The 57,671-nt window shown below is 64.5% G+C and carries 48 protein-coding genes, 1 tRNA gene and 4 pseudogenes (2 of these 53 cut by a window edge); 17 read left to right on the top strand and 36 right to left on the bottom strand.

Going from position 1 to position 57,671, the window contains the following annotated elements; all coding sequences use genetic code 11:
- A protein-coding gene (locus RX327_RS17215) for a transporter (protein WP_317250932.1) crosses the window boundary here: on the bottom strand, positions 1-328 show its start. 692 nt of this gene lie to the left of the window's left edge; the window shows 328 of its 1,020 coding nt (coding positions 1-328); the start codon lies at positions 326-328; its stop codon lies off the left edge, out of view.
- A 142-nt stretch (positions 329-470) separates the two neighbouring features.
- Positions 471-1,256, bottom strand: a complete 786-nt coding sequence (locus RX327_RS17210) for an acetoacetate decarboxylase (RefSeq protein ID WP_050386344.1) — start codon at positions 1,254-1,256, stop codon at positions 471-473.
- Between the two features lie 241 nt (positions 1,257-1,497).
- Between RX327_RS17210 and RX327_RS17205 the strand changes: the two genes are divergently transcribed.
- Positions 1,498-2,661 carry a patatin-like phospholipase family protein gene (locus RX327_RS17205; RefSeq protein ID WP_050386345.1) on the top strand — a complete coding sequence of 388 codons (1,164 nt, stop codon included), beginning with the start codon at positions 1,498-1,500 and terminating at the stop codon, positions 2,659-2,661.
- 95 nt (positions 2,662-2,756) lie between these two features.
- Here the strand turns inward: RX327_RS17205 and RX327_RS17200 are convergent, their stop codons facing one another.
- Positions 2,757-4,316, bottom strand: coding sequence for an acyl-CoA carboxylase subunit beta (locus RX327_RS17200; protein ID WP_317250931.1), 1,560 nt, complete (start codon positions 4,314-4,316; stop codon positions 2,757-2,759).
- Positions 4,246-5,220 carry an IclR family transcriptional regulator gene (locus RX327_RS17195; RefSeq protein WP_317250930.1) on the bottom strand — a complete coding sequence of 325 codons (975 nt, stop codon included), beginning with the start codon at positions 5,218-5,220 and terminating at the stop codon, positions 4,246-4,248. The genes RX327_RS17200 and RX327_RS17195 overlap by 71 nt, the downstream gene beginning before the upstream one ends.
- A gap of 129 nt (positions 5,221-5,349) precedes the next feature.
- On the opposite strand from RX327_RS17195, the gene RX327_RS17190 reads away from it, so the two are divergent.
- The 4 genes and pseudogenes from RX327_RS17190 to glsA all read left to right on the top strand — a co-directional run bounded on the left by RX327_RS17190 (position 5,350) and on the right by glsA (position 10,978).
- A complete protein-coding gene (locus tag RX327_RS17190; protein ID WP_050386347.1) occupies positions 5,350-5,571 on the top strand; it encodes an acetyl-CoA carboxylase biotin carboxyl carrier protein subunit in 222 nt (73 codons plus the stop codon).
- Between the two features lie 153 nt (positions 5,572-5,724).
- Positions 5,725-6,888: a TAXI family TRAP transporter solute-binding subunit gene (locus RX327_RS17185; RefSeq protein ID WP_317250929.1), complete on the top strand. Its 1,164-nt coding sequence runs from the start codon at positions 5,725-5,727 to the stop codon at positions 6,886-6,888.
- Between the two features lie 143 nt (positions 6,889-7,031).
- A pseudogene (locus RX327_RS17180) lies at positions 7,032-9,096 on the top strand (TRAP transporter permease).
- 22 nt (positions 9,097-9,118) lie between these two features.
- Positions 9,119-10,978, top strand: a complete 1,860-nt coding sequence (gene glsA / locus RX327_RS17175; protein ID WP_317250928.1) for a glutaminase A — start codon at positions 9,119-9,121, stop codon at positions 10,976-10,978.
- 184 nt (positions 10,979-11,162) lie between these two features.
- On the opposite strand, the gene RX327_RS17170 is transcribed toward glsA, so the two are convergent.
- The 15 genes and pseudogenes from RX327_RS17170 to RX327_RS17100 all read right to left on the bottom strand — a co-directional run bounded on the left by RX327_RS17170 (position 11,163) and on the right by RX327_RS17100 (position 26,718).
- Positions 11,163-11,690 (bottom strand): carboxymuconolactone decarboxylase family protein, encoded by a 528-nt coding sequence (locus RX327_RS17170; protein ID WP_317250927.1) that lies wholly within the window; start codon positions 11,688-11,690, stop codon positions 11,163-11,165.
- Between the two features lie 525 nt (positions 11,691-12,215).
- Positions 12,216-12,575, bottom strand: coding sequence for a Zn-ribbon domain-containing OB-fold protein (locus tag RX327_RS17165; RefSeq protein WP_317250926.1), 360 nt, complete (start codon positions 12,573-12,575; stop codon positions 12,216-12,218).
- Positions 12,572-13,706: pseudogene (locus tag RX327_RS17160) on the bottom strand (thiolase family protein). Before RX327_RS17160 ends, RX327_RS17165 begins: the two are co-directional and overlap by 4 nt.
- 121 nt (positions 13,707-13,827) lie before the next feature.
- Positions 13,828-14,996: pseudogene (locus tag RX327_RS17155) on the bottom strand (acyl-CoA dehydrogenase family protein).
- Positions 14,997-15,007: 11 nt separating this feature from the next.
- The gene (locus tag RX327_RS17150; protein ID WP_317250925.1) at positions 15,008-16,210 is read right to left on the bottom strand and encodes a CoA transferase; all 1,203 of its coding nucleotides are present in this window, start codon (positions 16,208-16,210) and stop codon (positions 15,008-15,010) included.
- Between the two features lie 167 nt (positions 16,211-16,377).
- Positions 16,378-16,578 carry a hypothetical protein gene (locus RX327_RS17145; RefSeq protein WP_028334995.1) on the bottom strand — a complete coding sequence of 67 codons (201 nt, stop codon included), beginning with the start codon at positions 16,576-16,578 and terminating at the stop codon, positions 16,378-16,380.
- A gap of 143 nt (positions 16,579-16,721) precedes the next feature.
- Entirely contained in the window at positions 16,722-18,260 is a 1,539-nt protein-coding gene (locus RX327_RS17140) for a class I adenylate-forming enzyme family protein (RefSeq protein WP_050386354.1), read from the bottom strand.
- Between the two features lies 1 nt (position 18,261).
- Positions 18,262-19,431 carry an acetyl-CoA acetyltransferase gene (locus RX327_RS17135; protein WP_317250924.1) on the bottom strand — a complete coding sequence of 390 codons (1,170 nt, stop codon included), beginning with the start codon at positions 19,429-19,431 and terminating at the stop codon, positions 18,262-18,264.
- Between the two features lie 45 nt (positions 19,432-19,476).
- Positions 19,477-20,127 (bottom strand): bifunctional 4-hydroxy-2-oxoglutarate aldolase/2-dehydro-3-deoxy-phosphogluconate aldolase, encoded by a 651-nt coding sequence (gene eda, locus RX327_RS17130; protein WP_317250923.1) that lies wholly within the window; start codon positions 20,125-20,127, stop codon positions 19,477-19,479.
- Positions 20,124-21,080 (bottom strand): sugar kinase, encoded by a 957-nt coding sequence (locus RX327_RS17125; protein WP_050386357.1) that lies wholly within the window; start codon positions 21,078-21,080, stop codon positions 20,124-20,126. Before RX327_RS17125 ends, eda begins: the two co-directional genes overlap by 4 nt.
- Before the next feature lie 152 nt (positions 21,081-21,232).
- Entirely contained in the window at positions 21,233-22,219 is a 987-nt protein-coding gene (gene denD / locus RX327_RS17120; RefSeq protein WP_317250922.1) for a D-erythronate dehydrogenase, read from the bottom strand.
- A 52-nt stretch (positions 22,220-22,271) separates the two neighbouring features.
- Positions 22,272-23,195, bottom strand: coding sequence for a carbohydrate ABC transporter permease (locus tag RX327_RS17115; protein ID WP_317250921.1), 924 nt, complete (start codon positions 23,193-23,195; stop codon positions 22,272-22,274).
- Positions 23,188-24,145: pseudogene (locus tag RX327_RS17110) on the bottom strand (carbohydrate ABC transporter permease). Before RX327_RS17110 ends, RX327_RS17115 begins: the two are co-directional and overlap by 8 nt.
- A gap of 109 nt (positions 24,146-24,254) precedes the next feature.
- Positions 24,255-25,574, bottom strand: a complete 1,320-nt coding sequence (locus RX327_RS17105; RefSeq protein ID WP_317250920.1) for an ABC transporter substrate-binding protein — start codon at positions 25,572-25,574, stop codon at positions 24,255-24,257.
- A gap of 76 nt (positions 25,575-25,650) precedes the next feature.
- Positions 25,651-26,718: a sn-glycerol-3-phosphate ABC transporter ATP-binding protein UgpC gene (locus RX327_RS17100; RefSeq protein WP_317250919.1), complete on the bottom strand. Its 1,068-nt coding sequence runs from the start codon at positions 26,716-26,718 to the stop codon at positions 25,651-25,653.
- 206 nt (positions 26,719-26,924) lie between these two features.
- On the opposite strand from RX327_RS17100, the gene RX327_RS17095 reads away from it, so the two are divergent.
- The 4 genes from RX327_RS17095 (at position 26,925) to RX327_RS17080 (ending at position 31,789) form a co-directional block, all read left to right on the top strand.
- Entirely contained in the window at positions 26,925-27,953 is a 1,029-nt protein-coding gene (locus RX327_RS17095) for a LacI family DNA-binding transcriptional regulator (RefSeq protein ID WP_317250918.1), read from the top strand.
- Between the two features lie 210 nt (positions 27,954-28,163).
- Positions 28,164-30,002, top strand: a complete 1,839-nt coding sequence (locus RX327_RS17090) for an IlvD/Edd family dehydratase (RefSeq protein WP_317250917.1) — start codon at positions 28,164-28,166, stop codon at positions 30,000-30,002.
- Positions 30,003-30,115: 113 nt separating this feature from the next.
- On the top strand, positions 30,116-30,850 hold the full coding sequence (locus tag RX327_RS17085; protein WP_317250916.1) for an SDR family oxidoreductase: 735 nt from the start codon (positions 30,116-30,118) through the stop codon (positions 30,848-30,850).
- 192 nt (positions 30,851-31,042) lie between these two features.
- The gene (locus RX327_RS17080) at positions 31,043-31,789 is read left to right on the top strand and encodes an SDR family NAD(P)-dependent oxidoreductase (RefSeq protein WP_317250915.1); all 747 of its coding nucleotides are present in this window, start codon (positions 31,043-31,045) and stop codon (positions 31,787-31,789) included.
- Here the strand turns inward: RX327_RS17080 and RX327_RS17075 are convergent.
- Positions 31,786-32,658 (bottom strand): LysR substrate-binding domain-containing protein, encoded by an 873-nt coding sequence (locus RX327_RS17075; RefSeq protein WP_317250914.1) that lies wholly within the window; start codon positions 32,656-32,658, stop codon positions 31,786-31,788. The genes RX327_RS17080 and RX327_RS17075 overlap by 4 nt on opposite strands.
- 92 nt (positions 32,659-32,750) lie before the next feature.
- Between RX327_RS17075 and RX327_RS17070 the strand changes: the two genes are divergently transcribed.
- The 4 genes from RX327_RS17070 (at position 32,751) to RX327_RS17055 (ending at position 36,361) form a co-directional block, all read left to right on the top strand.
- Positions 32,751-33,653, top strand: a complete 903-nt coding sequence (locus tag RX327_RS17070) for a DMT family transporter (RefSeq protein WP_317250913.1) — start codon at positions 32,751-32,753, stop codon at positions 33,651-33,653.
- An 85-nt stretch (positions 33,654-33,738) separates the two neighbouring features.
- Positions 33,739-34,419 carry a site-2 protease family protein gene (locus RX327_RS17065; RefSeq protein ID WP_317250912.1) on the top strand — a complete coding sequence of 227 codons (681 nt, stop codon included), beginning with the start codon at positions 33,739-33,741 and terminating at the stop codon, positions 34,417-34,419.
- 103 nt (positions 34,420-34,522) lie between these two features.
- Positions 34,523-34,930, top strand: a complete 408-nt coding sequence (locus RX327_RS17060; RefSeq protein WP_317251273.1) for a hypothetical protein — start codon at positions 34,523-34,525, stop codon at positions 34,928-34,930.
- Positions 34,931-35,125: 195 nt separating this feature from the next.
- Positions 35,126-36,361, top strand: a complete 1,236-nt coding sequence (locus RX327_RS17055; RefSeq protein WP_317250911.1) for an ABC transporter substrate-binding protein — start codon at positions 35,126-35,128, stop codon at positions 36,359-36,361.
- A 140-nt stretch (positions 36,362-36,501) separates the two neighbouring features.
- Here RX327_RS17055 and RX327_RS17050 read toward each other — a convergent pair whose 3' ends face one another.
- The 7 genes from RX327_RS17050 to RX327_RS17020 all read right to left on the bottom strand — a co-directional run bounded on the left by RX327_RS17050 (position 36,502) and on the right by RX327_RS17020 (position 43,173).
- Entirely contained in the window at positions 36,502-37,296 is a 795-nt protein-coding gene (locus tag RX327_RS17050; RefSeq protein ID WP_317250910.1) for a TonB family protein, read from the bottom strand.
- Positions 37,297-37,307: 11 nt separating this feature from the next.
- Positions 37,308-37,772, bottom strand: coding sequence for a TonB system transport protein ExbD (gene exbD, locus RX327_RS17045; RefSeq protein ID WP_317250909.1), 465 nt, complete (start codon positions 37,770-37,772; stop codon positions 37,308-37,310).
- Positions 37,773-37,775: 3 nt separating this feature from the next.
- A complete protein-coding gene (gene exbB / locus RX327_RS17040) occupies positions 37,776-38,813 on the bottom strand; it encodes a tonB-system energizer ExbB (RefSeq protein WP_317250908.1) in 1,038 nt (345 codons plus the stop codon).
- A gap of 3 nt (positions 38,814-38,816) precedes the next feature.
- Positions 38,817-39,506 carry a Fe2+-dependent dioxygenase gene (locus RX327_RS17035; protein ID WP_317250907.1) on the bottom strand — a complete coding sequence of 230 codons (690 nt, stop codon included), beginning with the start codon at positions 39,504-39,506 and terminating at the stop codon, positions 38,817-38,819.
- 20 nt (positions 39,507-39,526) lie between these two features.
- The gene (locus tag RX327_RS17030; RefSeq protein ID WP_317250906.1) at positions 39,527-42,094 is read right to left on the bottom strand and encodes a TonB-dependent receptor; all 2,568 of its coding nucleotides are present in this window, start codon (positions 42,092-42,094) and stop codon (positions 39,527-39,529) included.
- A gap of 250 nt (positions 42,095-42,344) precedes the next feature.
- Positions 42,345-42,584: a hypothetical protein gene (locus tag RX327_RS17025; RefSeq protein ID WP_028344615.1), complete on the bottom strand. Its 240-nt coding sequence runs from the start codon at positions 42,582-42,584 to the stop codon at positions 42,345-42,347.
- A gap of 127 nt (positions 42,585-42,711) precedes the next feature.
- Positions 42,712-43,173 (bottom strand): MarR family winged helix-turn-helix transcriptional regulator, encoded by a 462-nt coding sequence (locus RX327_RS17020; protein WP_028334315.1) that lies wholly within the window; start codon positions 43,171-43,173, stop codon positions 42,712-42,714.
- A 182-nt stretch (positions 43,174-43,355) separates the two neighbouring features.
- Here RX327_RS17020 and RX327_RS17015 point away from each other — a divergent pair, with 182 nt between their 5' ends.
- The 3 genes from RX327_RS17015 to RX327_RS17005 all read left to right on the top strand — a co-directional run bounded on the left by RX327_RS17015 (position 43,356) and on the right by RX327_RS17005 (position 48,286).
- A complete protein-coding gene (locus tag RX327_RS17015) occupies positions 43,356-44,525 on the top strand; it encodes an efflux RND transporter periplasmic adaptor subunit (RefSeq protein ID WP_317250905.1) in 1,170 nt (389 codons plus the stop codon).
- Positions 44,522-47,674: an efflux RND transporter permease subunit gene (locus RX327_RS17010; protein ID WP_317250904.1), complete on the top strand. Its 3,153-nt coding sequence runs from the start codon at positions 44,522-44,524 to the stop codon at positions 47,672-47,674. Before RX327_RS17015 ends, RX327_RS17010 begins: the two co-directional genes overlap by 4 nt.
- A gap of 105 nt (positions 47,675-47,779) precedes the next feature.
- Entirely contained in the window at positions 47,780-48,286 is a 507-nt protein-coding gene (locus RX327_RS17005; RefSeq protein ID WP_317251272.1) for an invasion associated locus B family protein, read from the top strand.
- A gap of 22 nt (positions 48,287-48,308) precedes the next feature.
- Here the strand turns inward: RX327_RS17005 and RX327_RS17000 are convergent, their stop codons facing one another.
- The 4 genes from RX327_RS17000 to RX327_RS16985 all read right to left on the bottom strand — a co-directional run bounded on the left by RX327_RS17000 (position 48,309) and on the right by RX327_RS16985 (position 52,056).
- Complete coding sequence (locus RX327_RS17000) at positions 48,309-48,716, bottom strand: GNAT family N-acetyltransferase (RefSeq protein WP_018271115.1); 408 nt, start codon at positions 48,714-48,716, stop codon at positions 48,309-48,311.
- 174 nt (positions 48,717-48,890) lie between these two features.
- Positions 48,891-48,964, bottom strand: a tRNA-Gln gene (locus RX327_RS16995).
- Between the two features lie 216 nt (positions 48,965-49,180).
- On the bottom strand, positions 49,181-49,510 hold the full coding sequence (locus RX327_RS16990) for a hypothetical protein (protein ID WP_152977802.1): 330 nt from the start codon (positions 49,508-49,510) through the stop codon (positions 49,181-49,183).
- Positions 49,511-49,563: 53 nt separating this feature from the next.
- Positions 49,564-52,056, bottom strand: coding sequence for a penicillin-binding protein 1A (locus tag RX327_RS16985; protein WP_317250903.1), 2,493 nt, complete (start codon positions 52,054-52,056; stop codon positions 49,564-49,566).
- 556 nt (positions 52,057-52,612) lie between these two features.
- Here RX327_RS16985 and RX327_RS16980 point away from each other — a divergent pair.
- Entirely contained in the window at positions 52,613-52,948 is a 336-nt protein-coding gene (locus tag RX327_RS16980) for a hypothetical protein (RefSeq protein ID WP_244482465.1), read from the top strand.
- A gap of 118 nt (positions 52,949-53,066) precedes the next feature.
- Here RX327_RS16980 and ggt read toward each other — a convergent pair whose 3' ends face one another.
- From ggt to soxC, 5 genes are all read right to left on the bottom strand, one after another.
- Positions 53,067-54,803, bottom strand: a complete 1,737-nt coding sequence (ggt, locus tag RX327_RS16975) for a gamma-glutamyltransferase (protein WP_050386373.1) — start codon at positions 54,801-54,803, stop codon at positions 53,067-53,069.
- A gap of 84 nt (positions 54,804-54,887) precedes the next feature.
- Positions 54,888-56,387: an amino acid permease gene (locus RX327_RS16970; RefSeq protein WP_028334306.1), complete on the bottom strand. Its 1,500-nt coding sequence runs from the start codon at positions 56,385-56,387 to the stop codon at positions 54,888-54,890.
- 146 nt (positions 56,388-56,533) lie between these two features.
- On the bottom strand, positions 56,534-56,842 hold the full coding sequence (locus tag RX327_RS16965; RefSeq protein ID WP_028334305.1) for a BA14K family protein: 309 nt from the start codon (positions 56,840-56,842) through the stop codon (positions 56,534-56,536).
- Between the two features lie 180 nt (positions 56,843-57,022).
- Positions 57,023-57,520, bottom strand: a complete 498-nt coding sequence (locus RX327_RS16960) for a c-type cytochrome (RefSeq protein WP_050386387.1) — start codon at positions 57,518-57,520, stop codon at positions 57,023-57,025.
- A 34-nt stretch (positions 57,521-57,554) separates the two neighbouring features.
- Positions 57,555-57,671, bottom strand: partial view of a sulfite dehydrogenase gene (soxC, locus tag RX327_RS16955; protein ID WP_317250902.1) — the end only. The gene runs 1,161 nt beyond the window's last position; the window shows 117 of its 1,278 coding nt (coding positions 1,162-1,278); its start codon lies off the right edge, out of view; it ends in the stop codon at positions 57,555-57,557.

Genomic DNA, 57,671 nt, shown 5'->3' with positions numbered 1-57,671 from the left:
TCGCGGCGTCGATATCCCGCACCAGATCGGAAAACACGCCGTAGACGCAATTGTCGACGACGTGGATCTGCTGGAAATTGTCATTCGACAGCAGCAGGTCCCGCGCGAGCTGCGGGATGTGCATGTTGGCAAACCATGCCCGGGTGCGGACGTCGGTCAGGTTGAAGTGCAGCCACAGCCTTCCGTCATGGCTCGGCTCGATCGGCGCATCGATCGGAAGCGCCTCGGCACGGCCGTCGTGATGCAGGCGGAACGCCCAGACCAGACCGGGGACCGCCTCACGGGTCAGCAGCGACCCTGCCGGAGCGGGAGGTGGATCAGCCAGCATGGCCCGCCCCCAAGGCAATCGGTAACGCAACCGCGCGAAATGACATGTTCAAGACCTCGCCCACGCGCAACGCTGAGCAAGCGCGTCCCCTCGACGCAACATAGGAGGACGCGCCTGTTACAGTTTTATGTCAGCGACCGCCCTACTCGGCCGCAAGACCGGTCGGCGCCGCCGCTTCCGCGGCCTCCTTGTTGTAGTCGTGCACGACGCGGCCGAACGGCAGCGTCAGGTCGGCGAGGAAGTGATGCGCGCCGACGACACGCTTGACCGGGAAATCGGCGACCGGTGCATTGACGTGCGGCACCAAATGCAGCCGGCCGGGTCCGATCCAGGAGCCCTTGACGACGATGTCGGTCAGGTTGATCGCGACCAGCTGGCAGACCTCGAGATGGCCGTCGACGCCGGGGATCATCTTCAGATTAACTTGCGTCTTCGACAGCGTCGCGCGGGTGACGTCGCCATTGCCCGCCATGCTCTCGTGCTTGTAGCCCATCGTGCCCATCGCAACGAGCTGGCCGGCATATTCCAGCGTGCCGGTCAGCGTGTCCTTGACGATCTCGAGCTTCGGATGAGCGTACTTCTTCGGAAAGCCCCAGATCTCGCGGCCGGCCGCGATCGGCGGATCATCGTCGAGATACATCTGGCAGACGAAGTTGACCTCCTCGCCATGCAGGCGCGCGGGGATCACGAGGCCGGACTCGGTGTAGCTGCCGAAGCCGGAGCTGTCGGGCATCTTGATCCATTCGTAATGCACGATCGCCCGCTCGATCGGCTCCAGTGGCTCGGGCAGGCCGGCGCGGATCAACTCCGGATCGGTCTCATAGGTGATGACGAGGAATTCGCGATCGATGAAGCGATACGGACCGGCGGGATAGCTCGGGCCGGCGGCCGGCATCGACGGAAGCTTGAGCAGATCTTCCCTGCGCATCGCAAATAACCTCGTGTTTGAAAAGTTTGCGCGAAAGCTAGCGGCCGAGATTGACAGCGATGTGAGGAATTTCCGTCAGGTACATGACCGCGGTTGCGCTTGCGTGACTCGCGTTTCGTTGATGAGGCGAATGCTAACCATGCAGGCGGGCATGCCGGATGCGCCGAGCGCGGGCGTTGCATTTGTCATCACGGCGTCATCGGCGCGCTGAATTCTCGCCGCAAATTCTGGAGTGTCTGATATGGACGCGCGAACGCCGCATTTCGACGATATCGATCACGCGACACCGGGCTGGCGTCCGGAAGGCTGCGATCGCGTGGCTCTGGTCCTGCAGGGCGGCGGCGCGCTCGGTGCCTATCAGGCTGGCGTCTATCAGGCGCTCCATGAATCCAACATCGAGCCCGATTGGGTGTGCGGCGTCTCGATCGGCGCAATCAACTCGGCTATCATCGCCGGCAATCCGCCCGAAAAGCGGCTCGAGCGGCTGCACACGTTCTGGGATCGCATCACCAGCCGCAAGATCTGGCACTACACGCCGGACGGCGACGTCTTCCGCAAGGCCCGCAACCTCACCAGCTCATGGCTGACGACGACGCTCGGACAACCCGGCTTCTTCACCCCGCATCAGAGCAATCCGTGGTTCAGCCCGGCCGGCGCGCGCACCGCCACCAGCTACTACGACACCACGCCGCTGCGCGAGTCGTTGCTTGAGTTGGTCGATTTCGACCGCATCAATTCCAAGAAGATACGCTTCGCGGTCGGCGCAGTGAACGTGCTCTCCGGCAACTTCATCTATTTCGACAATGCCCATGACGAGATCATCCCCGAGCACATCATGGCGAGCGGCGCGCTGCCCCCGGCGCTGCCGATGGTGAAGGTCGGTACCGATCATTTCTGGGACGGCGGCATCGTGTCCAACACGCCGCTGCAGCATCTGCTCGACCAGGAAGACAACATGAATTCGCTGGTGTTCCAGGTCGACCTATTCTCGGCGCGCGGCGCGCTGCCGCGCGACATCCAGGACGTGATGGCCCGGCACAAGGACATCATGTATTCGTCGCGCCCCCGCTACAACACCGACGTCTATCGCAAGACCTACAATCTGCGCACCGCCCTGCACAACGCGCTGGGAAAAATCCCCGACGGTCAGCTCTCGGACGAGGAGCGCCAGCTCAAGAAGGCAAACGCCCGGCTGCCGGGCATCACGTTGTTGCAGCTGATCTATCAGCAGAAGGCCTATGAGGGCGACGCCAAGGACCACGAATTCTCCGGCACCTCGATGCGCGAGCATTGGGTGAGCGGGCACGAGGACACCAAGCGCTCGCTGAAGCGGCGCGAATGGATCAAGATGCCCGAGAACGGCATGGGCATCGTGATCCACGACGTGCATCGGGAGAGTGAATAAGACATGTCGTTCCGGGGCATGCGAAGCATGAACCCGGAACCTCGAGATTCCGGGTTCGGTCCTGCGGGCCGCCCCGGAATGACGACGTGAAAGCCTTACGGCCGCGTCGACATGTTGCTCGGCGGCCCGGCCTTGCGGATCGGTTCGGCGAGACGGGCGAACTCGCACAGCAGCGACCGCGTCTTCCTGGGATCGATGATCTCCTCGACCCAGAATTTTTCGGCCGAGCGGAACGGCGAGCGCAGCCTGTTGAGCCGCTCCTCGATCTCCTTCAGCTTCGCCGCTTTGTCCTCCGCCGCGTCGATGTCAGCGCGGTAGGCGGCTTCGATGCCGCCTTCCAGCGGGAGCGAGCCCCAATAGGCCGACGGCCAGGCATAGCGGATCGAGAAGCGGTCGGCGGGCTGATGCACGACGCCGGCGACGCCGAAGGCGTTGCGCAGGATCACGGTGCACCAGGGCACCGTGGTCTGGTTGACCGCGGTCATGGCACGGACGCCATGGCGGATGGTGGCCGCCTTCTCGGCGTCGAGGCCGATCATGAAGCCGGGGCAGTCCATGAGATAGACGATCGGCAGATGGAAGGTTTCGGCAAAGTCGACCCAGCGCACCACTTTCTGGCAGGCATCGGCCGTCCAGGAGCCGCCATAGTGAAAGCTGTCGCTGGCCAGCAGCAGCACCGCCCTGCCCTCGAGCCGGGCGAGGCCGATGATGATCGGCTTGCCGAAATTCCTGGCGACCTCGAAGAACGAGCCCTTGTCGACGACGGACTCAATGATCGGCCGCATCTTGTAGACCTGCTTGCGGTTGCGCGGCACCGCATTCATCAGCGCTTCGTCGCCGCGCTCCGGATCGTCGGTGCAGGGCAATGTCGGCGGCAGCTCGTAGACCGATGACGGCAGATAGGACAGGAAACGCCGCGCGCAGGCAAAGGCCTCCTCCTCGGTGTCGACGGCGTGATCGACCGCCCCGGCGCGGGTCTGAATGTCGGCGCCGCCGAGCTCCTCCTTCGTGAGGTCCTGCCCCAGCGCCTTCACCACCGGCGGCCCTGCGACGAACATCGCGGATCTCCGGGTCATGATGGAATAGTGGCTGGCGGCAAGACGCGCCGCCCCCAGGCCCGCCACCGAGCCGAGCCCGAGACCGACCACCGGCACGCGGGCCAGGTTGGCGGTCGTGTACCAGTACCAGCGCGTGCCGCCGATGCCGCCCGGCAGGTTCGCCGCCCCCTTGGTCTCGATGGTCTTGACCGAGCCACCGCCGCCGGAGCCCTCGATGATGCGGACGATGGGCAGACGGAAATCGTGCGCCATCTCTTCCGCCATCAACGGCTTTGCGGAGATCGACGCATCGGCCGAGCCGCCGCGCACCGTGAAATCGTCGCCGACCACGACGACGGTGCGGCCGTCGACGCGCGCGCGGCCGAACACGCAGTTGGCCGGCGTCAGTTGCTTGAGTTCGTTGCTCTCGTCATATTCGGCGATGCCGGAGACGGCACCGATCTCGTGAAAGCTGCCTTTGTCGATCAGCTTGTCGATACGCTCCCGAACAGTCAGCCGGCCCTGGTCATGCTGTCGCTTGACCTTGTCAACGCCGCCCATCTCCCGCGCGAAGGCTTCGCGCCGGGCGAGCTCGTCGAGTTCCGGCTTCCAGTTCATTCACTGCTCCCGTCTTGATGATTTTGTTGTTGTTATGGGCGGTCACCGGAAGCGACTTGCGTTCGATCCGATTGCTGAAGATGTCGCCGTCGGCGCCTTCGAGCAGGCTGCCGAGTGCGGCCGCGAGCTCGACCATTTGCGGCGCCACCTCGCGATGCAGCCGCGGCTCGTCATACATCGCCGACAGAAGACCGATCGTGATGACCACGAAGGTCTGGTACTGCGGCGACCAGATCGGCACCGCGAGGCCGTTGATGTGCGGGCTCCAGAGGCCGCAGGCGACGACATAGCCGCGCTCCTGCAAATGCCGGCGGTTGGCCTCGATGCGCGGCGTCAGCATCTTGGCGCTGTCGGGCAACTCGCCTTCCATCTCCGCGATCAGCGCGTCGCCGACCGCGGGATCGAGCGCGGCCGTGTAGGCGTGGCCGGCCGCGGTGGTCGCCATCGAGATCCGGCTGCCGGTGGCCTCATGCAGGCCGAGCGCGTTCGCCGCGCGGGCGAACTCCAGATAGACGAGATGAAAGCGATCGGGGACGACGAAGCCGACGGTGCCCGGCAACTGCTCGGCCACTTCCTGCAGCCGCTGCCGGATCATGCTGCGCAGCTGTGCACCCTTCATCATCGATGCGCTCATCGCCACCGCGCTCGGGCCGATGCGATATTTCTGATCGCGCGGCAGATAGACGAGCTGGCCCATGCGGGTCAGCGTGTGCGTGAGCCGCGACACCGTCGAGCGCGGCAGACCGCAGCGGTTTGAAATCTCGAGATTGCCGAGCCTGCTATCGTGGCCCTCGAAGCAGCGCAACACGTCGAACGCGCGCGAGACCACCTGGATGACATCACCTTCGCCTGTCTCGCTGGCGAGCATTCCCTGCCTGCTAAGCCGTTCCGAGCGCCTTCCCATCTGCTTGGCTCCATTCCGTCCTGCGGAATAAAATTCCACTTGCAGAAGAAGCTACCTCAGGCAATCTGCCGCCACAACAAAAAGCCGTTCGCCGGATGAAATTTCCGCAAGACGGTATCGGAGAGTGGAATGCCAGAGATCAAGGTTGTGACCGAAGTTGCCGGGCGCGTTTGCGCGCTTCCTGTCGAGACCGGCAGCAGCATCGGCGATGGCGACGAGATTGCGTTCGTCGAAGCGATGAAGATGGAAATACCGGTCACGTCGACTGCAGCAGGCAAAATCAAGTCGATTCTGGTCAAGATCGACGATGTCATCGCCGAAGGCCAGGCGGTCGCGATCGTCGAGACCTGAGATCCCGTCCTTCCAGTCCAGCCGCGACAATCTGTCCGGTGATGCAGCGGCCGAAATCGCCGGCTTGCGCCGGAGGTAGCGTTGCCATCGCCGGATCACGATGCAATCATCCCGCCCGGAAAAGTTTCGCACAGCGAAACAAAGGGAGGAATTATGATCCATCGGCTGATGGCGCTCGCGCCTGCCGCACTTGCCGGCATTTCGATCTTCGCTGCCCTGCCCGCCTCGGCCGAGGACATCAAGCTGCCGGCGACATTGACGTTCACGGCCTATGACACCGGCACGGCCGGATTCAACATCGCCGTCGGCGTCGGCAAGATGATGAAGGACAAGTACGGCACCGACGTGCGCGTGCTCCCCGCAGGCAACGACGTCGCCCGCCTGGCGCCGCTGCGCGCCAAGCGCGCGGCTTCCTCGGCGATGGGCTCAGGCACCTACTTCGCGCAAGAAGGTGTGTTCGAATTCGGCTCGAAGGAATGGGGGCCGCAACCGCTGCAGACCCTGCTCTCGACCGTCGACTGCAATTGCGGCGCGCTCGGCGTGGCGGCCGATGCCGGCGTCAAGGAAATGAAGGACCTTCGCGGCAAGCGCGTCGGCTTCGTGGTCGGCTCGCCGGCGCTGAACCAGAACTCGCTCGCGATGCTCGCGTTCGGCGGCCTCACCCAGAAGGACGTCAAGGTCGTCGAGTTCGCCAGCTACGGCGCAATGTGGAAAGGGCTGATCAACAACGACGTCGATGCCGCCTTTGGCACCACCATCACCGGTCCCGCCAAGGAGGCCGAGACCTCGCCGCGCGGACTGATCTGGCCGCCGCTGCCCGCCAAGGACAAGGAAGGCTGGGCGCGGATGCAGAAGGTCGGCTCGTTCTTCTTCCCGCAGCTTGCGACCTGCGGCGCCGGCATCTCGCCGGAGAAACCGGTCGAGCTCGGCAACTATCCCTATCCGATCTTCGTCGCCTACGCGTCGCAACCGGCCGATCAGGTCTATGCGATGACCAAGGCGATGATCGTGCACTACGACGCTTATAAGGACTCCGCGCCCGGCGCCGCCGGGCTCGGCGCCGACCGGCAGACCAAGAACTGGGTCGTTCCCGTGCATCCCGGAGCGGTGAAGGCGCTCAAGGAAACCGGCCACTGGAGCGACGAACAGGAGGCGCACAACAACGCGCTTTACAAGCGCCAGGAGGTGCTCGCCGCCGCCTGGACGGATTACGGCAAGTCGAACCCGCCGTCGGACGACAAGGCCTTCCTCGATGGCTGGATGAAGGCGCGCGCCGCCGCGCTTGCGAAAGCCAATATGCCCAACGGCTTTGAGTGAGACCCGCCAACGCGCGATGAGATCGGGTTAATCGTCATCGCGCTTCAGCCCGTTTGAGCATGGTGCTTCCGGAAAACCGCTTCGCACTTTTCCGGATCATGCTCTAGGTTATGGGCAAAACGGACAACATTGGGGGATGCGTAATGCCCGAGAACGCCGCGGCTGCGCCTGCGAAAAGAATCGAGTTTGAAGATCCGCATGCCGGTCTCGACAATCTGCAGGAGGCGGAGGTCACGCGCGTGCGCACCCTGCGCGGCGCCTGGCGCTGGATGCTGGTGGCCGCGACCGCGGCAACCATCCTGCTCTGCATCAATCAGCAATTCTCGCTGCGCTTCTTCATCGGCTACACCCAGCTCAACACGGAGTATTTCTATCTCCTGATCGCCTTGATGCTGCCCTTCACCTTCCTGATCTTTCCCCGGATCGGAGCGTGCGCCGCTGAACCGCATTCCCTGGTATGATCTCGCGCTCGCCGTCGCGACCTTCGCTGCCTCGATCTGGCTGATGCTGAACGTTCGCAAGGCGGCGCAATACGGCTGGGAGTCCGACGGCGCCCCCAGGAACGTCATCATTGCCGGCCTCGTGATGTGGGCGATGCTGATGGAGGCGCTGCGCCGCACCGGCGGCTGGAGTCTGCTGCTGAGCGTCCTGCCCTTCACGGTCTATCCGCTGTTTGCGGAAGCCGGCTGGCTCGGGCCGTTCCGCGGCACGCAATCGACCCTGGAGCAGGCGACCGCCTATCACGTGCTGTCGGGCGAGAGCCTGCTCGGCATTCCCATTCAGGCCTTTGCCGACACCGTGATCGGCTTCCTCGTGTTCGGCACCGCACTGATGATGACGGGGGCCGGCAAGTTCTTCATCAACCTCGCCTTCGCGTTGTGCGGCACGTTCCGCGGCGGTGCGGCAAAAGTCTGCATCTTTGCCAGCGGCCTGCTCGGCATGATGTCGGGCTCGATCATCTCCAACGTGCTGACCGCCGGCACCATGACAATCCCCGTGATGAAGAAGAGCGGCTTTCGCGCCTCCTATGCCGCCGCGATCGAGGCCTGCGCCTCCACCGGCGCGGTGCTGGCACCGCCGGTGATGGGCGCCACCGCCTTCGTGATCGCGCAGTTCCTCAATGTCAGCTACGCCGACGTCGCAATCGCCGCCATCATCCCCGCCGTGCTGTACTATATCGGCCTGTTCATGCAGGTCGACGCCTATGCGGCCCGCCACAAGCTGCAGGGCATTCCGCGCGCCGAACTGCCGCGGATCATGGATACGATCAAGGACGGCTGGTACTACGTCTTCGTCATCGCGCTCCTGATCGTGATGCTGCTCTACTTCAAGCGCGAGAGCCACGCGCCGTTCTATGCGACCGCGCTGCTGCTGGTCCTCAACCAGCTCTTCTCCAAGGACACGCGCTGGACGTTGGCGACGATCGGCAGATTCCTCGAGGTGAACGGACGCACCTTCGTGGAGCTCGTCGGCATCCTCGCCGGCTGCGGCCTGCTGATCGGCGCCTTCTCGATGACCGGCGTCGTCTCGAGCCTCGCCAACGACCTCCTGCATATCGCCGGCGACAATCCCTTCCTGCTGCTCGGCATGTGCGCGCTCACCAGCCTCATTCTCGGCCTCGGGCTGACGACGACCGCCTGCTACATCTTCCTCGCCATCCTGGTCGCGCCGGCGCTGGAGAAGCTCGGTCTCAACCGCATGGCGGTGCACATGTTCATCTTCTACTGGGGCATGTTGTCGTCGATCACCCCGCCGGTTGCGATCGCCTCGTTCGCGGCCGCAGGCATTGCAGGTTCACCGGCGATGAAGACGGGCTGGGAATCGATGTGGGTCGGCAGCATCATCTATTTCCTGCCGTTCTTCTTCGTGCTCAATCCGGCGCTGGTGCTGCAAGGGCCGAGCCCCTATCTCGCCGGCCTCGGCCTGATGGGGCTCGCCGCCTTCGGCACGCTGTTCATCTGCGGCGGCATCCAGGGCTACCAGCCCTTCGTCGGCGATCTCCGCGGTGCCGGCGCGCTCGAATGGCCCATTCGCGTGCTGCTCGTGATCGGCGGCTTCGTGGTGGCGACCCCCGGCGGCGGGATCATGCCGCTGTCGCAGATGCAGGTATCGCTGCTGGGGGTCGCGATCCTCGCCCCGACGGTGCTGATCGCGTTGCTGCTGGTCCGCCGTCAGGCGCTGGTTCCGAACCAGTTGCGCGCGCCCTGATTGCGATGCACAACAGGAGGCGATGAAACGATCGCCTCCTCCCGTCACCGCCACCACCACGGCCTGGTCCAGCTCGAAGCCGCCGCTGCTGCGGTTTCTGCACACTTGTCACGCAGACTTCCTGCCGGAGGCCACCGGCGCGGTGGCCGACTACATTCCCGAGCTCGGCAAGGCCGACCCTGCCTATTTTGGCATCAGCCTGGCGACCCTGGACGGCCATGTCTATGAGGTCGGCGACAGCCGGGTACCCTTCACCATCCAGTCGATGTCGAAGCCCTTCGTGTTCGCACTGGCGCTGGATCTGCTCGGTGCCGGCACGGTCGAGAGCGCGATCGGCGTCGAGCCCTCGGGCGATCCCTTCAACTCGATCCGGCTCAATTCCGAGAACCATCCGTTCAACCCGATGGTCAATGCCGGCGCGATCGCCTGCACCGGGCTGATCTACGCCGACAAGGGCGACGGCGCGTTCGAGTTTATCCGCCAGGCACTCGGCCGCTTCGCCGGGCGTGAGCTCGATGTCGACGAGGCGGTCTACGCCTCCGAGAGCGCCACCGGCGACCGCAACCGGGCGATCGGTTATCTCCTGCGCACCAACAGCGTGATCACCGAGAATGTGCCTGCGGTGCTCGACGTCTATTTCCGGCAATGCGCCGTGCTGGTCACCGCGCGGGACATCGCGGTGATGGCGGCGACGCTCGCCAATCGCGGCATTAATCCCGTGACGGGCGAGCAGGTGCTCAGCGCTTACGCGATCGCGCGCACGCTGTCGGTGATGACGTCGTCGGGCATGTACGACTATGCCGGCGAGTGGATCTACCGCGTCGGCATTCCCGCCAAGAGCGGGGTCGGCGGCGGCATCCTGGCCGCCCTCCCCGCGCGTCTCGGCCTCGGCAGCTATTCGCCTCGCCTCGACAAGCACGGCAACAGCGTGCGCGGCATCAAGGTGTGCGAGGCGCTGTCCTCGCATTACGACCTGCACATGCTCAACCGCAGCGACGATGCGCGCAACGCCGTCATCGCCGACTACGACATCGGCAAGAGCCCGTCGCGCCGCGTGCGCCGCCCGCAGGAGCGCGAGATCCTGGCAAGGCACTTCCAGGAAGTTCGCGTGATCGAGCTGGTCGGCACCCTGTCGCTCTCCAATGTCGACTATGTCTCGCGCCGCCTCGCCGGCAGCCCGCGGCCGGAATTCGTGATCTTCGACCTGCGCCGCGTCACCGCGACGACCCGCGCCGGCGCAAGGCTGGTGGCCGAGGCCTTCCAGGAGCTCGCCGAGCTCGGCGTCACCGTGATCCTGTCCGGCATCAAGCGGACCTCGCGCGAATGGGCCACGATCAGCGAGTGGACCAGGCGGCTCGGCAATATCAGGGATTTCTACCTGCTCGACACCGCGATCGAATGGGCCGAAGACCAGATCGTGTATCGGTACGGTGGCTCGATCGATTTTCACGAGACAACCGAGCTCGCCGAGCAGCCGCTGCTCGCCGGATTGAGCGAAGCCGAGATCGCCGATCTCACCGCGCTCTGCACGGTCCGGACCTACCAGCAGAATGAAAAGGTCATCGCCGCGGGCGGTGAGGCCACCTCGCTGTTCTTCCTGCGCAGCGGCGTGGTCCACGTCACCCTGCCGGACGGCATCCGGCTCGCGACGCTGACTGCCGGCATGGCTTTCGGCGAGATGGCGCTCCTGGAGCCGACACGCTCCGCGGACGTGCTCGCTGACATGTCGGCGACCGCCTATGAGGTCGCGATCAGGGATTTCGAACGCTTCCGCGAGCAGCACCCGCGCGCCGGCGAGCGGATCATGCGCAACCTCGCGCAGATCCTCGCCGATCGGCTGATCGTGGCGAATGCCAAGGTCGATCTGCTGACGTCGGGCTAATTCTTCACCCTCTCCCCGCCCTTCGCGGGGAGAGGGTTGGGGTGAGGGGCTGCATCCGCAAAATAACTTCGAGTCAGACTTCGCGGAGATTCCCCCTCACCCGGACCGCATTCCGCTTCGCTGCATGCGCTCCGGCCTCTCCCCGCAGGCGGGGAGAGGCGAAGGACTCCGCGACGCGATCCGCTCAGCTCACCACTTCCGTCACCGGCTGCATGTCGATCTCGAAGGTCTCCAGGAATTTCGAGGTCATGATGTAGAAGCCGACCGAGAGCTGCAATTCGACCAGAGCGGCCGGCGTCAGCTTCGACGCGATCGCCTTGAACGTCGCGTCCGTCGGCTTCTTCAGCTTCACGACCTCGTCGGTAAAGGCGAGCGCGGCGCGCTGCACCTCATTGAAGCAGGACGCCGCCTGCCAATTCTCGAGCGCCTCGTTCTGCTCGTCGGTGACGCCCACATTCTTGCCGATCCGCTTGTGCGCGACGATCTCATACGGGGCCTCGCACAAGATTCCGGTGCGGGTGATCGCGAGCTCGCGCACGATCGGATCTAGCTCGCCCTTGTGCCTGATCGCGCCGCCGAGCCGGCAATACTGCTCAAAGTAGCTTGGCGAATGCGCCATCATGCGAAAGATGTTGGCGTTGCGGTTCTTGTCGAGGATCTCGCGGGTCCGCGGGTTTGCCTTCGCGGGATCGGAGTAGTCGATACGGGCCATTTCCTAACCTTGATCTTGCTGTCGTTTCTGTCGGGTTCCGAAACACTAGAGTCTTTTCCGTTCCGATGAAATCGGAACGGGGCTCTGGATTCTTGTTTTGACGCGTTTTCTTCACGCGAACCGGTATCCACTTCGCTCGAAAACGCTCCGTACGGGCCGCTGTCGCAGGAGCAACACGCGCGAGTCAAATTGCCGCCGCATTCCCAGACAACGCTGTCACAGTCGATATTCGCTGAGTGGGGACTCGTCAAAAGCGAATACTCGACGCGGGGTGTTCCGAGTAAAAAATCCGGCCGTCTTGCGCGCAATTTGCGCAACGACGAGTCACGCCCAAGTCTAGGGAGAGAACGGCATGAAGGAAGCCACCAAGGGGGCGGCCTCGGGAGCGCTTGCGCATATGCTGGCGGTGACGGCGATGCTCGTCATCGCCAGCATCTTTTATTGGCACTAGTATCCGCAAACTATGAGGGGCAAGAGCGAACCTGTTCAGCCTGGTCTCGCGTTCTGACTGGATCGTTCAGCCCCTCATTTCGTCTTTGCGAAATACGGAACCAATCTCCCCGCGAATTGCGTGAAGCGCGCCGCGACCTTGTCACCGATGGCGAGGTTGTTGTCGCCATGGGCCATCATGCGAAAGCCCTCGTCGGCATCGACAAGCACGATATTGTATGGCACGTGCGCCCGCGTCTCCGGCGTCGCGGCGCGGCAGACCAGCGAGGTCGCATACACCGTCCCTGCCCCGCTCGCGCGACGCTCGGCAAGATCCGGCGAACCGCATGCGGCGCAAAAGCTGCGGCGGAAATATTGCCGCGCGCCGCAGCCCTTGCAGGTCTGGTAGACGATGGCTTCAGTGCCCTTGGTCCAGTCCACGATCCGTCCGCTCATCGCACGCGCTCCAGGAACATGCTCACGTGGGACGACAGCACGCCGCCGTCGCCGTGCAGCAGCGCGATCGAGGCATCGCGCACCTGCCGATTCGTCGCCCGGCCCGTCATCTGCAAATGCGCCTCGACCAGATGCGCCATGGCGCCGCCGACGCCGCAATGGCCATAGCTGAGCAGACCGCCATGGGTGTTGAGCGGCATGGCACCGTCGCGGCCGAAATGGCCGGCGCGGACGCGCGCGGCCGCCTCGCCGCGGCCGGCAAGGCCGAGGTCTTCCAGCAGCATCGCGAGCGTGATGGTGAAGCTGTCGTAGATCGCGGCGTAACGCACGTCGGAGATGGCAAGGCCTGTCGCCTGCCTGGCGCGCGCGATGGAGATCTCGGCACCGAGCTCGCTGAGGCCAGGCGCGGCCGTGACATGCTGATGGGTATGCGCCTGGGCGCAGCCGCGGATGCGCACCCCCGCTCCCTGTCCGCTCGCGGCTGATGACGAACGCCGCGCCGCCGTCGGAGACCGGGCAGCAGTCGAGCAGCTTGAGCGGCATCGCTACCGGCTTGGAGGCCATCACGTCGGCAACAGTGATCGGCTCGTGGAATTGCGCGCCGGGATGCGTCAGCGCGTGCTTGCGCATCAGCACCGCGAACTCGGCAAGGTCTTCCTGCGTGAGGCCGTATTCGTGCATGTAGCGGTTCGCGACGAGGCCGTAATAGGCGGGAATGGTCGGGCCGAGCGGCACCTCGTAGTCGGGATGGCCGACCTGCGCCAGCGCCTGGATCGAGGCATCGCGGCTCTGTCCGGTGAGGCGGTTCTCGCCGGCGACGACGAGCACGTGTTTTGCAACACCGGCGTCGACCAGGTGATGCGCGAGCATCGTCATCGCCAGTCCCGTGGCGCCACCGACCTGCACGGCATGGGCGTAAGACGGACGGATCCCGAAATGCTCGGCAAAGACGGTGGCGAGCATGATGTGCGGGGAGACGGTAGAGTAGCCGCAGAGGATGCCGTCGATGTCCGAGCGTTTCAGCCCGGCATCGTCGAGCGCGGCCTGGGCGGCCTTGCTCATCAGGTCGAGCGAGGACGAGTCTTCGTGCTTGCCGAACGGCGTGAGGCCGACGCCGGTGATGAAGCTCATCGTGTCTCTACCTTCTCCATCGTCATTCCGGGATGGTCCGAAGGACCAGACCCGGAATCTCGAGATTCCGGGCTCGATGCTTCGCATCGCCCCGGAATGACGCCGTGGGAACTTCCTATCATCAATACGACTTCGGAAGGCCGAGCACCTTCTCGCCGATGAAGCTGAGGATCAGCTGCGGGCTGACCGGCGCGATGCGCGGGATCAGCACTTCGCGCAAGTAGCGCTCGACGTGATATTCCTTGGCATAGCCGAAGCCGCCATGGGTCATGACCGCCTGCTCGCAGGCGCGGAAGCCGGCTTCCGCCGCGAGATATTTTGCGGAGTTGGCCGCGGGGCCGCAGGGCAGGTTCTGGTCATACTGCCAGCCGGCGCGCAGCACCATCAGCCAGGCAGCCTCCAGTTCCATCCAGCACTTCGCCAGCGGATGCTGAATCGCCTGGTTCATGCCGATCGGCCGATTGAACACGATGCGGCCCTTGGCGTATTCCGACGCCCGCTTCAGCGCGATCTGGCCGAGGCCGACGGCTTCGGCCGCGATCAGGATGCGTTCCGGATTCATGCCATGCAGGATGTATTCGAAGCCGCGGCCTTCCTCGCCGATGCGGTCTTCGACCGGGATCTCGAAATTCTCGAAGAACAGCTCGTTGGAGTCGACGATCTTGCGGCCCATCTTCTCGATCTCGTGGACCTTGATCCTGTTGCGGTCGAAATCGGTGTAGAACAGGCTGAGGCCGTGGGTGGGCGAGCGCACCTCTTCCAGCGGCGTGGTGCGCGCCAGCAGCAGGATCTTGTGTGCGACCTGCGCGGTCGAGATCCACACCTTCTGGCCGTTGACGATGTAGCGGTCGTTCTTGGCGACCGCACGGGTCTTGAGCTGCGTGGTGTTGAGACCGGTATTGGGCTCGGTCACGGCAAAGCAGGCCTTCTCGCGGCCCTCGACCATCGGCGGCAGCATGCGCCTGCGCTGTTCTTCCTGGTGCCGAACACGACGACGGGATTGAGCCCGAACACGTTGATGTGCACCGCGGAGGCGCCGGACATGCCGGCCCCCGACTCCGCGATGGTTCGCATCATGACCGCGGCTTCGGTGATGCCGAGCCCGGAGCCGCCATATTCTTCCGGCACGCAGATACCGAGCCAGCCGGCGTCCGCCAGTGCGCGGTGGAAGTCGGACGGATAGCCGCCCTCCTTGTCCTTCTTCAGCCAGTAGGCCTCGTCGAAGCGCGAGCAGATCTTGGCGACGGCATCGCGGATCGATTCCTGGTTGGCGGAGAGTGCGAAATCCATCTGTCGTGCTCCTATGCCTGCACCGCTTTGGCCGCGCCGTCGCGCACCATCGCCGCGATCTCCTCGGTGGAGAAACCTGCCTCCTGCAAAATCTCCGCGCTGTGCTCGCCGAGCCGCGGCGCCAGCCGGCTCGGCTCGACCTTGGTCTCCGACCACCGTGCCGACGGCGTCATGCTGCGGATCCGGCCCTCGGTCGGGTGATCGACCACGGGGAAGACGCCGGTCGCGACCATATGAGGGTCCTCCAGCAGGCTTTCGAGATCGTGCATCGGCATCACCGGCACGTCGGCCTTTTCGAGGATCTCGTTCCACTCGGCCGTCGTCTTGGTCTGCAAGATGCGCGCAAGTTCGGCGTAGACCACATCGATGTTGGCGGCGCGGCCGGCGAACGTCGCGAATTTGGGATCGGCGCGCAGATCGTCGCGCCCCGTGGCCTTGAAGAAATTCTCCCACTGCTTGTCGTTGTAGACGATGACGCTGAGATAGCCGTCCGAGGTCTTGTACGGCCTGCGGTCGCGCGAGAGGTGGCGGGCATAGCCGCCCTTGTCGAGCGGCGGCTCGAAGGTGAGCCCGCCCATGTGATCGCCCATGACGAAGCCGGCCATGGTCTCGAACATCGGGATGTCGACGCGCTGGCCACGGCCGGTGCGGTCGCGGTGCACGAGGCTGGCGCAGATCGCCCCGACGGCGGTGAGGCCGACGATGCGGTCGACCAGCGCATTCGGCACGTAGCGCGGTACGCCGTCGCCGGTCTGCGCCATCAGCGACGGCAGCGCAGTGGCGCCCTGGATCAGATCGTCATAAGCGGGCTTCGCGGCATAGGGCCCGTCCTGACCGAAACCGAACACGCCGGCATAGACCAGACGAGGGTTGACCTTGGAAACGACGTCATAACCGAGCTGAAGCCGCGCCATGGCCTGCGGGCGGACGTTGTAGACCAGGACATCGGCGTCCTTCAGGATGAGCCGCAGCACGGCCTCGCGGCCGGCGGGCTTTTTCAGGTCGAGGCAGATCGAGCGCTTGCTGCGGTTGGTGTTGAGAAACACCGGGCCCATGCCGGCGTGTCGCATCGGGCCGATCAGCCGGGTGACGTCGCCATCCAGCGATTCCACCTTGATGACATCAGCCCCGTAATCGCCGAGCATCTGGGTCGCATAAGGACCCATCAGCACGGTGGTCATGTCGATGACCTTGATGCCCTTCAGCGGCCCCATCGTTCGCTCCCGGATGTCGTGGTTATGGAGCTAGTAACGGGAGCTTTTCAAAGAGATCAAGCTGCGCCGGGCGTATGGGCGTATGCATGGCTGCGGCCGGGCCGCTTCCGTGCGGCGGAACGCAAGGTGGGCAAAACGAAGTGGATTCACCGCCGCCCTTATGCCGGCTACTGCCCCGTCATCACCTCGCGCGCCTTCAGGAGCTTTTCCAGTTCCGCATTCTGCTGCTCGAGCCGCTCGGCGATGCGCTCCTCGACTTCGGCGCCGGCTGCGCCTGCGGCCTGCTCGATCAGCTGCCTGATATTGTCCCGGAGGATCGCGATGCGATCGTTCACTTCCGACAGCGACAGAGACGTCTCGATTCCCATGGTCCGTTCTCCCGGTGACAAGCACAGGCAGCTTAGCGCGGCGGGAGGCGGCGGCCTATCCCTTAACCGCTTTAGCGACCCCAATCCCTACTGTGCATGGGGTTGTTTTCGATGTTTTCGATTCAACCCAGCCTCGCCGCGATTTAGCCCATGCCTTTGGCCAGCATCTCCCGCAGCGCGGTCTTCAGCACTTTGCCATAATTGTTCTTCGGCAGTGCACCGAGATAGACATAGCGCTTGGGCCGCTTGAAGCGGGCGATCGAGGCAAGGCAATGCGCGTCGAGCTTGCCGTCGTCGGCGGCGGCGCCGTCCGCGAGCACGACGCAGGCGACAACGATCTCGCCCCACTCCGGATCCGGCACGCCGATGGCCGAGACCTCGCGGACATCGGGATGGGTCAGCAGGGCTTCCTCGACCTCGCGCGGATAGATGTTGGTGCCGCCGGAGATGATTACGTCCTTGGAGCGGTCCGACAGCGTGAGGAAGCCGTCGGCATCGAGCCGGCCGACATCGCCGGTGCGCAGCCAGCCGTCCTTCAATGTCTCGGCGTTGGCCTTCGGATTGTTCCAGTAGCCGAGCATCACGGTCGCGCCCTTGACCTCGATCTCGCCGGTCTCCCCGGCAGGCAGCGGGTTGCCGTCCTTGTCGGTGATGCGCACGGTGACGACGCTCTGCGCCAGCCCGACCGAAGCCAGCCGTTCGAGATAGCGCGGATGATCGCTTTGGGCGTGCCAGCCGCGCGACAGCGCCGTGATGGTCATCGGCGACTCGCCCTGGCCGTAGATCTGCACGAAGCGCTGGCCCATCGTCGCCATCGCATCGGTGATGTCGGCCGTGTACATCGGACCGCCGCCATAGACGATGGTGCGCAGCCCCTCGCCGTTCTCGCCGCGCTTCTTCGCGGCATCGACCAGGCGGCGCACCATCGTCGGGGCCGCGAACATCACGACATTGTCGAGCTGGCGGCCGAGGTTGAGCACCTCATCCGGATCGAAGCCGCCGGACTCCGGCACGACGTGGCGACCGCCCATCCGGACGTGCGGGAAATTGTAGAGGCCGGCGCCATGCGAGATCGGCGCGGCATAGAGCGAGGCATCCTGCGGCGTCGCCGGATCGACGTCGGCGAGATAGCACAGCGACATCGCGACCAGATTGCCGTGGCTGAGCATCACGCCCTTGGGACGGCCGGTGGTGCCCGATGTGTAGAACAGCCAGGCGAGATCGTTGCTCTCGCGCGGCAGCGGCGCAGGTGGCCCCTCGCCGCCTCGCATCGTCTTGTAAGCGTCGCTGTCGACCGACAGCGTGGTCATGCCGGCGGGGCAGTCGTCCTTCGCCTCGTTCAACGCACCGATCGTGTCATCGGAGACGAAGGCGAGCTTGGCGCCGCCATTGCCGCAGATCCACGCCGCCTCGCGGCCGTGCAGCTTGGCGTTGATCGGGATCGCGGCGGCGCCGATCCACCAGATGCCGTAGAGGCATTCGAGATACTGCGTGCAGTTCGACGCAAACAGCGCGATGCGGTCGCCCGCGGCAATGCCGTGATCACGCGCCAGCGCCGCCCCGATCGAGGCGGCGCGGCGGGCAAAGGTGGCGTAGTCGGCGTCGAGATCGAAACCGGTCAGCAGCGCCGGCGCGTCGGGACGCGCCCGTGCCGTCGCCGCCAGCCATTCGGCAATGTTCAAGCTACTTCGCCGGCTCCAGGATGGAGACATAGTTGGCGACCGCAGCCCCGCCCATGTTGAAAATGCCGCCGAGCTTGGCGTTCTTGAGCTGCATGCCCTCGGGGGCCTGCCCCGCGAGCTGCATCGCGGTCATCACATGCATCGAGACGCCGGTGGCGCCGATCGGATGGCCCTTGGCTTTCAGGCCGCCGGAGGGATTGATCGGCAGCTTGCCGTCCTTGAGCGTCCAGCCTTCCTTGATGGCGCGGGCACCCTGCCCCTTCGGCGTCAGGCCCATCGCTTCGTACTCGATCAGCTCGGCGACCGTGAAGCAGTCATGGGTCTCGACGAAGGAGAGATCGGACAGCGTCACGCCGGCCTTTTCAAGGGCGCGCTGCCAGGCGACCGTGCAGCCCTCGAACTGGAGGATGTCGCGCTTGCTCATCGGCAGGAAGTCCTGGGCGTGCGCGGTGGCGCGGAAGCCGATCGACTTGCTCATGCCCTTGGCAGTCTCGGCATCGGCCAGCACCAGCGCCGCGGCGCCATCGGAGACCAGCGAGCAGTCGGTGCGCTTCAAGGGGCCAGCAACGTAAGGGTTCTTCTCGCTCTCGGCGCGGCAGAAGTCGAAGCCAAAGTCCTTGCGCATCTGGGCGAAGGGATTGGCGACGCCGTTCTTGTGGTTCTTGGCCGCGATCAGCGCCAGCGCATCGGACTGGTCGCCGTATTTCTGGAAATAGGAGCTGGCGATCTTGCCGAACACGCCGGCGAAGCCGCCGACGGTGTCGCCGTCCTCGGGCAGGTAGGACGCCTTGAGCAGGTTCTTGCCGATCTCGGCGCTAGGGGTGCGCGTCATCTGCTCGACGCCGACGACCAGCACGATCTTGGCGGCCCCTGCGGCAATCGCGCGCAGGCCCTGGTGAACGGCGGCGGAGCCGGTGGCGCAGGCGTTCTCGACGCGGGTCGCCGGCTTGAAGCGCAGCTTCGGGTCGGCCTGGAGCACCAGCGAGGCGGTAAAATCCTGCGGGGAGAAGCCGGCGTTGAAATGGCCGAGCACGATCTCGTCGACGTCGGACGCGGCGATGCCGGCGTCAGCCAGCGCCTCGTTGGCGACCTTGACCACGAGACCCTCGACGGTCTCCGCGTCGAATTTTCCGAATGGCGTGTGCGCCCAACCCACGATGCTGGCGGTCATGGCTGTATCTCCCTGTTCCTGTTCGGAGGGTTATGTAGCGTATCTTCAGGCGGCTTTCAGCGTTTTCATCGCCGTCGCGCACATGGCCGTTATGCCGGCCCAATTGCCGGCGCGGATATCGGCCGCCGGGCACAGCCAGGAACCGCCGACCGCCAGTACATTCGGCTCGGCGAGCCAGGTCGCCGCATTGGCCTCACTGACCCCGCCGGTCGGGCACACCCTGACCTGCGGAAATGGTCCGGCCAGAGCCCGCAGTGCCTTGATGCCCCCGGCCTGCTCGGCCGGGAAGAATTTTGCGACGTCGAAGCCGTAGGACAGCGCCATCATCAGCTCGGAGGCCGTGGCAATGCCCGGCGCGAACGGCAGCCGGCTTGCGGCTGCCGCCGTCAACAGCTCGGGCGTCGCACCCGGGCTGATGCCGAATTTGGCGCCCAGCGCCTCGGCGCGCGCCAGGTCGTCACCATTAAGGATCGTGCCGATCCCGACGATCGCCTCCGGCACACCGGCGATGATGGCCCTAGCCGCGTCGACCGCGACCGCCGTCCGCAGCGTCACCTCGAGCGTCCGCACGCCTCCGGCGACCAGCGCCTTCGCAAGCGGCACCGCGTCCTCGAGCCGCTCGATGGTCAGCACCGGGATCACGGTGGCCTGGCGGATCAGCTCGGCGATCTGGTCCTGCTTCGATGTTGTTGTCATTGCGAGGCCTTGCGGGATGGTGGGAGACGAAGCGCCTTTTTCGGCGGCATGGCGTAGCGCGGAATGATCGCGCCGGGATAGCACACCACGACCCCGGCCAGCCGATGGCCGGCGCGCGCCGCCTCCTCGGGCTCGGCGCCGCCGAGCCGGGCGGCGAGATAGGCGGCGGCAAAGCTGTCGCCTGCCGCGGTGGTATCGACGACCGGCTTGGTAAGCTGCTCCGCCTTCACCTCGCGCGTTCCGCCGGCCGAGCGCACGATGCAGGCCGGCTCGGCGAGCTTCAGCACCACCTCGGGGCTCGAGATACCCGCCAGCAGCGCCGTGTTGCTCTCGCCGGGATAAAGCGGCGCCAGATCCTCGGTCGAGGCAAGCACGATATCGGCCGTCTCGAACGCGCTGCTGAAGGCCTTCCGCGCGATGTTCAGGTCCGGCCAGCCGCGGGCGCGGAAATTGGTGTCGAACGCGAACCGCGTCCCCAGCAGCCGCGCACGCTTCAGCGCCGCCAGCAATCGCTCCCGCCCATCCTCGCGCAGGATCGAGAGCGTGATCGCCGAGAGATAGACGACGTCATAGGTCGCGAGTGAGTTCAGGATGTCTTCCGTTTCGGGCAGATCCATCAGGTCGCGGGCGGCGGCGCTGTCACGCCAGTGGAAGAAGCGCCGCTCGCCCTTGTCGTCGGTCTGGATCAGGTAGAGGCCGGGCAGCTTGCCCGCCGATCGCACGACATGCTTGGTCCCGATGCCTTCGCTCGCCCAGCCCGCGATCATCTCATCGCTCAGGGCATCATCGCCGAGCGCCGTGAAGTAATCGACGTGGATGCCGAGCCGGGACAGATAGACCGCGGTGTTGAGCGTGTCGCCACCATAGGAGCGCGAATACAGCCCGCCGAGCTGGCCGCCAGGGGCCTGGCGCAGCTCGATCATGCATTCGCCGATGCTGGCAACTCTGGTCATCTCGAGCGCCGCGCTAGAGCGCGATGAAGCTTGGTTGAATCATCATCGCGCCTTAGCCCCTTGTCTGAGCATGATCTCCGCGCAAACGCGTTCCGCGTTTGTCGCGAGGGAAAACCGCTTCGCATTTTTCCGGATCATGCTTTAGCCCGCTCTCAGGCGACGAAATTGCCGCCGAGCTCGTCTTCGATGTGAATGCGGATGATATCGTCGAAAGTCTTCTCGGCCGTGGTGAAGCCAAGCTTCAGCGCGCGGTCGGTGGCGAAATCGCGCGGCCAGCCCGAGACGATGCTGATGATGGTCGGATCAGGCACCCGCTTGATCCGCGCGGTAACGTTCTTGCCGGCGACGCGCTCTAGCGACGCGATCTGCTCGCCGACGGTGACGGACATCCCGGGCATGCTGAGATTGCGCCGCGGCCCCATCGCATTAAGATCCATGGTGCCAGCGTGAAGCAGGAAGCCGACGGCCGAGCGCGGCGTGGCGTGCCAGTGGCGGACGTCCTCGGACACCGGCAGGATCGCTTCCTTGCCGGCAAGCGGCTCGCGCATGATGTTGGAGAAGAAGCCCGATGCCGCCTTGTTGGGCAGGCCCGGCCGGATACAGATGGTCGGCAGGCGGATCGATATCCCGTCGAGCAGGCCCTTGCGGGTGTAATCGTTGATCAGGAGTTCGCCGATCGCCTTCTGGGTGCCGTAGCTGAGCAGCGGGGTGTGGAAGAACTCGTCGCCGATCGCATCCGGAAACGGGGCACCGAACACCGCGATCGAGGACGTGAAGACGACGCGCGGCTTGTAGCCGCCGCCGACGAGCCTGATCGCATCGAGCAGCATCCGCGTGCCGTCGAGGTTGATGCGGTAGCCCTTGTCGAAATCGAGCTCGGCTTCGCCCGAGACGATCGCGGCGAGATGGAAGATCACGTCGGGGCGGCCGGCGATCAGTGGCGCCGCGGCCCCGGCATCGGCGAAATCGGATGCGACCACATTGACGGGGATCGAGGCGTTCGCAGGCTTGGCCGGCGCGACCACGTCCTGCAGCGTCATCCGGGTGATCTCCTGCTTGCCGAGGCGGCCCTCGCGCAAGAGACGCTTGGTCAGTTTGCGGCCGACCATGCCGGCGGCGCCCAGAACCAGAATGTGCAAGAGCCTACTCCTTTTCTTGTCTTGTTCGAATTCAGCTGCGGGCCTTGCGCGCTCATTCCTTCACGGCACCCGTCATCGCCGAGACATAATGCTCTACGAAGAACGCGTAAAGAATAACCAGCGGCAGCGAGCCGCATAGCGCCCCGGCCATCAGCGACCCCCAGCGGTAGATGTCACCGTCCACGAACTCGTTGACGATCGCGACCGGCACCGTCTTGTTGCTGGTCGACTGCAGGAAGGTCAACGCATAGATGAACTCGTTCCAGCATAGCGTGAAGCAGAAGATGAAGGCCGAGATCAGGCCGGGAATCGCGAGCGGCACCACGATCTTGATCAGGATCTGCCAGCGGCTCGCCCCGTCGATCAGGGCGCACTCCTCGAGCTCGAAGGGGATGGTCTTGAAATAGCCCATCAACAGCCAGGTCGAGAACGGGATCAGGATCGTCGGATAGGTCAGGATCAGCGCCAGCGGCGAGTCGAAGAGGCCGTACTGATACACGACGGTGGCGAGCGGAATGAACAGGATCGACGGCGGCACGAGATAGGCGAGGAAGATCAGCCCCCCGACGAGATTGGCGCCCTTGTAGCGCAGCCGCACGATGGCGTAGGCCGCGAACACCGATGCGACGATCGAGAGCACCGTGGCGCAGATCGCCACGTACATCGTGTTCCAGAGCCAATGCGGATAGTAGCTCTCGAACAGCAGCTTGTGGAAGTGCTTGAACGTCGGATTCCAGGTCCAGAACGGATTGTACTTGTCGAGATCGAGCAGCTGCTCGTCGGGCTTCACCGACGTCAGCGCCATCCAGTAGAACGGGAACAGCAGAACGACGACGATGATCGTGAGCGGCAGATAGAGCGTCACGAGCCTGCGTGGCACCGACTGCAGGTAGCTCATGCCCTCGCTGTTGTCGACGCGCGACGGCGCCGATATGACGGCCTTGAGATCGACTTTCGAGGCAGGAAGATCAGTCATTGCTTTCTCCCTGCTGCCACTTGCGACGCTGCAGGCCGAACCAGGACACCATGATCGCGGCGAGCAGGAACGGGATCATGGCGCTGGAGATCGCGGCCCCCTCGCCCAGCTGCCCGGCGATGATCGCGCGCTGATAGGACAGGGTTGCCATCAAATGGGTGGCATTGACGGGACCGCCACGGGTCATCGCCCAGATCAGCTGGAAGTCGGTGAAGGTGAAGAGCACGGAGAAGGTCATCACGACGGCGATGATCGGCGTCAGCAGCGGATAGGTGATGTAGCGGAAATTCTGCCACCGTGGCGCCGTCGAGTGTTGCCGCTTCATAGAGCGAGGGCGAGACGGTCTGCAGGCCCGCGAGCAGCGTGATCGCAACGAACGGCACGCCGCGCCAGATATTGGCGAAGATCACGCAGATCCGGGCCCAGGTGGTATCGCCGAGGAAATTGATGTTCTGGGTGATCAGGCCAAGGTGCTTCAGCGACCAGGAAATGATCGAGAATTGCGAGTCGAAGATCCACCAGAAGGCGAGTGCCGAGAGCACGGTCGGAACGATGAAGGGGATGAGCACCATCGCGCGCAGCATCGCCTTGAAGGGCATGTGCTCGTTGAGCAGCAGCGCGAGATAGAGTCCGATCGCGAATTTGAAGGCACTGGCGACGAAGGTGTAGAGCAGCGTATTGAACACCGACAGCCAGAAGATGGAGTCGTCCCAGAGCCACTCGTAGTTCTCGGTGGCGATGAACTGCCCGACCCTGCCGATGCGCGTGTCCGTGAACGACAGCCAGATGCCGAGCCCGAGCGGATAGGCCAGGAAGAAGATCAGGAACGCCATGGCCGGCACCATGAACCAGAAGCCGAGCCAGTTCTTGTTATGGCGGAGCTGATCCCAGGCGGTCGCTTCGCGGATTTCGGTTTTCGCACGTCGCGGCGCAAGGGCGATGTCAGCCATAGGCGATGTCCCGATTGCTCAACGGATTGAGCATGACTACGCAATATTCCAATGATGGCATTCCAATGATGACGCGGGCGGCGGCGCTCCGCCGCCCGCGGCCATCACATCAGCGATAGATGCGCTTCAGCTGGCGCTCGGCATCCGCCATCGCGCCCTTCGTATCCTTGGCGCCGGTGCAGTAGTTGGCGAACATGTCGACGACGATGAAATCGGCGATTGCGGTCGCCGCCTTCTCGCCGACCGTGCCGATACCGGACGCCGGCAGCGCGCGCTTCGAGGCCTGGCCGAACACCGCGTTCTTCGGATCGGCGGTCCACACCGGAGCCGAGTTGTAGGCGTTCAAGGTCTGGGTCAGGTAGCCCTGCGCGCCATCCAGCCACTTCTCGTAGTTCTCCTTCTCCAGCATGAAGGCGACGAAGGCCTTCGCCGCGTTCGGATATTTGGTGAAGTTGAAGGCGAGGATCGGCAGAGCGAGCTGCAGTTCGGTCGGCTTGCCGACCGGACCGACCGGCCAGAGCGCGTGGTCGATATCGTCCGCGAGCTCCTTCTTGCTCGGGTCGTCCTTGGCGGCGATGTAGATCGAGATGCCGTTCGAGGTCAGGAATAGTTCGCCAGACAGGAACGCCTTGTTGTTGGAGGAGTTGTTCCAGGATGCGACACCCGGAATGAAGGTCTCCGACAGCGCCTTGGCATATTCCAGCGCCTTCATCGTCTCCGGCGAGTTGATGATGACCTTGTCGTCCTTGTCGACGGTCCAGGCATTGTGGCCCCAGAGGATGTTGTGCACCCAGGCATTGGCGTCGCCGGTGGCATGGCCAAGCGCGAATCCGGCCGGCGTGTTGTTCTTCTTCAGCGCCTTGCACAGTTCGAGATAGGCCGGGAAGTCGGACGGCACCTGCTTGAAGCCGGCCTTCTCAACCGCCGACTTGCGGTAGGTCAAATAGCCGCCGACGGTCGCGACGGGAATGCCGAGCCAGTCGTTGCCCTGCTTGCAGGTCTTGGCGGCCGCATCGGTCCAGCCGCCATACTTCTGGCCGAGATAATCGGCGACGTCGTTCATCTTCAGCACTTTGGTGGGGAAGAGCTGCGGCAGCGTGTGCAGGCCCCAGGCGAGATCGAGCCCGGAGCCGGTATTGGCCGCAACCGAGGCCTTCGGCTGCACGTCCTCGAAGGATTCGCTGAACACGTTCATCTCGGTGCCGGTCGCAGCCTTGAACGCCGCCACCATCGCGTTGAACGCATCGTCTTCCTGCGGCACGAAGCGCTTCCAGCGCATCACGGTGAGCTTGGCGCCGGGCTCGGCCTTCCAGGGCGCGCTCTGCGCCCAGGCCTTGGCGAAGTCGAACAGTGCCGGCCCGGTCAGCATGCCGGTCGCAGCCAGTGCCGTTCCGCCTTGAAGTAGCGAGCGGCGAGTAAAATCGTGCATCGTCCTTCTCCCTATGATTGTGTTTTTATTGTTTTTGATCTGGCCTGTTGGTCGGCCATTAAGATCGATCGGTCCGTCAGCTGTTCAGTCGTTTCCCCGTCGAATTGTCGAACAGATGAACCAGTGACGGGTCGGGCTTCAGCCGCACCTTGTCGCCCGGGTTGAACTGGTGACGCTCGCGGAAGACCGCGACGACCTGCTCGCCGCCGACCTTGGCGAACACCTGCGTCTCCGAGCCGGTCGGCTCGACCACGATGATCTCTGCCTCGGCGCCGTCATCGGCGATGGTGAAATGCTCCGGCCGCACGCCGTAGACCGCGGGCCGGCCGTCCGAGCCCGCCGGTGCGGTCTTGAGCGGCAGCTTGACGCCGTTCGGTCCCTCGAAATAGGCGGCGCCGTTCACCTTCACATTGCCCTTGAGGAAGTTCATCGCGGGCGAGCCGATGAAGCCGGCGACAAACTGGTTGTCGGGCTTGTCGTAGAGCTCGAGCGGCGTGCCCATCTGCTCGACGATGCCGTCATGCATGACGACGATCTTGTCGGCCATGGTCATGGCCTCGATCTGGTCGTGGGTGACGTAGACGGTCGTCGTCTTCAGCCGCTGGTGCAGCTCCTTGATCTCGGTGCGCATGGCGACGCGCAGCTTGGCATCCAGGTTCGACAGCGGCTCGTCGAACAGGAAGACCTGCGGATCGCGCACGATGGCGCGGCCCATGGCGACGCGCTGGCGCTGGCCGCCGGAAAGCTGGCGCGGGTAGCGGTCGAGCAGCGGCGACAGCGCGAGGATCTCGGCGGCGCGCTTGACGCCGGTCGAGATCTCTTCGGGCTTGGCGCCGCGCAGCTTCAGCGAGAAGCCCATGTTCTCGGCCACCGTCATGTGCGGATAGAGCGCGTAGTTCTGGAACACCATCGCAATGTCCCGCTCCTTGGGCTGGACATTGTTGACGACGCGGTCGCCGATCGAGATCGTGCCGGAGGTGATGTTCTCGAGCCCGGCGAGCATGCGCAGAAGCGTCGACTTGCCGCAGCCGGAGGGGCCAACCAGGACGACGAACTGGCCGTCCTCGATCGGAATCGTCACGCCGTGCAGGACTTCAAAATTGCCGAACGATTTCCGCACGTCGCGGATTTGCACAGACGACATCCACTTCCCTCCCTCAAGTTCCCGACGACGTACGACGAGTGCCGCCACCGCTCTGTTTTGTTCCGGCCGCGCTGGGTGCGCGGCGCTGTTGGACTGGCGTTATTGTCCGCAGTTTATCCGGTTTTGGCAATCGTTCGATTAGCAATCGCTTGGTAGCGCTGTCAATATCAGTTTGTCTGCGACGAACGTCGTGATATGAGCGGCAAATGGCCCGAAAGCGCATCACGCCAGGCAAGATCCGGCTCGCCGAAGTCGCGAAGCTCGCCGGTGTCAGTCCGATTACGGCCTCACGGTTCTTCAGGAATCCGGAAGCACTTTCGGCCGGCAAGCGCGCGCGGGTCGAAAGTGCGGCAAAAGAGCTCGGCTACGTGCCCAATCTCGCGGCACGCGCGCTTGCGTCGCAGCGCACCGAGGTGATCGGTGTCCTGATCCCGTCGCTGACCAACAACGTGTTCTCCGACGTGCTTCGCGGCATCTATGATGCGCTCGACGGCAGCCGCTACAGCATTCAGCTCGCCAACACCCGCTACAGCATCCTGCAGGAAGAGCGCCTGCTGCGTCTGTTTCTGGCACAGAAGCCCGCCGGGCTGATCATTACCGGCATCAACCAGACCGCCGATTCCCGCCGCATCATGGAGACGGTCGATTGTCCGATCGTCCAAATCATGGAGGTCGGTCCCTCCCCGATCGACATGATGATCGGATTCTCGCATTTTGACGCCGCAAAAGCGGCCATCGCCCACCTGCTCGCGCAAGGCTACCGGCGGATCGGATTCCTCGGCGCGCGGATGGATCCGCGGGTGCAGCGCCGGCTCGACGGTTATCGCTCCGCGATGACCGACACTGGGCTGTTCGATCCACAGCTTATTGTGACAACGGCGATCCCAACCTCGGTCACGCTCGGCGGGACGCTGTTTGCCGACCTGCTCGCCAAGGAGCCCGACATCGATGCGGTGTTCTGCGCCAATGACGACCTCGCGCTCGGCGTGCTGTTCGAATGCCGGCGCCGGGAGATCGCAGTGCCCGGGCAGATCGCGATCGTCGGCTTCAACGACCTCGAATTCATGGCCTCGAGCGAGCCGACCTTGAGCAGCGTGCGCACCAATCGATACGAAATGGGCAGAAACGCTGCCGTGATGGTTATCGAGACGCTGGAAGGGCGCCGGCCCGCCGAACCCGTCGTCGATCTCGGCTTCAGTGTCATGGAACGGCAAAGCTCGGCGCGACGCAATTGACGTCGCCCGGCAGCTGCCCGTCATAAGGGACGCGAAAAATGATAAAATGATAGCGCAACCAAGACCCTTCAACTAAGGTCCAATCCATCACACGAAACACCTGTGCGTGATCGGTCGGGTTTGTAATGCACGACGATTTGCGCAAGGTAGAAACGACGTTGAACCAGAGCCCTTGAATGGGCCCACCAGTTTGCATTGCGGGAGAAATCAATGACAAAATCCCCCACCAACGGGCACGACGCCGCAGGCGCGACCAGCAAGGGCAAGGGCCGCAGGCTTCGCTCGCAGGAATGGTTCAACAACCCGCACAACCCGGGCATGACCGCGCTCTACATGGAGCGGTACCTGAACTACGGCCTCACCCGTGCCGAGTTGCAGTCGGGCAAGCCGATCATCGGCATCGCCCAGACCGGCAACGACCTCTCTCCCTGCAACCGCCACCACATCGAGCTCGCCCATCGCGTCCGCGAGGGCATCCGCGAAGCCGGCGGCATCGCGATGGAATTCCCGACCCACCCGATCCAGGAGACCGGCAAGCGCCCGACCGCGGCGCTCGACCGCAACCTCGCCTATCTCGGCCTGGTCGAGGTCCTCTACGGCTATCCGCTCGACGGCGTCGTGCTCACCACCGGCTGCGACAAGACCACGCCCGCCTGCATGATGGCGGCGGCCACCGTGAACCTGCCCGCGATCGTGCTGTCGGGCGGCCCGATGCTGAACGGCTGGCACAATGGCGAGCGCACCGGCTCCGGCACCATCGTATGGAAATCGCGCGAGCGGCTCGCGGCCGGCGAGATCGACTATGAAGAGTTCATGGAGATCGTGGCCTCCTCGGCGCCCTCGGTCGGCCATTGCAACACGATGGGCACCGCCTCGACCATGAACGGGCTTGCCGAAGCGCTCGGCTTCTCGCTGCCGGGCTGCGCGGCGATCCCCGCCCCCTATCGCGAGCGCGGCCAGATCGCCTACGAGACCGGAAAACGCATCGTCGAGATGGTCTGGGAGGACCTGAAGCCCTCGGACATCCTGACCCGCAAGGCGTTCGAGAACTGCATCGTGATCAACTCGGCCATCGGCGGCTCGACCAACGCGCCGATCCACATCAACGCGCTGGCCCGCCACATCGGCGTCGAGCTCTCGATCGAGGACTGGCAGAAATACGGCCATGACGTCCCGCTGCTGGTGAACATGCAGCCGGCCGGCTTCTACCTCGGCGAGGAATATCACCGCGCCGGCGGCGTGCCCTCGGTGGTGCGCGAATTGATGAAGCACAAGCGCATCCATGAGGACGCGGTCACGGTCAACGGCCGCGGCATCGGCGAGAACTGCAAGAATGCGCCGGAGCCCGACAACGACGTGATCTGGACTTACGACAAGCCGCTGGTGAAGGACGCCGGCTTCCTGGTGCTGAAGGGCAATTTGTTCGATTCCGCGATCATGAAGACCTCCGTGATCTCCAAGGAATTCCGCGACCGCTATCTCAGCAACCCGAAGGATCTCAACGCCTTCGAGGGCCGCGCCATCGTGTTCGAGGGTCCGGAGGACTATCACGCGCGGATCGACGATCCCTCGCTCGACATCGACGAGCGCTGCGTGCTGTTCATCCGCGGCACCGGCCCGATCGGCTATCCCGGCGGCGCCGAAGTCGTGAACATGCAGCCGCCGGCGGCGCTGATCAAACGCGGCATCCTGTCCCTGCCCTGCATCGGCGACGGCCGCCAGTCCGGCACCTCGGGCTCGCCCTCCATCCTCAATGCTTCGCCGGAAGCCGCCGCCAACGGCGGTCTTGCGATCCTGAAGACCGGAGACAAGGTGCGTATCGACCTCAACAAGGGCAGCGCCAACATCATGATCTCGGACGAGGAGCTGAAGAAGCGCCATGCCGAGCTCAGGGCCAATGGCGGCTTCAAGCATCCGCCGAACCAGACGCCGTGGCAGGAGATCTACCGCAACACCGTCGGCCAGCAGTCGACGGGCGCCTGCATGGAGCTTGCCACGCGCTATCAGAACGTCGCCGGCACGTTTGGCGTGGCCCGGGATAATCACTAGGCCGCAAACCGTCATTGCCGGGCGCGACCCGGCAAGCCATCGTTCCTCGGAAGATGGATGCGCGGGTCAAGCCCGCGCATGACACGCCAAATCGCCAAAGAAGGAAGAAACGCATGTCAGACCGCCTGAAGGGCAAACGCGCATTCGTAACCGCAGCGGCCGTCGGCATCGGCCGCGCCTGCGCGCTGGCCTTTGCCCGCGAGGGCGCGACCGTGTTCGCGACCGATATCGACGAAGGCAAACTTGCGCTGCTCAAGCAGGAAGGCGTCGCCGAGGTTGCGAAGCTCGACGTGCGCGACACCGCAGCCGTCGAGGCAATGGCAAAACGCGTCGGCAAGATCGACATTCTGCTCAACGCGGCGGGCTTCGTGCACCACGGCACCATCCTGGAATGTTCGGAGGAGGACTTCGATTTCTCGTTCGACCTCAACGTCAAGTCGATGCACCGCACCACGCGCGCTTTCCTGCCCGGCATGCTGGCGCAGGGCGGCGGCGCCATCGTCAACATCGCCTCCGCCGCCGGCGCGGTGAAGGCGGCGCCGAACCGCTACGTCTATAGCGCCACCAAGGCCGCGGTCGCGGCACTGACGCGCTCGGTCGCGGCCGACTTCATCGCCAGGGGCATCCGCTGCAACTGCATCTGCCCCGGCACCATCGAGACGCCTTCGATGCTTGAGCGTGCGGCGGCTGCCGGCCCTCAGGGACGCGAGATGTTCGTTGCGCGCCAGCCGATGGGCCGGCTCGGCACCGCCGAGGAAATCGCCGCGCTCGCCGTCTATCTTGCCAGCGACGAAAGCTCGTTCACGACAGGCGTCGCCCACGTGATCGACGGCGGCTGGACGCTTTAACTCTAACCTCTCCCCGCTCTTCTGCGAGGAGAGGTCGGATTGCGAAGCAATCCCGGTGAGGGGCAAGGCACGACATCTCCGCCAACGCATGTGGAGACAACCCCTCACCCCACTCCTCTCCCCGCAACAGCGGAGCGAGGGAGCCGACTTCCGCCGCGGCAGCATCTGAGGAAAACGTCAAAGGACAAAGCAATGAACAAGATCGATCTCAACGGCCGCGTCGCCGTCGTCACGGGCGGCGCGCAGGGCTTTGGCCGCGCCATCACCGAGCGCTTTGTCGCGTCAGGCGCCAAGGTCGCGATCTGGGATTTCGACGAGCCGCTGGCCGAGAAGACCGCGCGGGCGATCGGCGAGAACGTGATCGCGATCAAGACCGACGTCACCAATCCCGACGCGGTCGACGCCGCGCGTGATCAAACGCTGCGCGCGTTTGGCAAGATCGACATTCTCGTCAACAATGCCGGCATCGCCGGCGTCAACAAGCCGGTCTGGGAGACTGATCTCGAGGAATGGCGCAAGGTGCTGCGCATCAACCTCGACGGCCCCTTCATCGTCTGCAAGGCCATCGTGCCGGCGATGCTCGAGCGGAAATACGGGCGCATCGTGAACATCGCCTCGATCGCCGGCAAGGAAGGCAATCCGAACGCGGCGCACTATTCGGCGTCCAAGGCCGGACTGATCGCGCTGACGAAATCGCTCGGCAAGGAGCTCGCCGCGCACGACATTCTCGTCAACGCGGTGACGCCGGCAGCGGCGAAGACCGCGATCTTCGACCAGATGACGCAGCAGCATATCGACTTCATGCTGTCGAAGATTCCGAAGGGACGCTTCGTGCTGGTGGAAGAGCTCGCCGCGATGGTGGCCTGGCTCGCATCCGAGGATTGCGCGTTCTCGACCGGCGCGGTGTTCGACATCTCCGGTGGACGCGCGACCTATTAGCTCGCCGCTCGCCTCGCCGGCTGCCGCAGCGCCGCGACGAGATGATCGGCCAGGAGTGACGCCGCGTGCGACAGGTTTTGCGCGCGATGTAGCCGTATCTCGGCCCGCGGCAGCTGCGGCATGCCGTCGCGCGCGGTCAGCCGACGCAGCGTCGGCGGAAACGTCCCCGACTTGACCACGGTCACGGCGAGGCCCTGCGCCGCGATCGCCTCGACCGCGGACAGGCCGTGGCTGACATAGGCGAGCCGCCACGGCCGGTTCGCCTGGTCCAGCGCCTGCATCGCCCAGCTCCGGAACAAGCAGCCCTGCGGATAGAGCGCGACCGGCAGCGGATCGAGCTCCTCGACGCGATGCGCGGCGCTCGCGGCCCACACCGCCGGCTCGGTGCGCAGCAACTCGCCCTCGCCGCGTCCCTCAGGGTGCATCGCGATCACGAGGTCATAGGCTTCGCCGAGCCGATCGGTCATTGTCGACGTCAGCCCCGTCTCCATCTCGACATGGATCAGCGGATAGCCGGCGATGAAGTCCTTGAGCAGCGGCGGGACGATCATCGTCCCATAGTCGTCCATCACGCCGAGGCGAACCCGCCCATCCGTGCCGTGCGCGCGCACCCGGCCGACCGCCTCCGCGTTGAGGCTCAGGATGCGGCGGGCATAGCCGAGCAATCCCTCGCCTGCCGCACTCAGGTCGACACTTGACGTGCTGCGGTGAAACAGTTCGGCCTGCAGCCGCTCTTCTAGCCGCTTCACCTGCATGCTGACGGCGGATTGGGTCCGGTTCAGCGCCGAGGCCGCGCGGGTGAAGGAGCGATGCTCCGCCACCGCGACAAAGGCCTGCAGAAGATCCGGGTCCATGATGGGCGCGTTCATAACGATCTGTGATTTAGTTGATCAAATCTATTCCATTCCCTGATTATGTCCCCATCCCTAGATTGTGCAAGCAAAACCAAGGGGCGAACGGAATGGGCGAGATCTGGGGGGTGTTGGCGGCGGTGGCATCGAGCGCGCTCGGCGGCACTTCGATCGGGGCGACGCGGTTTCTGGTCGGCGCCATCGACCCGCTGGCGATCGGCGCGTTCCGCTTCGGCATCGGCGTCCTGCTGCTGCTGCCGCCGGCACTGCTGCAACACCGGAGCTGGCCGACGCGGCACGACTGGCTCGGCGTTGCCGGCCTCGGCCTGCTGTTCTTCGCGCTGTTTCCGATCCTGTTCAACGCGTCGCTGATCTTCACGACCGCCGCGCGCGGCGCGCTGGCTCTGTCGACACTGCCGCTGCTGACCATGCTGGTCGGCGCAGCGCTGGGCGCCGAAGCGCTCACCGCACGCAAAACCGCAGGCGTCCTGATCACCATCCTCGGCGTCTCGATGGCGCTGCTCTCCGGCCTCGCCACGGCGCCACCCGACGCCTGGCGCGGCGACCTCTTGATGGTCGCAGCCGCGCTGTGCATGGCGCTCTACAGCATCTGGTCAAAACCCTATATCCGCCGCTCCGGCCCGATCCCCTTCACCACGCTCGCGATGGCGGCCGGGTCTGTTGTCCTCATAACAGCGTCGCTGCTGCGCGGCAGTTTTGCGCCGGTTGCCGATTTCGGCGCGCCGCAATGGTTCGGCGCCCTCTATCTGGGCGCCTTCGGCGCAGCGCTGACCTTCTATCTCTGGGCCTTCGCGCTGGAGCGGACGACGCCGACGCGCGTCGCGATTTCGGTGACGGTCAATCCGGTCACGGCATCGCTGGTCGGGGCCTGGCTGCTGAACGAACCGCTGCGCTGGAATCTGGCGGCCGGCATCGTCACCGTTTTTGTCGGCATCTGGATCGCGACCACCCAGCCGCCGCTGGCGCACGCGGTCGCCCCCGACATGCGCTGACCTGCGGCAACGCTCGCCAGCAAGGCCTTCAGCGAATCCGTGCTAGCCTGAGGTCCGGTCCCAGCGAACCCGAGGCGGCACGCCATTGAACATCTCCCTCTATGACATCTCCGTCTGGGTATTGCCGGTGGTCATTGCGATCACCTTTCATGAGGCCGCGCACGCCTTCGTCGCGGACCGGCTCGGGGACAATACGGCCTCGCAGCTCGGCCGCGTCAGCTTCAACCCGCTTCGGCATATCGATCCGTTCGGCACCCTGATCCTGCCCGCGATGCTGCTATTCGCGCATTCGCCATTCCTGTTCGGCTATGCCAAGCCGGTGCCGGTGAACTTCCGCAAGCTGAACAACCCCAGGCTCGACATGGTCTGGGTGGCGCTGGCTGGGCCCGTCACCAACATCCTGCTGGCGCTGGCCGCGGCCCTCGCCTTCCATGCCCTGCCCCTGGTGCCCGCCGATGCCGCAAAATGGACCGCGGACAACCTGAAAAACGCCTTCCTGATCAACATCGTGCTCGCGATCTTCAACATGATGCCGATCCCGCCGCTGGACGGCGGCCGGGTCGCAGTCGGGCTGTTGCCGCGGCCGCTGGCGATCCCGCTCGCCCGGCTGGAGCCCTACGGCATGCTGATCCTGATCGGGCTGTTGATCCTGCTGCCGGTGATCGGCCAGCAGGTCGGCCTAAATCTTGATGTTATTTCAACGATACTGCGAACTCTGACCGGCTATGTAATCAACGCCCTTCTCCTCATTACCGGAAACACATAGCCTTGATCTGCGCACGACCCGATCGAAAAACCGGTAGCCATTTTTCCGGGTCGCGCGTTGAGGACAGGAACGCTTCGAGGCCATGGTGGTCAAAGCTGCCGATATGCTGATCGCGCGACGCGCCGACACCCGCGCCCGCGCCGATTTTGCCACCTGGAACATGATGGCCAAGCTCAACGGGGCGTCCGCACTTCCACCCGAGGCCCAGAATTTCCTGGCCATTTACAACAAGCTGCTGGGACAGATGAGCGAAGCCGACGCCGGCGAGGCAACCATCCAGGAGATGTACCGCACCTATTATGTCGAGATGGGCGGCGCCGGCAAAGCGCCGGAGGTTCCGGCGCGCTCGCGCGAGCCCGTCGCCGACAATGGCAACGTCACGACGTTCCGCCGCCTGCCCGCCAAGAAGGCGAGCACCTCCGACCCGAACGCCAAGCGTTCGATGCCGGTGGCACTGATCTTCGCCTGCCTCGTCGTGGTCTACGTCGCGATCCGGTACTACTGGAAATAGCGCCGTCCGCGCTTCACCCTATCCGCGTTTGATGATCGACCTCCGCACGCCGCGGCATCCCGTCGCGCGTCACCGGCTGCGCAACCGCCGTGGCGTGGAATATCGCGCGCGAGCGATCACGCCAGCGCCCTAGGCGATGCGCCCGATGCCGGGCATAATGCGGAACTCAAAAAGCAAAATCATACTGGAGGGAAGATGAAGCGTTCCATTGCAGCCTCGGTCACGACGGCCCTGGTCATGACCACGAGTTTTGCGTTCTGCGGCGGTGCGTCGGCGCAGACGATGGACAAGGTCGCCAAGGTCGGCGCGCTCGGCGATCAGTCCGGCCTCTATCAGGATATCGGTGGTCCCGGCTCGACGGTGGCGGCGCAGATGGCGATCGAGGATTCCGGGCTGCTGGCGAAGGGCTGGAAGATCGATCTGATCTCGGCCGATCATCAGAACAAGCCCGATGTCGCGGTCAACATCGGCAAGCAGTGGATCGATGTCGAGAAGGTCGACGTGTTCGTCGATCTCGCAGCCTCCAATGTCGGGCTCGCGATTGCCAACCTTTCGAAGGAAAAGAATGTCGTCAACCTGAACTCGGGCTCCGCCTCGTCCGACCTCACGGGCGCGCAGTGTTCGCCGAACACGGTGCACTGGGTCTATGACACCTACATGCTCGCCAACGGCACCGGCAAGGCGCTGACCAAGGCGGGCGGCGATAGCTGGTTCTTCCTCACCGCGGATTATGCCTTCGGCCATGCGCTGGAGCGTGATACCGGCGCGGTCGTCACCGCCACCGGCGGCAAGGTGCTCGGCGGCGTTAAGCACCCGCTCAACAATGCCGACTTCTCGTCCTTCCTGCTGCAGGCGCAAAGCTCGAAGGCCAAGATCGTCGGGCTCGCCAACGCGGGCGGCGACACCACCAACGCGATCAAGCAGGCCGCGGAATTCGGCATCGTCTCGGGCGGCCAGCGGCTTGCCGGCATGCTGCTGTTCATCACCGACATCAACGCGCTCGGCCTCAACGTCGCGCAGGGGCTGAACTTCACCGAGACGTTCTACTGGGACATGAACGACCAGACCCGTGCTTTCTCCAAGCGCTTCATGGAGCGCTTCAAGAAGAACCCGCCGACCATGGTGCAGGCCGGCGTCTATTCGTCGCTGATCCACTATTTCAAGGCGCTGGAAGCGCTCGGCGGCAATCCGCATGACGGCCGCGCCGTGGTCGCCAAGATGAAGGAGCTACCGACCGACGATCCCCTGTTCGGCAAGGGCTCGATCCGCGTCGACGGCCGCAAGATCCACCCGGCCTATCTGTTCGAGGTGAAGAAGCCGTCCGAGTCGAAATATCCGTGGGACTATTACAAGCTGGTCGCCACCATCCCCGCGGACGAAGCCTGGCTGCCGCTCGAGAAGAGCGTCTGCCCGCTGGTGAAGAAGAGCTGAGGCAACGTCATTCCGGGCCGCGTGAAACGACGAACCCGGAATTGAGCAGCGGCACATTCAATGGATAAATGGATTCCGGGTTCGCGACGTGTCGCGCCCCGGAATGACGCCAGGGTCTGATCGCAGCCGGCCGCGGCTCGCTACTTCTTCGGCTTGTTGTAATTGACGTCGAGGCTGAAGGAGAACTGATCGTCGGTCAGGTCAGCCGGCGGCGCCGGGACCGGATCGGACCGGTGGACCATCGAGATCGCCGCGTCGTCAAAGGCGGCATCTCCGGACAATTCCAGCACGGCAACCGACAACACCTTGCCAAGGCGATTCAGCACAAGTGCGACCTTCACCTTGGCTGCCTTGGCCTTGCCGTTCTCGGGAAATTTCTTGTGCAGGTCGAGATAGGCGCTGATCTTCTTGCCCCATTTGGCGGTCAGCAGCAGCTTGTCCTTGCCGATGCCGGGATTGGGCGCCTTGGTCGTCTCCGACTGACGGGCGTCCTCCAGCTTGGTGGGCGCGGCCAACTCCGAGGCTTGCTGCGCTTCCTGCGCATTGGTCTCGACCTTGGCGACCTTGGCCTCCTCCTCCTTCTGCTTCTTCGCGGTATCCTCCGTCACGATGCGATCGGGGTCGTCGGACTCCACGGGCTTTTCCTGAGGCAGGTCGGTGTCCTTCACCTCGGCCTTCTGCTGCGCCATTTCCTGCACGGCCTGCTGCTCGTCAGCCGGCGCGCCGGGCGGTGCAGCATCGTCGGGCACATCCGCCGAGGCAAGCTCGACGGCATATTCCGCGCCAGCGGCGCCGAGACCCTCATCGCCGTCGTCGCCGCGCAAATTGGTCAGCGCCAGCGCGGCACCGCCCAGATGCAGCCCGACCGCCGTCACGGCAGCGATCACCCAGAGCCGCTTCGAGGTCCGCAGGTCGAGATCGGGGTTGGTGGACATCGCGTTCGCCGTCAGGGTTTGGCAGAATCAGCCGGCGCGGCCGCGGGCGCTCCTGGAACGCCCTCGAGCGCGACCAGCTTCACGTGCGTGTAGCCGCCGGCACGCAGCAGCTCCATCACGCCCATCAGTTCGCCATAGGGTACCATCCGATCGGCCCGCACGAACACGTATTTGTCCCGGCTCATGTCGGGCACGGCATCCAGCGAATTGACCAGGTCGACGCGCTTCACCGCGTTCTCTCCGATCGCGAGCGTCAGATCGGGCTTGATGCTCAGATAGGTCGGCTTGTCCGGCTTCTTCTGCGGCGCCGCGCTCGACGTCGGCAGATCGATCGGCAGGTCGACCGTGGAGAGCGGCGCCGCCACCATGAAGATGATCAGGAGCACCAGCATCACGTCGATGAACGGCGTGACATTGATCTCGTGGGATTCCGCGAAATCGTCGTCGCCATCGTTCTCGGAGATCGAGACTGCCATCGCCTACTCCGCCGCCGCGGCGCGCGCATGCGCGTTGCGCGGAACGTCGCCATGGGTGCGGTCGAGATCGCGCGAGAGCAGCCGCCCCGCCGCGCCCGAGGCGCGGCTGACGAGCTCGAGATAGCCCTTCGTCACGCGCGAAAAATGGTTGTAGATGATGACGGCGGGAATGGCGGCGACGAGGCCGATCGCGGTGGCGAGCAGCGCTTCGGCGATGCCGGGCGCGACCACGGCGAGGTTCGTGGTCTGCGACTTCGAGATGCCGATGAAGCTGTTCATGATGCCCCAGACCGTGCCGAACAGGCCGACGAAGGGCGAGGTCGAGCCGATGGTCGCAAGCACGCCCATGCCGATCCGGATACGCCGCTGTTCCGCGCGCACGATCTCGGAAAAGCTGGAAGCCGCGCGCTCCTTGATGCCGCTGTCGCTCGAGATGCCCGCCGACAGGCGCCCCTCGCGCATCGCAGCGGCGATGAACGACGACAGCACGCTGCCCTTGGCGCCGAGCGCGAACTGCGCTTCGGCCAGCGAGCGCGATTCAGCGATCTTGGCCAGCGCGCCGCGCAGCTTGCGCTGCGCTACCGTCAGCTCGACCATCTTGGCGATGAACACCGTCCAGGTCACGAGCGAGGCGAATGCCAGACCGAGCATCACCGCCTTCACGATGATGTCGGCGTTCAAGAACATATTCCACGGCGACAATTCGTGCAGGCCGGTCGAGGTCGACTTCAGCGACTTGCTGTCGCCGCTCGCGGGCGCGGCCAGGGACGCCTCGTTCGCCGTCGGTGCCGGAGCCGCCGCGGCAGGGGCCGGCGCGGCCTGGGCCTGCGGTGCCGGCTGGGCGGCCACCGGCGCGGCTTGGGCAGTCGGCGCAGGCTGGGCTGCCGCCGGCTGGGCCGCGGGTGCGGGCTGAGGCCGGGTCACGGGTGCGGGCTGCGCTACAGGCGCCGTTTGCTGCTGCGCCGAAGACGGCGCGGCCAGCATCAGCATCGCCAGCGAGGCGATCATGGCAGACGCAGCGGGGAACTTGAATGTCATCATCAGTTACACTTCGGCCCAGTGACGGATGAGGTTGTGATAGATACCCGTCAATTTGACCGTTTCGGGATCGTCACGCCCGAGCCGTTCCACCAGCGCCTGTATCGCGGTGTCGAGGTCAAAGATCATGCTCCGAGCTTGATCGTCCCGTATCATGCTCTGAAGCCAGAAGAAAGACGCAACCCGCGTTCCCCGCGTGACCGGCGTGACCAGATGCAAACTGGAAGCAGGATAAACCACGAGATCGCCCGCCGGCAGCTTGATTTCATGGGATCCGTAGAGGTCTTCGATGACGAGCTCGCCGCCGTCGTAGTCCTCCGGCTCCGATAAAAACAGCGTGACCGACAGGTCCGTGCGGATGCGAAGGCCGGTCAGGCGGTCGCCGCGGATCGCATTGTCGACGTGCAGGCCGAAATGATGGCCGTCGCTGGCGACATAACGATTGAACAAGGGTGGAAAGATTTTAAGCGGGATCGCCGCCGAGATGAAGCGCGGGCTAGCCGACAGCGCCGACAGGATGCGGTTGCCGAGCTGCCGCGCGACCTCGCTGTCGGGCGGCAGCTGCTCGTTGAGCTTGACCATCGCGGACGCGGCGCCGGCGGTCGAGCGACCGTCCTCCCATTCGGCTTGCGCCATGATGCGGCGGAAGTCCGCCACATCAGCCTTGCTCAATACGTTGGGAACACAGACCAGCATCTGTCGCCGCGAAGCCTCCGTCAGTAACGCGCAGAAACAACCAGATACGCGGCGCGCCCCGGCGCTTCGAGCACGAACGGCGCCGCGCTCTGGTACAGAGCGTCGTAGTAGCGCTTGTCGAAGATGTTGTTGACGAACAGCTTCATCGTCCAGTGCTTGTCGATCTTTGCTTCGGCAAAGGCGTCGAAGCGCCAGTAGCTCGGGATCGAGGTGCCCTGGTTGGCCGCGAGCAGCGTGCCACCATAGACCTTCGAGCGATACACAGCCTGCCCACCGAGCTCCCACATGTCGGTGAGCTGGTACTTGGTCAGCATGCTGAACGACTGATGCGCGACGTTGGCGAGCGGCAGTCCGACATTGCTGGAGTACAGGATGGTGTTGGCCGGCGGCGCAAGCGACCTCGTCACTGCCGACTGCATCAGCACGAGACCGCCGAACACGCTCCATTTGTCGGTGATCTTGCCGCCAACGCCCAGATCGATGCCGCGGATGCGGTAGGCCGCGCCCGCGGTGATGCAGGAGATGTTGCCGGTCGTCCCGGTCGGATAGGAGCAGCCGAGCGCCGCGGCCGCGGCCGCGTTGTTCACGTTCTGCGATTCACGCGCATTTTCCTTCTCGGTCTGGAACAGCGCCGCCGTCACCAACAGATGACGATCGAACAATTCCCACTTGGTGCCGACTTCGATCGCCTTGTTCTTTTCCGGCCCGAAGATCTGGGTATTGCCGCCGTTCAGCACCGGAGACAGGCCGCCATACGCCGTGCTGGTACCGTCGAACTCGGCGCCGACAGGGTTCGACGAGGTCGCATAGGCCGCATAGACGCTGCCGTTCGGCAACGGCTTCAACGTGAGGCCGAGATTGAAGTTCGGCATCCCGAAGTCGGCCGACTGACTGCCGAATGTGGTCCTGTTGCCCGACGTCAGATATCCCGACGTGTTGATCTTGTAGTCGTCGTAGCGGATGCCACCATTGAGGATCACGAAGTCATTGTAGTTCGCGGTATCCATGATGTAGCCGCTGGTGGTGTCGATCCCGATCTTGGTCGGCATCCCGGACAGCCCCGACGGAATCGGGAATGGAATGTTGGTGTATTGCGGATTGAACACGCTGACGCCGGAGAGCGATCCGCTTCCCGTGAAAGCCGATGTGCCGGTCGTTATTTCCGAGCTCAGGCCGAGATATCTGTCGATCGAGGACCGCTCGTTGTCGTATTCGACGCCGGCCGTCGTCGTGTGCTTGAAGCCGAGCCCGTCGACCGACTTGTAGGTCGCCTCGGTCTGGTTGGCGAACACGTCGGTGACCTGGTAGCGGCTTTGCGGATTGGCGCTCAGCGTATACGCCGTGAACGGAGCGCCCGCGGCCAGCGTCGGCGCTCCCGGCAGCGTGCCGATGTAGTTTTGGGTCGAGCGCGATTCCCGGATCTTGTTGCTGACCACGAGGTCCGGCGTGATCTGCACCTCGGCGTTGATGGTGCCGATGTCCTGCCCGGTCCTGAAGAAGTCGCGGTTGACGAAACCATACCAATTGTTGCGGTTGACGCCAAAATCCGGGAACGGGCCGCCGGCCGTGCTCGCGGTGCTCGGTCGATAATAAGGCACGCCGAAATCCGGGAGTCCGGTCAGCTCGGTGTGGATGTAGTTTCCGGTGATCTTCACCGCGTCGACCGGCTTCCACGTGCCGGCGACGAACGCGCCGTTGCGGTCGTCGGTGACATAGCTGCGGCCGGCGACGCCGGCATCCTGGAACAGTCCGCCGGCGCGGATCGCCAGCGTCGGGCTGATCACCTGGTTGACGTCGAGCGTTACGCGCTTGGTGCGATCGGTGCCGAACGTGGTGTCCATGTTGTAGAAGCTGTTCTGCGTCGTCGCCTGTTTGGTGACGATGTTGATCGCGCCGCCGGTGGTGCCGCGGCCTGCAAAGGACGAGCCGGGGCCGCGCAGAATCTCGATCTGCTCGGTGAAGAAGTTCTCGCGGATCGAGACGGCGGGATCGCGGATGCCGTCGATGAAGACGTCGTTGCGCGCGTCGAAGCCGCGGATGAAGAAGCGGTCACCGAACGCGTTGCCGCCCTCGCCCGAGCCGAGCGTCACGCCCGCGGTCGAGCGTCCGATCTCCTTCAGCGTCGTGGCGTTCTTGTCCTCGAGCACTTCCTTGCTCAGCACCGTGACCGATTTCGGTGTGTTCAGGATCGGCTCGGGATATTTCCCGGAGGCCTGCAAACGGTCGCCCTTGTACGGCGCGGCAGGATCCGCATAGGGATCGCGGTCAGCGGGAAGACCGCCGGCGTTGGGAAACGGCACCGGCGCCTGTTGAGCCTGCTGGTTGTTGCGTCGCGCGGCGCGGCGCAGCGCATTGCGGGCGCGGACCTGGTCCGCCGTGGGCTTTGACGTCACGGGCCGCGGGCGAGCGACCGGGGCATCGACATTCACCGGCGGCAGGTTGGATTGCTGCGCTTCGGCCCCCGAAAACGACGCCACCGCGATCAGGCTCGCGACTGCGGAGACCTTCGTGGCGGAATAACCGGTATCATCAGCCGAACCGATCGCTGCATCGAAGCGCAGCGATCTCGGCGCCTTCACATTGCTCATGTCTTGCTTGCCCCAGAAAAGTCAGCCCGTTCGCGAAATGAAGCTGCGACGAACTGTCTCTTTCGGTTATCGAGCGTGACTTTTTTTGTCAATGCGCCGAGCGCAACAGTTGGCTTGAATCGCCCCAATTCAAAGCGATTCTAATCTACGGTTTGAAATCGTTCTAAACTGTAGTTTTTAAGCGTTCTAATAATCGTTCTAAATCGGTGTCGCCCGTCATTGACCGCCGCTTGCAAGCATGCGTCCCCGATCACTCGGCGCTTGGTGGCTTCATCAGCGAAAACAGCTCGTCGATCGTCCGCTGCGCGACCTGCCGCACGCGGTCGCTGTTCTCGAGGCCGGCGATGTTGACCCCGTTGACGACCGCTTTGATCTCGTCGCGGAAGTCGGTGAGAAAGCGCAGCGGGTCCCGCTGCTCGTTGGCGACGCGCGCGATCAATCCGGTGACCAGGATCTGGCATGCCATCATGCGCCCGTTCAACTCATCCATCGCAGCCCTCGTCCTCTCGCATCGTCGCTGCGCGATATGAACGACATCCCGCGACAATTCAACCGGCTCGCGCACGCTGCAACGGGTGAATGGATGGAGCGAAGGAATCTGCGCACGATGAGATGCGCTATTTCGCGGCGATGCGCTCCGCCTCCTCGCCGAGCGCCTTGATGCGATCCTTGACCTCGCGAAGCGTGGAGAGGCCGCTTTCGACATGCTTGTCCGAGACGTCGCGCAACACGTCGCCGGCGATCGCGTCGCGCAGACTGTCGAGGTCGTCGACGAGGCGGCGCCCGCTCCTGGTCAGGAACAGGCGATTGGCACGGCGATCCCTGGGATCGGGACGCCGTTCGAGCAGGCCATGCTCGACGAGGCGGTCGAGCAGCCGCACCAGCGAGATCGGCTGCAATTCGAGGACGTCGGCGAGATCGACCTGGGACAGCCCCTCCTGCTCGCGCAGGCGGAAGAGCACGATCCATTGCGCACGCGTGGTGCCTCGCGCCTTGGCGCGATGATCGATATAATTGCGCAGCAGCCGGGAACTCTCGACGAGCTGCGCGATAAACTGGCGTTTGAGATCGAGCGACATAGGGGTCCTCGGTGCGTTTCCCAGACGAAATGTTTCTGCTCGTTTCTGACCTAAACCTTTCCAAATGTTTAGGATTCTCAAGCCTTGGTGTGTTTACACATTAAGTGCACGCATATTATATCCGCAAGCTCTGTGAACCGTTTCGATCACCCTTTATTGTTACGTCGAACCCAAAAGTCCGCATGTCAAAGTCACGCACCATCGGTTGGGTTTTGGTGATCGCTGCGGTCGGCGCCGCCGGTTATTTCGGCTGGCAGAAACACACGAGCAACCAGCAGGCGATCGAAGCCGCGCAGAAGCGCTCAGCCCAACGCCCGGCCGTTCCGGTCAAGATCGCACCGGTCCAGAAGACCGACTTCCCGGTCTACCTGACCGGTCTCGGCACGGTTCAGGGCTTCAACACCGTCCAGGTCCGCAGCCGGGTCGACGGCCAGATCATCAGGCTCGAGTTCAAGGAGGGGCAGTTCGTCAAGGCCGGGGACACGCTGGTCTCGATCGATCCCCGGCCCTATCAAGCCGCGCTTGACCAAGCCAAGGCCAAGAAGGCGCAGGACGAGGCAAACCTCGCCAACGCCAATCTGGACCTGCAGCGTTACACCAAGCTCGGCGAGTTCGCGACGCGCCAGCAGCTCGACACCCAGCGCTCCACGGTGGCGCAGCTGACCGCCCAGATCTCGGCTGACGAGGCCGCCATCTTCAATGCCCAGACCCAGGTGGACTACACCACCGTCAAATCTCCGATCGACGGCATTGTCGGCCTCCGACTGGTCGATATCGGCAACATCGTCAATGCCTCGGCCCAGACCGGCATTGTCACGATCACCCAGATCGAACCGATCACTGTGATCTTCACCGCGCCGGAAGACCAGCTGCCCGATATCAAGGCGGCGCTAGCCGTGGCGCCGCCCAAGACCATTGCCCTGACCACCGACGGCAAGCGGGTGCTATCCACGGGAACCCTGGCGCTCATCAACAACCAGGTCGACACGACCAGCGGAACGATCCGTCTCAAGGCGGTGTTCGACAACAAGGACCACGCGCTGTGGCCGGGCCAGTCGGTTTCGACGCGGCTTCTGGTCAGAACCTTGAAGGATGCCACCGTCGTCCCCGATGACGCGGTGCAGCATGGCGCCGATGGCCTCTACGCGTATTCAGTCAATCAGGAGAACAAGGCCGAGCTTCGCAAGATCAAGGTCAGCCAGTCGATCGACGGCAAGTCGGTGATCGACGAGGGCCTGTCGCCCGGACAGCAGGTGATCACCGCGGGCCAGTACAAGGTCTCGCCGGGAACCCAGGTGACAACGGCGGTGGCGAGCTCGGATCCGTCCCAGTCGAAGGTTGCGCAGGAATGAGCGTCGGCGCCGGGATTTCGGCACCTTTCATCCGTTATCCCATCGGCACCTCGCTGCTGATGGCGGGGATCCTCTTCGTCGGTCTCGTCGCCTATCCGCTGCTTCCGGTCGCACCGCTGCCGCAGGTGGACTTTCCGACCATCCAGATCACCGCCAACCTGCCCGGCGGCAGCCCCGAGACGATGGCCTCCTCGGTGGCGCAGCCGCTGGAGCGGCAGTTCGCTCAGATCCCCGGCATCGCGCAGATGACCTCGACGAGCTATCTGGGCACGGCGTCGATCACCATCCAGTTCGACCTCAACCGCAACATCGACGGCGCCGCGAATGACGTCCAGGGCGCCATCAACGCTGCCAGCGGCCAGTTGCCCAAAAACCTGCCCTCGCCCCCGACCTACCGCAAGGTCAACCCGGCCGACGCGCCGATCCTGCTATTGTCGGCGACATCAGAGACGCTGCCGCTGACCAGCGTCAGCGACGCGGTCGACGCCCAGCTTGCCCAGCAGATCAGCCAGCTCTCGGGCGTCGCCCAGGTCTTCATCGGCGGCCAGCAGAAACCCTCGATCCGCATCCAGGTCGACCCGGCGAAACTCGTCGCCAAGGGCCTGTCGCTGGAGGACGTGCGCGCCGCGATCAACATCGCGACCGTCGACAGTCCGAAGGGCAATATCGACGGCGCCACCCGCGCCTATACCATCTACGCCAACGACCAGCTGCTGACGGCGAGCCCGTGGAACGACGTCATCATCGCCTACCGCAATGGCGGGCCGCTGCGGATCCGTGACATCGGCCAGGCCGTCACCGGGCCCGAAGACGCCAAGCAGGCGGCCTGGGCCAATGGCAAACGCGGCGTCTTCCTGGTGATCTTCAAGCAGCCCGGCGCCAACGTCATCGAGACCGTGGACCGGATCAAGGCGACCCTGCCCCGCCTCGTGGCCGCGATCCCGCCCGCGATCAAGATCGAGCTCATCAGCGACAGAACCACCACCATCCGCGCCGCGGTCGAGGACGTCCAGTTCACGCTGTTACTGACCATCTTCCTGGTCGTGATGGTGATCTTCGTTTTCCTACGCAGCTTCTGGGCGACGGTCATTCCCACCGTCACGGTTCCGCTGGCGCTGCTGGGCGCGTGCGCCCTGATGTGGCCGGTCGGCTATTCGCTCGACAATCTGTCGCTGATGGCACTCACCATTGCGGTCGGTTTCGTGGTCGACGACGCCATCGTGATGCTCGAGAACATCACCCGCTACATCGAGGAAGGCGACTCGCCGATGGAGGCCGCCTTCAAGGGCTCCAAGGAAATCGGCTTCACCATCGTCTCGATCAGCATCTCGCTGGTCGCGGTGCTGATCCCGCTGCTCCTGATGGGCGGCATCATCGGGCGCCTGTTCCGCGAATTCGCCGTGGTGCTGGCGATGACCATCTTCGTTTCGATGTTCGTGTCGCTGACCCTGACGCCGATGATGGCCTCGCGCTTCCTGCGCGCCCACAATGACGAGAAACACGGCCGCTTCTACCAGCTCAGCGAGCGCGGCTTCGACGCCATGCTGCGCGGCTATCAGAGCGTGCTCGACCTCGCCTTGCGCTGGAAGTTCACGACGCTGATGATCTTCTTCGGGACGCTGGCGCTGTCGATCTACCTGTTCGTCCTGATCCCGAAGGGCTTCTTCCCGCAGCAGGACGTCGGCCTGATCACCGCCACCTCGGAAGCCAACCAGGACATCTCCTTCGCCGACATGAAGCGGAAGCAGGAGGAACTCGGCAAGATCGTGCAGCAGGATCCCGCGGTGGCGACGGTGGCGATGGCGATCGGCGGCAGCGGCCGCGCCGGCAACAACGGCGCGATGTACATCACGCTGAAGCCGCTGAAGGATCGCGACGCCAACGCGCAGCAGATCATCGCGCGGCTGCGTCCGCAGTTCGACAAGGTCGAGGGCGCCCGGCTTTACATGCAGGCGGCCCAGGACGTGCGGCTCGGCGGCCGGCCGACGCGCACGCAGTTCGAATTCACGCTGCAGGACGCCAATCTTGACGAGCTCAACGAGTGGGCGCCGAAAATCCTCGCCAAGATGCAGACCCTGCCGGAGCTGCGCGATGTCGCGACCGACCAGCAGACGCAGGGCACAACGGTGCAGCTCAAGATCAACCGCGACACCGCCGCCCGCTACGGCATCCAGCCGCAGCTGATCGACGACACGCTCTATGACGCCTTCGGACAGCGGCAGGTCACGCAATATTTCACCCAGCTCAACACCTACCACGTGATCCTCGAGGTATTGCCGGAGCTGCAGGGCGCGATCGACACGCTGAACAAGATCTACATCAAGTCACCGCTGACCGGCGAACAGGTGCCGATCTCGACCTTCGCGACCTGGACCAGCGTGCCGGTACGGCCGCTCTCGATCAGCCACCAGGGCCAGTTCCCGGCGATCACGATCTCGTTCAACCTGGCGCAAGGCGTGGCGCTCGGCCAGGCCACGGAGGCAGTGCAGCGGGCAATGGCCGATCTCGGCGCACCGCCAACGCTGAACTCCAGCTTCCAGGGCACCGCGCAGGCGTTCCAGCAGTCGCTCGGCACCGTGCCGCTCTTGATCCTCGCCGCCCTCGTCGTGGTCTACCTGATCCTCGGCATTCTCTACGAGAGCTACATCCACCCGATCACGATCCTGTCGACGCTGCCCTCGGCCGGCGTCGGCGCGCTCGCAATCCTGATGGCGGCGGGTTTTGACTTCAGCCTGATCGCGCTGATCGGCATCATCCTGCTGATCGGCATCGTGAAGAAGAACGGCATCATGATGGTCGATTTCGCGATCGCCGCCGAGCGCGACGAGCACAAGACGCCGGAGGAATCGATCCGCCAGGCCGCGTTGTTGCGTTTCCGCCCGATCATGATGACGACGATGGCCGCGCTGCTCGGCGGCGTGCCGCTGATGCTCGGTCACGGCACCGGCGCCGAGATCCGTCAGCCGCTCGGCTACGCCATGGTCGGCGGCCTGATCGTCAGCCAGGCGCTGACGCTGTTCACCACGCCCGTGGTCTATCTCTATCTCGACAAGCTCTCGAATGCGTTTGCGAACTGGGGCCGCTCGCCGCGCGCCGACCACGACGCTGACGACGGCGAGCATGGATCGGTCAAGGAGGCCGCCGAGTGACTTGACTTTGCCGGCATCCCGGCACATCCGAAAGATGTTCATTTCGGAGCCGGTATCGTGAAGATTGTCGCAAAGTCGCTCTTCGTCCTGTTCACCGTGTTCGGCATGGCCCACTCCGGCCACGCTCAGACGGCCAAGAGCAAGAACGCGCCCGCTCCGGCAGCTGCTCCCGCCGCTCCCCAGAGCGATGCAACAGCCCCCAACAATTCCGGCTGGATCGTCCGCTGCACCAGCGCCAGCCGCGATGCGCCGCTCGAATGCGCGATGGAGCAGAACGCGGTGCTGACCAAGACCGGCCAGCTCATCGTGCTGGTCAATATCCGCGTTCCCGGCGACACCCGCACGCCGGTTGCGCTGATCCAGCTTCCACTGGGATTGAACCTGCCTGTCGGCGCCAAGCTGCAGGTCGACGACGGCAAGGCCGTCGACGTGCCGATCCAAACTTGCGAGGCGCGCGGCTGCTACATCAATACGCCGATCGCCGCCGATGTCCTGACCCAGCTGAAATCGGGCAAGCAGCTCAAGGTGTCGTTCCAGAATCTCGGCAAGGAAACCATCTCGATCCCGATGCCGCTCGCCGACTTCGCGACGGTCTACGACAAGATCAAGTAGCGCCGCGCAGCGTAGCCGTTCGCTATCGCTCCCGCTTGTAGAGGAACGCGTTGTCCGGCTGCGGCATGCCGATGGTCTTGTAGAACCCGATCGAGTCAGGCGCCGACAACAGCAGGCACATCGATTCAGGTCCGGCGAGGCGCCGCGTCTCCGCGATCAGGCGCTTGCCGATGCCATGTCCCTGGTACCCGCGATCGACTGCAAGGTCGGACAGATAGCAGCAATAGGCGAAATCGGTCAGCGCGCGCGACACGCCGACCAGCTTGCCCGCCTTCCGCGCTGTCACGATCAGATTCGCATTGGCGATCATGCGCTCCATCCGGTCGGTATCCGCCAGCGGGCGCCGCTCGCCGAGGCCCGACTGCCGCAGCACCTCGATGAACTCGTCGACGCCGATCGACGCTTCACGGGCATAGAGAATTTCGTCCATCAACTTAAACCTCTACTGCAACGGGCCGGACCACGCGCGCGAGACCATGGTGGATTACGCCGGGCTAATCCACCCTCGATGCCGTGATGGCACACAAACGACTGACCTCCGCCGGCAGCTGCAGCCGGCAATCTCGTCGGGATTTCAGAGGATGATCACGCCACCGAGGCAGATTGGCTGGGGAACCTGGATTCGAACCAAGACAAACAGAGTCAGAGTCTGTTGTGCTACCGTTACACCATTCCCCAAGATTCGCCCGTGGTATCAACAGCTTAGCTGGATGACTGGACATCTCGGTGCAGCGGGTTCGCCTGCCAAATCAGCGCCCGCGCGAGTGCGACCTTCTACCCGCTTGGTCCCACGCTTGGCAAGCATTGTTGGCGGGGAATGGGCGTAAAATCACCGCCAGTGTGGGACCAGCCATTGGTGGCAGCTTTCCCCGCCAGGTCGTGGCTTCAAAGGTTTCACTGAAGGAATTCAAGAACCACGAAAGGATCGGCGGCGAGGAATGCTCCGACGCTGAACCCGACGAAGCCAAGCGCGACCGCGCCGATCCAGCCGTGATGCGCCCAGCCATAGCTCGCACCGATCAACGTTCCGAGCCCGATCATGGAAACCGCCCACACGACGTGAGCGACGAGCTTGAGTACCTTGATCATCCAAGACGGAACGCACGTCATCAGGAACAGATGATCTCGCCCGCGCAATCCGCGGGCCTCTGCAAATAGGTCGATCTCGCAAGCGGCGTGTTCAACCAGAGCGCCCTGACAAAGCGCCGCACCGCCGTTTGGCACGGCGGCGCAAGAGACCGAACGACCACAGTCAGAGGGGGTCCAGCCGGCCGACCTCAGTACAGCCCGCCCGTCCCTGACCGCATCACGGCCCGATCGGCGTCCGGCGAAATGCCCTGCTGGGTGCCGTCGATCACGTCAGTGCCGGCAACCATCCCGGGATCATTGACCGGTGGTGCCTGGCCCGGCTTGAAGGCTTCGAGCACCACGCCTCTGTTCTGGCCAGGCGCGGCGCGCTGGCCGGTCTTGGCATCGACCAGGACCAGCCGGATGCCGACCGGCTGCTTGAACGGGGTGGCGGGCTTGTCGGCCAGCGCGAGCTTCAGGAAGTCGCGCGCGATTGGTGCCGCGGTATGGCCGGCCTGCGCGTTGCGGCCGAGCGAGCGCGGCTTGTCGTAGCCGACATAGAGACCGACGACGAGGTCCGGCGAGAAGCCGACGAACCAGGCGTCCTTGGCCTCGTTGGTGGTGCCGGTCTTGCCGGCGACGGGTTTGCCGACGTCCTTCAGGGCGGTGCCGGTACCGGCCTGAACCACGCCTTCCATCAGCTCGGTGATCTGATAGGCGGTCATGGAGTCCAGCACCTGCTCGCGGCGGTCGATCAGCTGCGGCTCGGGCTGGTTCTTCCAGCCGCCCGGCGCGTCGCAGCCGCGGCATTCGCGCTGGTCGTGCTTGAAGATGGTGTGGCCGTAGCGGTCCTGGATGCGGTCGATCAGCGTCGGCTTCACGCGGCGGCCGCCATTGGCGAGCATCGAGTAAGCCGTGACCATGCGCATCGCCGTGGTCTCGCCGGCGCCGAGCGCGTAGGAGAGATAGTTCGGCAGCTCGTCATAGACCCCGAAACGGCGGGCGTATTCGCCGATCAGGGGCATGCCGATGTCCTGCGCGAGGCGCACCGTCACGGTGTTGAGCGACTGCCGCAGCGCATTGCGCAGCGTCACCTGGCCCTGATACTTGCCGGTGGAGAAGTTTTCGGGCCGCCAGATGTTGCCCTGCCCCTGGTCGATCTCGATCGGGGCGTCGATCATCATCGTCGATCCGGTGTAGCCATTGTCGAGCGCCGACGAATAGACGATCGGCTTGAAGGTCGAACCGGGCTGCCGGTAGGCCTGCGTCGCGCGGTTGAACTGGCTCTGGTCGAACGAGAAACCGCCGACCATCGCCAGCACGCGGCCGGTATGCGGATCCATCACCACCATGGCGCCGGAGACCTCGGGGATCTGGCGGAGCCGGTACTGGCCTTCGACGGGCTGGCCGTCCTTGTAGAGCGGATCGGCATAAATCACGTCGCCGGGCTGAAGCACCTGAGACACGGCCGTCGGCGTCTTGCCCTTGTACGGGCCGGAGAGCGCCCTCGCCCATCTCACGCCGTCGACCGTGACGATGCCGGTCTCGCGCTGCTTGCTGATGGCGCCGCCGAGCTCGCGGCTCGGCTGGAAGCCGATGCGCGCCGACTGGTCGCTGGTCTCCAGCACCACCGCCATGCGCCATGGCGAGATGTCGGAGAGCGATTTGATCTCGGCGAGCTTCACGCCCCAGTCACTGGTCAGGTCGAGCTTCTGGATGGCGCCGCGATAGCCTTGCTGCTCGTCGTAATTCACGAGGCCGGCGACCATGGCCTTGCGCGCCATGACCTGGATCTTCGGATCGAGCGTGGTGCGAACCGACAGGCCGCCTTCATACAGCTTCTTCTCGCCGTAGCGTTCGAAGATGTCGCGGCGGACTTCCTCCGAGAAATATTCGCCGGCGAAGGTGTGCGCGCCATTGCTGCGGTTGGTGACGGTCAGCGGCTCCTTGCGCGCCTTGTCGGCGTCGGCGGCGGTGATCCAGCCGTTCTCTTGCAGTCGGTCGATCACGTAGTTGCGCCGCTCGACGGCGCGCGCGCGGTTGCGCACTGGATGTAGGCTGGCCGGCATCTTCGGCAGCGCCGCCAGATAGGACGCTTCGGCCACCGTCAGCTCGTTCACCGACTTGTCGAAATAGACCAGCGAGGCGGCCGCGATGCCGTAGGCGCCGAGGCCCAGGTAGATTTCGTTCAGGTACAGCTCGAGGATCTTGTCCTTCGAGTAGGTCTTCTCGATGCGCATCGCCAGCAAGGCTTCCTTGATCTTGCGGGCGAAGGAGACCTCGTTGGTCAGCAGGAAGTTCTTGGCGACCTGCTGGGTGATGGTGGACGCACCCTGCGGGCGGCGGTTGGAGCCGTAGTTCTGGATGTAGGCGACGCCGGCGCGCGCCATGCCGGTGTAGTCGATGCCGCCGTGCTCGTAGAAATTCTTGTCTTCCGCGGCCAGGAACGCGTTGATCACGAGCTTGGGCACGGCCTGGATCGGCAGATACAGCCGCCGCTCCTTGGCATATTCGCCAAGCAGCGAACCGTCGACCGCGTGCACGCGGGTCATTACCGGCGGCTCGTAATCCTGAAGCTGAGAGTAGTCCGGCAAGTCCTTGGAGAAATGCCAGATCAGGCCTGCCACCGCGGCCAGACCAGCCAGGAACAGGATGGTGCCTGCGGTGAACAGGAACCCGAAGAACCGCAACAGAAATTTCATCGACCAGATTTCCGTGGCGAATACGTCGCTCGTTCTGAGCGCGCTGCGTGCCACTTAGGCCGCCCGGTATATCGGTCGCTCCATGGACCTGCAATTCAACACCGGAAATTAAAGCAAGCCAGGCGTCAAACTTATGCCATAGAGCCCGGCTCGCGCCCGCAGCCAAATCGGCAGACCTCGCCGACTGGCGGTGCCCGCGGAGGCTGCATCGATCTTCGCTGCAGCGCTGCGCGATTCGCACGCCGCGCCTGATAGCGCTGCGGTCTCGATACGCTTGCGCGGAGAGCACGTCGCGAAAGAAAAGCGCGGGCCGGACGGATAGATTCCCCATGCGGCCGACGATTTGGGTGCTGCGACATCAGAAACCGGTGGACAGCGCCGGCGCGCCAGTCACATTAAGGATTTGTTAACTATAACTACCGCAAGTTGTTGGCATACACCGACTCGCGACGGGCTGATTTTGATGGCACTGCGCGGATTTAGACGGCCTTTTACGGCTGACCCGAATGTCCTTGGATTTCCAAAACCACCCACATCGGCCATGGGCACAGAAGCCTTGGACCTCGTCTATCAGGCGGCGGATTTGTTCCGCAGCATCGAGGACCGGGCCCGCGCCGGCGAAGCGCGCGCCGAGGCCGCCGAACAGGCGCAGCTCGAAATCATCGCCGCCACCGAGCGCAAATTGAGGGATGCGTCGCGGGCGCTCGAGGAAGCTCGACGGCGCATCGGGTCCCAACAGGAACAACTCGATGCGGCAGAATTCCGCGCTCAGGCCGCCGAAGCCGAGGCGCGCGAAGCCAAGCAATCGCTGGCCCTGGTCGAAGACGCGATCCGCCGGCGCCTGCTGCTGACCAGCGGGCAGAACGACGGCAGGTCGACCGCCGTCGCCTGACCGCAGCGCGGATCAATTGGAGCGGTAGCCCGCATGAGCGGAGCGACATGCGGGGGCTCAACAAGACCCAGATATCGCTTCGCTCATTCGGGCTACGGATTGTCGCTAGGCGTCACCATCAATAACCCGCGGCGAGCCCCGAATTGCGCCGCGGATCGTTCGCCCCATAGAAGCGATTGTTGCCGACCGGCTTGCCGCCCAGCGATGGCCCGCCGATGATGATCACCGCGAGGTGGTTGGCCGGATGCGGCGGGCCGAATTTGTGGCCCATGCCCTCCAGGATCTTCCGCGTATCCGGCGACAGCGTATAATCCTCGAGGTTGGTCGCCTCGGGAAGCCACTGCTGGTGGAAGCGCGGCATGTCCACGGCCTCCTGCGCGTTCATGCCGTAGTCGATCGCGTTGATCATCGTCAGCAGCACGGCGGTGATGATGCGGCTGCCGCCCGGGGTGCCCATCACGATGACCGGCTTGCCGTCCTTGGAGACGATGGTCGGGCTCATCGAGGACAGCGGACGCTTGCCGGGGACGATCGCGTTGGCCTCCCCCTGCACCAGCCCATACAGGTTCGGCACGCCGACCTTGGCGGTGAAGTCGTCCATCTCGTCGTTGAGCAGCACGCCGGTCTTGGCCGCCGTCACCTTGGCACCGAACCAGTCGTTCAGCGTGTAGGTGACCGACACCGCATTGCCGTCCTTGTCGGCAATCGAATAGTGCGTGGTGTTGCTGCCCTCATGCGGCGGAACGCCGGGCTTGATGTCCCTGGACACACCGGCCTTGGCCGGGTCGATCGCGGCACGGATCTTCGCGGCGTAGGTCTTGTCGAGCAGGCGCTCGAGCGGATTCTTCACGAAATCCGGATCGCCGAGATAGCTGTTGCGATCGACGTAAGCGTGGCGCATCGCCTCGATCTGGTAGTGCACCGCCTGCGCCGAATGGTAGCCGAGCTCCTTCAGCGGATAGCCCTCGAGGATGTTGAGCATCTCGCAGATCACCACACCGCCCGAACTAGGCGGCGGCGCCGAGACCACGTGGTAACCGCGATAGTCGCATTCGACCGGGGCCAGCTCGCGAACCCTGTAGTTGTCCAGATCCACCTGCGTCAGCAGGCCCTTGCCGCCCTGGCTCGCGGCGACGATCGCCGCACCGACCCAGCCCTTGTAGAAGCCATCCGTGCCGCGCTTGCTGATCTCGCGCAGCGTCTCGGCGAGTTCATGTTGCACCAGCCGCTCGCCGACCTGGAACGGTTTTCCATTGTTGAGAAAGATCGCGGCCGAGGGCGGATCGTCCTGAAAGTCCTTGGTCGAGGTCTGCAGCATGCTGACGTCGCCCTGGTCGAGCACGAAACCATCCTCCGCCAGTTGCAGCGCCGGCGCGATGACGTCAGCGCGCTTCATCGTGCCGTATTTCTCGCGCGCATATTCCATCCCGGCCACCGATCCCGGTACGCCGACAGCGAGATGCCCCTTGGTCGACAGCCCCGGGATGACGTTGCCTTCCTTGTCGAGATACATGTCGGCAGTGGCGCCCTTCGGCGCGGTCTCCCGGAAATCCAGGAAGGTCTTGCGGCCGTCGGCGAACTGGATGGTCATGAACCCGCCGCCACCGAGATTGCCGGCGGCGGGATAGGCCACCGCGAGCGCGTACCCTACGGCGACCGCCGCATCGACCGCATTGCCGCCCCGCTTCAATACCTCGACGCCGACCTGGGTCGCGAGATGCTGCGCGGAAACCACCATGCCGTTCTCGGCGGCGGCCGGCGCGACCGAGGCTGCGCGACCGGGAACAGCCGACACGATGCCGATCGAGACGAGCGCGGCGACCATCCATCGCGCGCGGGCCATTGGATTTTGCATGGAAGTCTCCCCGGAGAATACCGGCTTGTCGCGGCTTGCGGTGCTATCTCAACGCGTACATCTAGCAGGCCGCACGCGCGCGCACTATAGGCCCGCGCGGTCCCCGCCACTTGCCCGCAGCCGGCTGTGCCGTCTGCCGTAGGTCGCATAGATCACAAGCCCGATCGCCAGCCATACCGCGAGCCTGATCCAGGTGTCGAGCGGCAGGCCGAACATCAGGAACAGCGAGGTTGCAGCGGCAGCCGGGGCCACCAGCCAGATCGCCGGCGCCTTGAACGGACGCGGCAATTCCGGATCGCGCACGCGCAGCACCAGCGTGCCGATCGAGACCACCGTGAATGCGAACAGCGTGCCGATCGAGACCAGTTCGCCGACCAGCCCGATCGGCAACAGCCCGCCGAGAAGAGCGGCCACGGTGCCGGCGAAGATGGTCGAGACATAGGGGGTCTGAAAGCGCGGATGGATCTTAGCGGCAAAGCCCGGCAGCAATCCGTCATGCGCCATGGCGCGAAAGATCCGCGGTTGCGCCAGCAGCATGATGAGGATCACCGATGTCAATCCGAACAGAATGCCGAGCTTGATGAACGGACCGAGCCAGCCGATGCCGATCGCATCGATGCCGACGGCGATCGGATCGGGCACGCTGAGCCGGTCATAGGGCACGATGCCGGTCAGCACGAATCCGACCGCGACATAGAGCGCGGCGCAGATCACGAGCGAACCGAGAATGCCGATCGGCATGTCGCGCTCCGGCGTCTTCGCTTCCTGCGCCGCGGTCGAGATCGCGTCGAAGCCGATATAGGCGAAGAACACCACCGCCGCACCGCGGACCACGCCGGACCAGCCGAACACGCCTGGACCGGCATTCGGCGGGATCAGCGCGCCCTCCGGGTTGCTCGCCGTCACCCAGTTCGCCAGCGTCACCGAGGAAGCCGCGGTGGCGAGAAACAGCGCGATCACGACGAGCTTGACCACGACGACGAAGCTGGTAAAGCGCGCGGACTCGCGAATGCCGACCACCAGCAACGTGGTCACGAACGCGATGACCGCCATCGCCGGGATGTTGATGACCGCACCGGTCGACGACCATGCGCCGGTGTTGACGTCGTAGGCGAGCGGCGCCGAGGTGAATTGCGGCGGCAGGTTGATGCCGAAATCGCGCATCAGACTGACGAAATAGCCGGACCACCCGACCGAGACCGCGATCGCGCCGACCGCGTATTCGAGGATCAGGTCCCAGCCGATGATCCAGGCGATCAGTTCGCCGAGCGTGGCATAGGCATAGGTGTAAGCGCTGCCGCAGATCGGCACCGTCGACGACATCTCGGCGTAGCACAGGCCGGCGAAGGCGCAGGCCACCGCACCAAGCATGAAGGAGAGCGTGACCGCGGGACCGGCATTGGCAGCGGCCGCATGGCCCGTCAGCACGAAGATGCCGGCGCCGATGATGCCGCCGATGCCGAGCGTGACGAGTTGCAACGCCGAGAGCGAGCGCCGGAAGATCGGCGTCTCCGCGTCGCCATCGGCCCGCGCCGCCTCCCGCAACAGGTCCGAGGTCGACTTTCGGTCCCAGAAACCGGCCAGAGCGTCTGTCACGCCGGGTGTCCTCCGCCGCTCGGGTCCGGCGGGACCCGACACGATCGGCGGACTATAACGCGCCTAACGTCCAGTCGTTCGAGCGCCGGGCAAGTGCCGGCGCCCTTATCCACCGCCAAGCGTGGTGCGGCGCCCTATCGGCAGGGATGCCGACGGCCATCACGACCAAGGAAGGTGCCGGACGCTGGATCGAATGAATGGTAACGCGCGCAAGAGGAAGATGGCTCCGCCGCAGGCATGGCACCGTAGGCGTTCGCCGGATTGCCGCCGCGCTGCGCGGCCTCCTGGGCCTCACCCCATGGCGTCAGGGCGCCGCCGTTGATCGCGCTGCGTCCGGGATTTTGCGCGTCGAAATATGCCGGCTCCGACATCTGGGCCGCGACCGGCGCGAACGTCATTCCCACGAGCAGCGCAACGGCTGCAACGGCCTTAAGTCCGGCCATATGACCTCTCCGATGCATCAACTGAAAACTGTCCAAGAGCGGCGGCGTCGCTCTTGTGCCCGCGATTGATATGGTGCCGGCCAAGGTCCGGACCCAGGGACCTTGAGGTCACAATGGCGCGAGCCCAGCGGTCTGCGCGGCACCGCAACCGGAGCCCGAGACATACGTCCTGCCGACGCTTCAGTGGTTGTGCACGTCCGGCCGCGGATCGGAGACGAAGCCGTCGCGGTTCGGCATCTTGATGGCGGCCAGCGACTTGGCGTCGAGCACAGCATTGGCGGGAACAAAGCCGTTGAGGCTGAGGATGTAGGCGGACACCGCGTAGACGTCCTGATTGCTCAGCGACTGCGGCGCGTTCTGCGGCATCGCGCGGCGGATGTAGTCGAACAGCGTCGGGGCATAGGGCCAATAGCTGCCGACGGTGCGGATCGGTTTTGGGCTCGCCAGCGTGCCCTGTCCGCCGACCAGGCGGTCGCCGACGCCGCCCTGCCCGCTGTCGCCGTGGCACGCCGCGCATTGCTCGCTGAACACCGTGCGGCCGCGCTCGACGCTGCCGTTGCCCGGCGGCAGGTTGGAGCCGTCACGGCCGATATCGATGTTCCAGCCGGCGATCTCGGCAGGCGTCGCCTCACGCCCGATGCCAAAGCGATCCTCGGCCTGCCCGGCAGTGGCAAGCATCGCGATCGCACTCACGAGGAACGCCGCCTTGAGCTTAAGCCTGGCCATTGGTCACCTCACCATTCGCATCGATGCGCCAGGGCCAGATCGCGTTGTTGTGGTAGAACGAGTTGAGACCACGCACCTTGACCAATTCCGCCAGCGTCGGCTG

The organism is Bradyrhizobium sp. BEA-2-5 (assembly GCF_032918025.1).
Taxonomy (GTDB): Bacteria; Pseudomonadota; Alphaproteobacteria; order Rhizobiales; family Xanthobacteraceae; genus Bradyrhizobium; species Bradyrhizobium pachyrhizi.
This window is presented reverse-complemented; position numbering and strand designations above follow the sequence as displayed.

Excerpts from the sequence above, each read along its gene's own strand:
- RX327_RS17210 (WP_050386344.1), bottom strand. The coding sequence starts at position 1,256 with ATGCGCAGGGAAGATCTGCTCAAGCTTCCGTCGATGCCGGCCGCCGGC.
- RX327_RS17205 (WP_050386345.1), top strand. The coding sequence starts at position 1,498 with ATGGACGCGCGAACGCCGCATTTCGACGATATCGATCACGCGACACCG.
- RX327_RS17200 (WP_317250931.1), bottom strand. The coding sequence starts at position 4,316 with ATGAACTGGAAGCCGGAACTCGACGAGCTCGCCCGGCGCGAAGCCTTC.
- RX327_RS17195 (WP_317250930.1), bottom strand. The coding sequence starts at position 5,220 with ATGGGAAGGCGCTCGGAACGGCTTAGCAGGCAGGGAATGCTCGCCAGC.
- RX327_RS17190 (WP_050386347.1), top strand. The coding sequence starts at position 5,350 with ATGCCAGAGATCAAGGTTGTGACCGAAGTTGCCGGGCGCGTTTGCGCG.
- RX327_RS17185 (WP_317250929.1), top strand. The coding sequence starts at position 5,725 with ATGATCCATCGGCTGATGGCGCTCGCGCCTGCCGCACTTGCCGGCATT.
- glsA (WP_317250928.1), top strand. The coding sequence starts at position 9,119 with ATGAAACGATCGCCTCCTCCCGTCACCGCCACCACCACGGCCTGGTCC.
- RX327_RS17170 (WP_317250927.1), bottom strand. The coding sequence starts at position 11,690 with ATGGCCCGTATCGACTACTCCGATCCCGCGAAGGCAAACCCGCGGACC.
- RX327_RS17165 (WP_317250926.1), bottom strand. The coding sequence starts at position 12,575 with ATGAGCGGACGGATCGTGGACTGGACCAAGGGCACTGAAGCCATCGTC.
- RX327_RS17150 (WP_317250925.1), bottom strand. The coding sequence starts at position 16,210 with ATGGGGCCGCTGAAGGGCATCAAGGTCATCGACATGACCACCGTGCTG.
- RX327_RS17145 (WP_028334995.1), bottom strand. The coding sequence starts at position 16,578 with ATGGGAATCGAGACGTCTCTGTCGCTGTCGGAAGTGAACGATCGCATC.
- RX327_RS17135 (WP_317250924.1), bottom strand. The coding sequence starts at position 19,431 with ATGACCGCCAGCATCGTGGGTTGGGCGCACACGCCATTCGGAAAATTC.
- eda (WP_317250923.1), bottom strand. The coding sequence starts at position 20,127 with ATGACAACAACATCGAAGCAGGACCAGATCGCCGAGCTGATCCGCCAG.
- RX327_RS17125 (WP_050386357.1), bottom strand. The coding sequence starts at position 21,080 with ATGACCAGAGTTGCCAGCATCGGCGAATGCATGATCGAGCTGCGCCAG.
- RX327_RS17115 (WP_317250921.1), bottom strand. The coding sequence starts at position 23,195 with ATGACTGATCTTCCTGCCTCGAAAGTCGATCTCAAGGCCGTCATATCG.
- RX327_RS17105 (WP_317250920.1), bottom strand. The coding sequence starts at position 25,574 with ATGCACGATTTTACTCGCCGCTCGCTACTTCAAGGCGGAACGGCACTG.
- RX327_RS17100 (WP_317250919.1), bottom strand. The coding sequence starts at position 26,718 with ATGTCGTCTGTGCAAATCCGCGACGTGCGGAAATCGTTCGGCAATTTT.
- RX327_RS17095 (WP_317250918.1), top strand. The coding sequence starts at position 26,925 with ATGGCCCGAAAGCGCATCACGCCAGGCAAGATCCGGCTCGCCGAAGTC.
- RX327_RS17090 (WP_317250917.1), top strand. The coding sequence starts at position 28,164 with ATGACAAAATCCCCCACCAACGGGCACGACGCCGCAGGCGCGACCAGC.
- RX327_RS17085 (WP_317250916.1), top strand. The coding sequence starts at position 30,116 with ATGTCAGACCGCCTGAAGGGCAAACGCGCATTCGTAACCGCAGCGGCC.
- RX327_RS17080 (WP_317250915.1), top strand. The coding sequence starts at position 31,043 with ATGAACAAGATCGATCTCAACGGCCGCGTCGCCGTCGTCACGGGCGGC.
- RX327_RS17075 (WP_317250914.1), bottom strand. The coding sequence starts at position 32,658 with ATGAACGCGCCCATCATGGACCCGGATCTTCTGCAGGCCTTTGTCGCG.
- RX327_RS17070 (WP_317250913.1), top strand. The coding sequence starts at position 32,751 with ATGGGCGAGATCTGGGGGGTGTTGGCGGCGGTGGCATCGAGCGCGCTC.
- RX327_RS17060 (WP_317251273.1), top strand. The coding sequence starts at position 34,523 with ATGCTGATCGCGCGACGCGCCGACACCCGCGCCCGCGCCGATTTTGCC.
- RX327_RS17055 (WP_317250911.1), top strand. The coding sequence starts at position 35,126 with ATGAAGCGTTCCATTGCAGCCTCGGTCACGACGGCCCTGGTCATGACC.
- RX327_RS17050 (WP_317250910.1), bottom strand. The coding sequence starts at position 37,296 with ATGTCCACCAACCCCGATCTCGACCTGCGGACCTCGAAGCGGCTCTGG.
- exbD (WP_317250909.1), bottom strand. The coding sequence starts at position 37,772 with ATGGCAGTCTCGATCTCCGAGAACGATGGCGACGACGATTTCGCGGAA.
- exbB (WP_317250908.1), bottom strand. The coding sequence starts at position 38,813 with ATGATGACATTCAAGTTCCCCGCTGCGTCTGCCATGATCGCCTCGCTG.
- RX327_RS17035 (WP_317250907.1), bottom strand. The coding sequence starts at position 39,506 with ATGCTGGTCTGTGTTCCCAACGTATTGAGCAAGGCTGATGTGGCGGAC.
- RX327_RS17030 (WP_317250906.1), bottom strand. The coding sequence starts at position 42,094 with ATGAGCAATGTGAAGGCGCCGAGATCGCTGCGCTTCGATGCAGCGATC.
- RX327_RS17025 (WP_028344615.1), bottom strand. The coding sequence starts at position 42,584 with ATGGATGAGTTGAACGGGCGCATGATGGCATGCCAGATCCTGGTCACC.
- RX327_RS17020 (WP_028334315.1), bottom strand. The coding sequence starts at position 43,173 with ATGTCGCTCGATCTCAAACGCCAGTTTATCGCGCAGCTCGTCGAGAGT.
- RX327_RS17015 (WP_317250905.1), top strand. The coding sequence starts at position 43,356 with ATGTCAAAGTCACGCACCATCGGTTGGGTTTTGGTGATCGCTGCGGTC.
- RX327_RS17010 (WP_317250904.1), top strand. The coding sequence starts at position 44,522 with ATGAGCGTCGGCGCCGGGATTTCGGCACCTTTCATCCGTTATCCCATC.
- RX327_RS17005 (WP_317251272.1), top strand. The coding sequence starts at position 47,780 with ATGGCCCACTCCGGCCACGCTCAGACGGCCAAGAGCAAGAACGCGCCC.
- RX327_RS17000 (WP_018271115.1), bottom strand. The coding sequence starts at position 48,716 with ATGGACGAAATTCTCTATGCCCGTGAAGCGTCGATCGGCGTCGACGAG.
- RX327_RS16985 (WP_317250903.1), bottom strand. The coding sequence starts at position 52,056 with ATGAAATTTCTGTTGCGGTTCTTCGGGTTCCTGTTCACCGCAGGCACC.
- ggt (WP_050386373.1), bottom strand. The coding sequence starts at position 54,803 with ATGCAAAATCCAATGGCCCGCGCGCGATGGATGGTCGCCGCGCTCGTC.
- RX327_RS16965 (WP_028334305.1), bottom strand. The coding sequence starts at position 56,842 with ATGGCCGGACTTAAGGCCGTTGCAGCCGTTGCGCTGCTCGTGGGAATG.
- RX327_RS16960 (WP_050386387.1), bottom strand. The coding sequence starts at position 57,520 with ATGCTTGCCACTGCCGGGCAGGCCGAGGATCGCTTTGGCATCGGGCGT.